Origin of the sequence: Paenibacillus pasadenensis (genome assembly GCF_023715725.1) — a bacterium.
Taxonomy (GTDB): Bacteria; Bacillota; Bacilli; order Paenibacillales; family Paenibacillaceae; genus Paenibacillus_O; species Paenibacillus_O pasadenensis_A.
This window is the reverse complement of record NZ_JAMBOT010000003.1, coordinates 1-57,671: the sequence shown is the minus strand read 5'-3', so window position 1 is coordinate 57,671 and position 57,671 is coordinate 1. Positions and strand designations below refer to the sequence as shown.

The 57,671-nt window shown below is 53.7% G+C and carries 37 protein-coding genes, 1 pseudogene and 1 CRISPR repeat array (1 of these 39 running past the window's edge); of the genes and pseudogenes, 36 read left to right on the top strand and 2 right to left on the bottom strand.

The genetic code is table 11. From position 1 onward, the window contains the following. Positions 1–666: the 5' portion of a YheC/YheD family protein gene (locus M3223_RS09465; RefSeq protein ID WP_251561059.1), read on the bottom strand. The gene continues 132 nt to the left of window position 1, outside the view; 666 of the gene's 798 nt are visible here — the first part of the coding sequence; it begins with the start codon at positions 664–666; its stop codon lies off the left edge, out of view. A gap of 222 nt (positions 667–888) precedes the next feature. On the opposite strand from M3223_RS09465, the gene M3223_RS09460 reads away from it, so the two are divergent. The 16 genes from M3223_RS09460 to M3223_RS09385 all read left to right on the top strand — a co-directional run bounded on the left by M3223_RS09460 (position 889) and on the right by M3223_RS09385 (position 20,210). Then, complete coding sequence (locus M3223_RS09460; RefSeq protein ID WP_251561058.1) at positions 889–1,356, top strand: Dps family protein; 468 nt, start codon at positions 889–891, stop codon at positions 1,354–1,356. Positions 1,357–1,754: 398 nt separating this feature from the next. Beyond that, positions 1,755–3,773 carry a S8 family serine peptidase gene (locus M3223_RS09455; RefSeq protein WP_251561057.1) on the top strand — a complete coding sequence of 673 codons (2,019 nt, stop codon included), beginning with the start codon at positions 1,755–1,757 and terminating at the stop codon, positions 3,771–3,773. A 189-nt stretch (positions 3,774–3,962) separates the two neighbouring features. After that, positions 3,963–4,214: a DUF1146 family protein gene (locus tag M3223_RS09450; RefSeq protein ID WP_251561056.1), complete on the top strand. Its 252-nt coding sequence runs from the start codon at positions 3,963–3,965 to the stop codon at positions 4,212–4,214. A 372-nt stretch (positions 4,215–4,586) separates the two neighbouring features. Beyond that, the gene (gene murA, locus M3223_RS09445; RefSeq protein WP_251561055.1) at positions 4,587–6,008 is read left to right on the top strand and encodes a UDP-N-acetylglucosamine 1-carboxyvinyltransferase; all 1,422 of its coding nucleotides are present in this window, start codon (positions 4,587–4,589) and stop codon (positions 6,006–6,008) included. A gap of 174 nt (positions 6,009–6,182) precedes the next feature. Continuing rightward, entirely contained in the window at positions 6,183–7,520 is a 1,338-nt protein-coding gene (locus tag M3223_RS09440) for an efflux RND transporter periplasmic adaptor subunit (protein WP_251561054.1), read from the top strand. A gap of 101 nt (positions 7,521–7,621) precedes the next feature. Continuing rightward, entirely contained in the window at positions 7,622–8,311 is a 690-nt protein-coding gene (locus M3223_RS09435) for an ABC transporter ATP-binding protein (protein ID WP_435368009.1), read from the top strand. Then, a complete protein-coding gene (locus M3223_RS09430; protein WP_251561053.1) occupies positions 8,262–9,446 on the top strand; it encodes an ABC transporter permease in 1,185 nt (394 codons plus the stop codon). Before M3223_RS09435 ends, M3223_RS09430 begins: the two co-directional genes overlap by 50 nt. A 53-nt stretch (positions 9,447–9,499) precedes the next feature. Beyond that, positions 9,500–10,183, top strand: coding sequence for a response regulator transcription factor (locus tag M3223_RS09425; protein ID WP_251561052.1), 684 nt, complete (start codon positions 9,500–9,502; stop codon positions 10,181–10,183). Then, complete coding sequence (locus tag M3223_RS09420) at positions 10,180–11,793, top strand: sensor histidine kinase (RefSeq protein WP_251561051.1); 1,614 nt, start codon at positions 10,180–10,182, stop codon at positions 11,791–11,793. Before M3223_RS09425 ends, M3223_RS09420 begins: the two co-directional genes overlap by 4 nt. Before the next feature lie 253 nt (positions 11,794–12,046). Then, positions 12,047–13,765, top strand: coding sequence for a stage II sporulation protein D (gene spoIID, locus M3223_RS09415; RefSeq protein WP_251561050.1), 1,719 nt, complete (start codon positions 12,047–12,049; stop codon positions 13,763–13,765). 108 nt (positions 13,766–13,873) lie between these two features. Continuing rightward, positions 13,874–14,815 carry a peptidoglycan DD-metalloendopeptidase family protein gene (locus M3223_RS09410; protein WP_251561049.1) on the top strand — a complete coding sequence of 314 codons (942 nt, stop codon included), beginning with the start codon at positions 13,874–13,876 and terminating at the stop codon, positions 14,813–14,815. Between the two features lie 250 nt (positions 14,816–15,065). Further along, positions 15,066–15,350, top strand: coding sequence for a sporulation transcriptional regulator SpoIIID (gene spoIIID / locus M3223_RS09405; RefSeq protein WP_021880270.1), 285 nt, complete (start codon positions 15,066–15,068; stop codon positions 15,348–15,350). A gap of 90 nt (positions 15,351–15,440) precedes the next feature. Next, positions 15,441–16,445: a rod shape-determining protein MreB gene (mreB, locus tag M3223_RS09400; RefSeq protein WP_251561048.1), complete on the top strand. Its 1,005-nt coding sequence runs from the start codon at positions 15,441–15,443 to the stop codon at positions 16,443–16,445. A gap of 430 nt (positions 16,446–16,875) precedes the next feature. Further along, positions 16,876–17,706: direct repeats of the CRISPR family, unit length 32 nt; unit sequence GTCGCTCTCCGTGCGGGAGCGTGGATTGAAAC. Positions 17,707–18,041: 335 nt separating this feature from the next. After that, positions 18,042–18,902 carry a flagellar hook-basal body protein gene (locus M3223_RS09395; RefSeq protein ID WP_251561047.1) on the top strand — a complete coding sequence of 287 codons (861 nt, stop codon included), beginning with the start codon at positions 18,042–18,044 and terminating at the stop codon, positions 18,900–18,902. A gap of 14 nt (positions 18,903–18,916) precedes the next feature. After that, on the top strand, positions 18,917–19,768 hold the full coding sequence (locus M3223_RS09390; protein WP_251561046.1) for a flagellar hook-basal body protein: 852 nt from the start codon (positions 18,917–18,919) through the stop codon (positions 19,766–19,768). 118 nt (positions 19,769–19,886) lie between these two features. After that, positions 19,887–20,210, top strand: a complete 324-nt coding sequence (locus M3223_RS09385; RefSeq protein WP_251561045.1) for a DNA-directed RNA polymerase subunit beta — start codon at positions 19,887–19,889, stop codon at positions 20,208–20,210. Positions 20,211–20,359: 149 nt separating this feature from the next. Here M3223_RS09385 and M3223_RS09380 read toward each other — a convergent pair whose 3' ends face one another. Then, positions 20,360–22,534 carry an Ig-like domain-containing protein gene (locus M3223_RS09380; protein WP_251561044.1) on the bottom strand — a complete coding sequence of 725 codons (2,175 nt, stop codon included), beginning with the start codon at positions 22,532–22,534 and terminating at the stop codon, positions 20,360–20,362. 467 nt (positions 22,535–23,001) lie between these two features. Between M3223_RS09380 and fabZ the strand changes: the two genes are divergently transcribed. The 20 genes and pseudogenes from fabZ to M3223_RS09280 form a co-directional block, all read left to right on the top strand. Further along, on the top strand, positions 23,002–23,433 hold the full coding sequence (gene fabZ / locus M3223_RS09375; protein ID WP_251561043.1) for a 3-hydroxyacyl-ACP dehydratase FabZ: 432 nt from the start codon (positions 23,002–23,004) through the stop codon (positions 23,431–23,433). 140 nt (positions 23,434–23,573) lie between these two features. Beyond that, positions 23,574–25,286, top strand: coding sequence for a phospho-sugar mutase (locus M3223_RS09370; protein WP_435368008.1), 1,713 nt, complete (start codon positions 23,574–23,576; stop codon positions 25,284–25,286). A 131-nt stretch (positions 25,287–25,417) separates the two neighbouring features. Continuing rightward, complete coding sequence (locus tag M3223_RS09365) at positions 25,418–27,589, top strand: DUF5693 family protein (RefSeq protein WP_353057684.1); 2,172 nt, start codon at positions 25,418–25,420, stop codon at positions 27,587–27,589. After that, positions 27,582–28,772, top strand: a complete 1,191-nt coding sequence (gene csaB, locus M3223_RS09360; RefSeq protein ID WP_251561041.1) for a polysaccharide pyruvyl transferase CsaB — start codon at positions 27,582–27,584, stop codon at positions 28,770–28,772. Before M3223_RS09365 ends, csaB begins: the two co-directional genes overlap by 8 nt. A 120-nt stretch (positions 28,773–28,892) precedes the next feature. Further along, positions 28,893–29,687, top strand: coding sequence for a WecB/TagA/CpsF family glycosyltransferase (locus M3223_RS09355; protein WP_251561407.1), 795 nt, complete (start codon positions 28,893–28,895; stop codon positions 29,685–29,687). 126 nt (positions 29,688–29,813) lie between these two features. Further along, positions 29,814–30,917, top strand: coding sequence for a glycosyltransferase family 4 protein (locus tag M3223_RS09350; RefSeq protein WP_251561406.1), 1,104 nt, complete (start codon positions 29,814–29,816; stop codon positions 30,915–30,917). A gap of 249 nt (positions 30,918–31,166) precedes the next feature. Further along, positions 31,167–35,228 (top strand): S-layer homology domain-containing protein, encoded by a 4,062-nt coding sequence (locus M3223_RS24470; protein ID WP_251561040.1) that lies wholly within the window; start codon positions 31,167–31,169, stop codon positions 35,226–35,228. A 639-nt stretch (positions 35,229–35,867) separates the two neighbouring features. Next, on the top strand, positions 35,868–38,627 hold the full coding sequence (locus tag M3223_RS09340; protein ID WP_251561039.1) for an S-layer homology domain-containing protein: 2,760 nt from the start codon (positions 35,868–35,870) through the stop codon (positions 38,625–38,627). A gap of 153 nt (positions 38,628–38,780) precedes the next feature. Next, positions 38,781–41,333, top strand: coding sequence for a hypothetical protein (locus M3223_RS09335; protein WP_251561038.1), 2,553 nt, complete (start codon positions 38,781–38,783; stop codon positions 41,331–41,333). Positions 41,334–41,438: 105 nt separating this feature from the next. Continuing rightward, positions 41,439–42,023, top strand: a complete 585-nt coding sequence (locus M3223_RS09330; protein ID WP_251561037.1) for a hypothetical protein — start codon at positions 41,439–41,441, stop codon at positions 42,021–42,023. 120 nt (positions 42,024–42,143) lie between these two features. After that, on the top strand, positions 42,144–42,422 hold the full coding sequence (locus M3223_RS09325; RefSeq protein ID WP_251561036.1) for an alpha/beta-type small acid-soluble spore protein: 279 nt from the start codon (positions 42,144–42,146) through the stop codon (positions 42,420–42,422). A 226-nt stretch (positions 42,423–42,648) separates the two neighbouring features. Continuing rightward, entirely contained in the window at positions 42,649–43,851 is a 1,203-nt protein-coding gene (metK, locus tag M3223_RS09320) for a methionine adenosyltransferase (RefSeq protein ID WP_251561035.1), read from the top strand. Between the two features lie 177 nt (positions 43,852–44,028). Further along, a complete protein-coding gene (locus M3223_RS09315) occupies positions 44,029–48,384 on the top strand; it encodes an Ig-like domain-containing protein (RefSeq protein WP_251561034.1) in 4,356 nt (1,451 codons plus the stop codon). A 391-nt stretch (positions 48,385–48,775) separates the two neighbouring features. Continuing rightward, positions 48,776–49,219 carry a carboxymuconolactone decarboxylase family protein gene (locus M3223_RS09310; RefSeq protein WP_251561033.1) on the top strand — a complete coding sequence of 148 codons (444 nt, stop codon included), beginning with the start codon at positions 48,776–48,778 and terminating at the stop codon, positions 49,217–49,219. Between the two features lie 60 nt (positions 49,220–49,279). Then, positions 49,280–50,257 (top strand): sigma-70 family RNA polymerase sigma factor, encoded by a 978-nt coding sequence (locus M3223_RS09305; RefSeq protein ID WP_251561032.1) that lies wholly within the window; start codon positions 49,280–49,282, stop codon positions 50,255–50,257. A gap of 216 nt (positions 50,258–50,473) precedes the next feature. Then, positions 50,474–53,230 (top strand): stalk domain-containing protein, encoded by a 2,757-nt coding sequence (locus tag M3223_RS09300; RefSeq protein ID WP_251561031.1) that lies wholly within the window; start codon positions 50,474–50,476, stop codon positions 53,228–53,230. Positions 53,231–53,359: 129 nt separating this feature from the next. Beyond that, the gene (locus M3223_RS09295; protein WP_251561030.1) at positions 53,360–54,526 is read left to right on the top strand and encodes a sensor histidine kinase; all 1,167 of its coding nucleotides are present in this window, start codon (positions 53,360–53,362) and stop codon (positions 54,524–54,526) included. An 8-nt stretch (positions 54,527–54,534) separates the two neighbouring features. Next, complete coding sequence (locus M3223_RS09290; protein ID WP_251561029.1) at positions 54,535–55,263, top strand: response regulator; 729 nt, start codon at positions 54,535–54,537, stop codon at positions 55,261–55,263. Between the two features lie 484 nt (positions 55,264–55,747). Beyond that, a complete protein-coding gene (locus M3223_RS09285) occupies positions 55,748–56,950 on the top strand; it encodes a hypothetical protein (RefSeq protein WP_251561028.1) in 1,203 nt (400 codons plus the stop codon). 120 nt (positions 56,951–57,070) lie between these two features. After that, positions 57,071–57,671, top strand: a pseudogene (locus M3223_RS09280) (hypothetical protein); the annotation flags it as partial.

Below are 57,671 nucleotides of genomic sequence, written 5' to 3'. Positions count from 1 at the left end.
GTCGATTGCAAAATCAATGCCCATCTCGTTCATGCCGCTATACTGGCTCGACAGGGAGCGGCTCACGGCAAGCGCTCTCGACTCCATCCAGCTGATTTTGGATTGAACCGATGAAGGAGACAAGCCCTGCAGCTCCAAAAGCCTGGACAGCATGTACAGTTTAGCCCCTTGATGGACATTGGTTACGATTTTGCTGGGCGAAGCGACTTTGGCGAACATCCCGGTGCACGTCCAGCTGCCGCCCGGCCTCCGCTGCACCATTACGCGCAGATCATAAGGCTTTCCGTCAAACCGATCCAGCAAAATGCCTTGTTGAATGAACAGTTTTCCGGAGCTTTGCCCATTTTTTAAATGGTAATAGACGCTGTCGATGGTCGGAAAATAACGGGTTGTCTGGCTGCGTGATACGGTTGAGACGAGCTCATAGCTGCCGCCTGCGGATAGGCGCAGCCGATGAATGCCAATCCCGAGAGAGCCGATATCCGGCTTGATGTAAAGCCTGTTGAAGCGGGAGGCCATATTTTTTAGCCGGTTGAGCGTAAACGGCGCTGCTGCAGGAACCATGGAAGCTGTTGCAGCGTCTTTAAGCAGCATGCGGCTTACCCGCAGCTTGCCCCAAAGAGAGCGGGATTTGTAGGTTTTGGTGTACTTTTTAATCAATGGCATGCGGGTCACCTCATTTTACCTTATGAAATTGGGACTGGCGGGGGTTGTGCGCATGACATGCCAGGGTAAAAAAGGCGTTTAACGGATAAAGCATGCGTTGCCTGCGCAACCTTTGGTGGATTGCCTGCAGATGTTTGTCCCGCCTCAAAGCAGGGTAATAAGCCGGTAGCAGGCTTTACACTAACTAAATCCAACCGTAATTTCTGAAAGGGGATATGAGCCATGGCAACACAAGCTGCAAGCCGTTCCAAAGCCAATACAAAAACCCGCGAGGAGCTGAACAAACAGGTTGCTTCGCTGGGCGTCCTTTATATGAAGCTTCATTCGTTTCACTGGAATGTGACCGGGCCGAACTTTTACACGCTGCATGTTAAATTTGAGGAGCTGTATAACGCGGTTACGCTTATGTTCGACGAAACTGCGGAGCGCCTGATCGCCATCGGCGGCAAACCGGTATCCACGATGAAGGGCATGCTTGCGGAATCGTCCATCAAGGAAGCGACGGAAAAAGAGGATGCCGAAACGATGGTACGCTCGCTCATCGACGACTTTGAGCTGCTGGCATCCGATTTGAAGAAGGCTGCGGAAACGGCTGATGGGGAAGAGGATCCGGCTACGGCGGATATTTTGACCGGTATGGTTGAACAATTGGATAAACATCGCTGGATGCTCGAGAAATTCAACGGTTAATCTGGCTATAAGGCATTGAGCCCCTCCGCGCTGCGTGAGGGGCTTGTTCCATAGCTGGGAAAGGCTTGGTTTCACCTGCAAAATAGCCCGTTTCGCGATTCCCGGCTAAAGATTTGCCGTGAGCTTTTTTGAAAGCGATTCGTCGGTTCATTCCGGATAATTTTCACAAAAGAAAAGGGAAAAGCGGCCTTCGGAGCGAAAAAGGAAAGCAGTGAAGGAATTGACGCGGGAGTCCTTATCCGGGAACGGAGACGGCAGAAAGGCATCGGCCTGGTATAAGTTGCGATTTGAATTAATGCAGCGGCAAGGGAGCCGCTTTATGGATAAGCTTGACGGTTGGCAGGGATAGAAGCGCCGGAACGTCATAGGATAGATACGTAGCAAAGGATTGAATGCTCATGAACCGATATGGAAAAGCGCCGCGGCTTGCCTGCAAGCTGACGGCAGCGCTCGCGGCAGCCGGACTGCTTGCCGCGGCGCCAGTGCCGGCCGCTCTGCAGGCCGGCAGCTTTGCTGCGCCGGCCGCAGTCCGCGCCGGCGCGCCTGCGCCTGCGCCAGCCCAGCAGCAGCATAGCTGGCTGCAGGGCAGGCGCGATCCCGGGCAGCGTACCGCCCTGCCCGGGACAATCGTGCTCCACCGCCGCGACAACCCGGCGGTGGAGCTTGTCGCGCCCGAACCGGGCGCGGACCCAGCCGCGTGGCTCAAGCGGCTGAGGGCGACGCCAGGCGTCGCCTACGTGCACCCGAACGAACCGGTTCGGGTGCTAAACGCGCCCGGCGCGGCGGCGGCAAAGCTCGCCTCCGCGCTGGTCAGCCCGCTAGCCGCCGCGCCGAGCGATCCCGGCCTGGGCAAGCAGGCCTATCTGAAGCAGATCGGTGCGCGGGAGGCATGGTCCGCGATGCGTCCTCAATCCTCCGTCATTATCGCGGTTGTGGATACCGGCGTTGATCTTGACCACCCTGATCTAAAATCCAATCTGCTGAAGGGCGTTAACCTGCAGAAGCCGGGTTCGCCGCCGGAGGACGACAACGGCCACGGCACGAGCGTAGCCGGCGTCATAGCGGCCAGCGGCAACAATGCCTCCGGTATATCGGGCATTTTGTGGAAAGCGAAGCTGCTGCCGGTTAAAGCTCTCGACGGTGAAGGCTACGGCGACGAGCAGCAGCTGGGAGAAGGGATTTTGAAGGCGATGGATAAGGGAGCGCGCATCGTAGTGCTCTCTGTAGGGCTGTACCATTCTTCCCCTTACATGAAGGAAATTGTGGAGCTTGCCGAACGAAAAGGCGTGCTGCTTGTTGCCGCTGCAGGCAACGATGCGCTTCGCTTCGGCTCCAAAACGACCGTGAAATATCCCGCTGCTTATCCAACCGTGCTCGCAGTGGGCGGAGTCGCTTCCAACGGAGTGCCGGAAAAGCGCAGCACGCGGGGGCCGGAGGTGGATTTGGCAGGAGCTTGGCAGGTGTATACAACCGAAGCTGGAGGGGGCTACCATTACGAAGAGGGAACCTCGATGGCCGCGCCGCAGGCTGCAGCCGCAGCCGCGCTGCTCTGGACCAAGTACCCAAGTCTTAAACCGTACCAAATCCGTTCTCTGTTAAAACAAACGACCAAGGACACCGCGCCTGGCGGATTTGACTCCGCAACGGGTTACGGATTATTGCGCATGGAAAAAGCGCTGAAGGAAAAATATAAGGCCGATCCGTATGAACCGAACAACAAGTCCGAGACAGCAGCGACGCTTCCGCTGGGCAAACAGCTGTCCGCAGAGCTTATGGGGGCCGACAGCGACTGGTATCAGATTGACAGTCCGTTCGACGGCGTCGTTACGCTGCGGGTGCGCCAGCTGCTTTCTGCCGGCCAAAATCCGGCTGCCATCGGGCTCCGGCTGGAGCAGCCGGGTGGCGCGGTAGAGAAACAGCTGAAATTAAGCAACAATAATCTGGTCTGGAACGTTAAAAAAGGAGCCAATTATATTCGGCTGCAACATGCCGGCAACGGCAAGGCGCGGCAGCCGTATATGCTTACGGCCGCCCTGCATATGAGAGCGGATTCGTTTGAGCCGAACGAGCAGGCGGAGAAAGCTGCCGCGCTGCCGGACCGCACCCAGCAGGTGCGCGGAACATTTCATCAGCTAAACGACCGGGACTGGTACTCGCTGCGCGTAACCTCCAAAGGAACGCTGCGCATCCAGCTGGATGCCGGAACGATGCGGATCGACCCGGCTTTTGCGTACCGCAAAGCGGGCGGAGCTGAAGTGACCGTAGATTCCGGCGCGGAAGGAGCGGCGGAGGTTTCAGCGCTCATCGATGTTTCGCCGGGAACGTATTACATTCGGGTATGGGACGCTTCGGAGCCGCAGGCGGAGCTGACCTCGGGTTATTACACATTGGGCTTATCGAGAGAAAAGAAAAAATAAATCCGCGCTTCCAGCGCGGAATCTCCAACATAACGGGAAGCGAGCCGATGAAATACATAGCGCTTCCGCTGTTTGTAGTGCCTTACTTAATTAAGCTTATCTTTTGAACTTAGATGTTATATCGTGATATCGATCGTTTCATTAAAAAGGAATCAGAGCCGTTTACCGGCAAGAAATCGGGGTTATTAAATGAACAGCAATATAGACGGAGCCTTTTCTTCGCTTGGCTTGACGGGGTTATTTTCCATCATTATTACGATACTGAGCATTCTGCTCGCTTGGTATTTGTTGCAAGAACTGAAGCTGGATCATTGGTTTAAGCAGCCGCGCAGCCCGAGAGCAAGAGTGTTTATCGCCGTATTGGCGGTCATCATCGGACATCTTTTTGCGCGATTTATTCTGGATTACTGGTCTTGGACGAATGTGCTCAAGCTGATGTAAAACAAGCAAAAACGCGGTCAGCTGCCAGACGATCCTTCGAATAACGGGGGAAGCCTTTGCAGAGACTAAATGCAACCTACGGTCACAAACGATGCCAAGCTTCCGAATGTTATAACCGTTGTCAACAGAATTCGATCTTTTGCCATCAATTACCGGTCGAATGGGCTCATATTAAAATTAGTTCTTGTCGATTTCTGTAGACGAGTGTTAATATGGTCTGTGGTATTCTGGGTTATTCTTTTCTTTTTTAACCGGAAGCCCTCTACATCCATTACCTATGCCAATAAACGTTTGAGCTTGAAACAGTCTAAACATCCATCTCGAATAGAAGAAATACGCTAAGAAAACGCAGCGTCCGGAGGGAACGGAATTATGAGCAAAATTGTCGTTAGAGGAGGCCGCAGGCTGGAAGGAACGGTACGTGTGCACGGAGCGAAAAACGCTGTGCTCCCGATCCTTGCCGCCTCCCTGCTCGCTACGGAAGGAGAAAGCGTCATTTGCGACGTTCCCCTCCTCGATGATGTCCTGACGATCCGTCAAGTGTTAGAAACGCTTGGAGCCAAAACCGGAATCGGTCACGATTCCATGACTATCGCAGCGGAGCAGCTGACTTCCTGTGAAGCGCCTTATGAGCTGGTCAGCAAAATGCGCGCATCGTTCCTGGTTATGGGGCCGCTTCTCGCCCGTTTGGGCAAAGTCCGCATCTCCATGCCAGGCGGCTGTGCAATCGGCACAAGGGCGATCGATCAGCATTTGAAGGGCTTTGAGGCGCTTGGCGCCGAAATTACAATTGGCCAGGGCTTCGTGGAAGCGACAGTTCCGGGGCGCCTGAAAGGAACCAAAATTTATCTGGACTGCGCCAGCGTCGGCGCGACGGAAAACATTATGATGGCCGCTGCGCTTGCGGAAGGCACAACAACGCTTGAAAATGCCGCCAAGGAGCCGGAGATCGTCGATCTGGCCAACTACCTGAATGCTATGGGCGCCCGCGTTCGCGGCGCAGGCACGGGCATGATCCGGATTGAAGGCGTGGAACGCCTGACCGGCGCCCGCCACCATGTCATTCCGGATCGGATTGAAGCAGGCACATTCTTGATTGCCGGAGCGATTACCGGCGGAGATGTGTTCGTGGAAGGCGCAATTAGCGATCACTTGGGGCCGGTTATTTCCAAGCTGCAGGAGATGGGCGTTCAGCTGACAGAGTCGGATACCGGAATTCGCGTACAGGCGAACCGCCCGCTGCGCAGCGTCGATGTGAAAACCTTGCCGCATCCCGGCTTCCCGACCGACATGCAGTCCCAGATGATGGCGCTGCTGCTTGTATCGGAAGGCACCTCCGTCGTTACGGAGACGGTGTTCGAAAACCGCTTCATGCATGTGGATGAATTCCGCAAAATGAACGCCAGCATCAAAATCGAAAGCCGTTCCGCTATTATTACCGGCGGCGTTCCGCTGTACGGCGCAAAAGTCACCGCTACGGATCTTCGGGCCGGAGCTGCCTTGATTTGCGCAGGACTTGTTGCCGACGGCGAAACCGAGGTTGGCGGACTGCATCACCTTGACCGCGGTTATGTCGATATTGCCGGCAAGCTGGCTGCTCTGGGAGCCGACATTTACCGTACGGAAGAAGAGGTTGAGGTTCAGGAGCTTGTGGAACCGATCGTGCTTTCCTCGCTGAAGGGCTCGTCCGAGAGCGAAGAAGTGCATGTGGCTGCAGCTGCTGCTTCCGAGGAAGAAGGCTACAAAGCCGAGGAGCAGGTTGCGGTTGAAGACGTTGAACCTACGCTGGCGTAATCATTTAGTCAGCGGTCTAAGAACTAAATAGAGATTGGGAGTGGAGCGCCGGTTGCCGGGGCTCTTTTTTTGTTCAGTTCCACACCTTTTTCACAATCCTCACAATGTTCATGGTCCGTTCATTTGCCCATGGTATTTTTCTGGTGATAAAGCACCGAGGAGGAGTTGGGCGGAATGCGGAAATGGGTTCTTGTTCTGGGGGTTCTATTGGTGGCCGGCGGAGGTTACGGTTATTATGCCTACCGTACGAAGGCGGAGGCTCCTGCTGCGGCTGCGGCTTCGGCCCGGACCGTGCAAGCGACGCAGGGAAAGCTGGAGGTTAAAGTGTCCGGCAGCGGGACGGTAGCCGCAGACGATGCCAGAGTATTGAAAGCCGGATATAAGGGAACGGTGGAAAAGGTGTTCGTATCCGCCGGAGATAAAGTGAAAAAAGGCCAGAAGCTGGTGACGTTCCAAAAGGCCGACAATGACATGGCGATTCGCCAGAAAAAGCTTGAGCTCGCAAAAGGGGAGCTGCAGCTCAAAGGGTTGAAGCAGCAGTATTGGCAGGAGAGCGACGCCGATAAACAGGACGAGCTTATGCTGCAGATCGATACCGCCAAGCTGACGCAGGAGCAGCTTCAGGCCGAAATCGATGAGCTGGAGGCGGAACAGGCCGAAAATAACGATCTTGTGGCCGATGCGGACGGCACAGTAACGGCAGTGTCCGTATCGAGCGGTCAAGAGCTGAACGGCAACGAGGATGCGGTAACTCTGACCGATTACAGCAAGCTGACCTTTACGATGAGCGCCGACGAGCTGGATGTGCCGAAGCTGAAGACGGGCCAGACGGCCTCCATCTCGCTGAATGCGTTAGCGGACCGGACGTTTACAGGCAAAATAACGGAAATTGCCCGTGAAGGCGAATCCAGCAACGGTGTGGCGACTTACCCCGTGACGATTCAGCTGAGCGAGCTGGACGGCGTGCTGGCCGGAATGTCCGGCTCGGTAGAAATTGTGACTGACACCGCCGAGAACGCGGTGCTGGTGCCGATTGCTGCGGTTGTTCAGCTTAACGGCAAGTCCTATGTGCGGGTTCCCGATGACGGCTCCGCCAGCGGCGCAACAGGAGCAGAGGAACAAACTGGAGCAGAAGGCTCCGGTCAATCCGGCGGTGCGGACAGAGGTTCAGGAGTCGGGAACCGCCATAATACTGCGGGAGGCTTCCAAGCGCCAACCGGAACCGGCGCAGGCGCATCCAGCCAGATGGCTAGCCGGATGGCTTTAGGCGGACGGATGGTGGAAGTGAAAACAGGACTCTTCAATGACCAGTACGCTCAGATTGAGTCTGGACTGAACGCCGGAGATTCCGTGCTTGTTCCTCTCCCGACCGGCACGCAGGGCGGAAGCACTGGCTCCTCCGGGAATGTCCGGATGATTCAGGGCGGAATGGGAATGGGAGGCATGGGCGGCGGCTTCCAGAGGGGAGCCGCTCCAGGAGGCATGGGTGGCGGCATGGGAGGCAGGAACTGATGGCTCTGCTAAAATGGGGAAACACTGCAGAAAATCTCCCGGCTGTCCCATCTGCCGCCGAGCCGTTGATCGCCATTCGCGACGTGAACAAAAGCTACCGCATGGCGGGTGAAGAGACGCCTATTTTGCGGTGCGTCAATCTGGACGTCATGCCGGGAGATTTTGTGGCCATTATCGGGCCGTCCGGCTCGGGCAAGTCAACGCTGATGAATGTCATCGGCTGCCTGGATACGCCGACCTCCGGCAGTTACAGGCTGGACGGCCAGGAGGTGGGAGGGCTGAGCGAAAACCGGCTGGCGGAGGTGCGCAACCGGGGCATCGGCTTTATTTTTCAAAGCTTCCATCTGCTTCCCCGGCTTACCGCCCGTGACAATGTGGAGCTTCCGCTCATCTATCGCGGTCTATCCTCCAAAGAGCGGCGGGAAGCGGCAGAGCTGGCGCTGGTCAAGGTCGGCTTGGGGGATCGTATGGACCACCGTCCGAATCAGCTGTCCGGCGGCCAGATGCAGCGTGTGGCTATCGCGCGGGCGCTGGCTGGAAATCCGCCGATTTTGCTCGCGGATGAGCCGACAGGCGCGCTGGATACAAAAACGGGCGACGAGGTGCTCGGCCTGATCCAGGAGCTGAACGTCCTTGGACATACGATCGTACTGATTACGCATGATCTCGATGTAGCGGCAAGAGCCGGACGGATTGTCACGATGAAGGACGGGCTGCTGACGGAGGAAGGAGGGGTGGCTCGTGAAGCTTTGGCAAGGCGTTCGAATGGCGCTGAGCAGCATACTCGCTAACAAGCTGCGGACGGCGCTGTCCATGCTGGGCATTTTGATCGGCGTCGCAACGGTCATCTCGCTTGTTGCGATGGGGCAGGGCTCCGCCAACGAGGTGAACAGCCAGCTGCAAGGATTGGGCACCAATATGCTGTCGGTGTCCGTCAACGGACGGGGCAGCAGCACGGCTTTAACGCTTCCGCAGGCGGAGTCGCTTGGCGAAGGGGTGAGCGGAATCGACGGCCTGTCGCCTACCGTCAGCGGCAGCGCGTCGGCCAGGTACGGAAGCGTGGAGACGGAGTCGTCCGTCACCGTTGAGGGCGTAACGCCTGACTATGAAGAAGTGGCGGACTTTCATCCCCAGGAAGGGCGGTTTATCGCTCCGCTTGACCTGACGGCCTATAACAAGGTCGCATTGCTGGGGGTGGATACGTCGGAGGAGCTGTTTGGCGCGGGAGTCAGTCCGGTCGGAGAATCGATTCTGCTGAACGGGGTTAAGTATAGGGTGGTTGGGCTGCTGGAGCCGAAGGGCACCTCGTTAGGCGCATCCAACGATGAAAAAATAATCATTCCCATCACGACGGCTCAGCGCATGTTCCAATCCGCAGGCGTGAGTACGGTATCGGTCAAGGTGGAGTCCGAGCCGCAAATGGATGCCGTAACGGCTGCTCTGGAGTTGAAGCTGGCCGATATTTTCCGGGGGGATACGAACAGCTACCGCATTACGAACTCCGAGGAATTAAAGGAAACGGCCGCCTCCGTGTCGAAAACGATGTCCACTATGATGGCGGGTGTAGCTGCTATTTCCCTGCTTGTCGGCGGAATCGGCATTATGAATATTATGCTCGTGTCGGTAACGGAACGCACGCGGGAAATCGGCATCCGCAAAGCGCTGGGCGCGCGCAAAAGAGATGTGCTGTTCCAGTTTCTCGTCGAGGCGGTGTCCATCAGCAGTCTGGGAGGGCTGCTGGGCATTGCGGTTGCCTACGTCGCTTGTTTTGCGATGCAGGAGTATGCGGGCACGGCAGCTGTCGTTGAGCCGGATATCGTCGCTTATTCCTTCGCATTTTCCGCGCTGGTCGGCATTTTGTTTGGCATCTTCCCGGCCAACAAGGCCGCTTCGCTGAAGCCGGTTGACGCTCTGCGCCACGATTGATTCGCGGCTAATCCGCTTTTAGTTCATGTTTGTATTTTTGGAGGGATCCGTTCATGAAAACCCCTTTGATTCTGCTGATCGAGGACGATCCGCTTATTACCGACCTGGTAGAGCTTTATTTGGAGCGCTACGGCTTTCACTATGCGACCGCCCATGACGCGGCCTCGGGACTGGCGCGTTTTTACGAGCAGGTTCCCGACCTGATCGTGCTGGACATTATGATGCCTGGCCGCGACGGTTGGAGCGTATGTGAGGAAATTCGGCGGACAAGCGCCGTCCCGATTATTTTCCTGACGGGCAAAGGGGAAGGTTACGATAAGCTGAAGGGGTTCTCCATGGGAGCGGACGACTACATGGTGAAGCCGTTTGACGCCAAAGAGCTCATTGCGCGCATCCGCGCCGTGCTGAAACGGACGCATCCGACTTTGTTTAAAGAGAGCGTTGAGTTCCCTGATCTGATCGTTGATGCCACGGAATACCGGGTGCTCGTGCGCGGCGTTAATGCCGGATGCGCTCCGAAGGAGGTTGAGCTGCTCTACTGTCTGGCCTCCCGCCCCGGCAAAGTATTTACCCGCGATGAGCTGCTGCAAAATATTTGGGGCATGGATTATTTCGGAGACTCCAACACGGTGGATGTTCATATTAAACGCATTCGGGACCGCATCGGGGATCATGCCGCATGGCGGATCGGGACCGTACGCGGCGTCGGCTACCGGTTTGAGGTGAATTCGGAATGATTCAGAAGCTCGCGGCGCAGGCGGCAAAGGTCAGGGAGCGTTCCAGCTGGCTGCTCACGAAGCTGGGGATGAACCGCATTTTTGCCAAGGTGCTTGTCATTTCGCTGCTGATCCTTACCGTCACATTTCTGATCTATACACTTATATCCGGTACCTTGCTTAAGCGGGAAGTGACCGAGCGCCAGAAACAACGGGAATACGAGGACATGAGCCGCATGATTACGCTGCTGGAAACGGCTCAGCGCGAAGGCTGGACGGATGTTACGACCCAGAGAGGGCTGCGTCTCATTTTGCCGCCGCAAATGAAAACGGTTCTGATTATTGACCGCCAGGGACGATATGTTCAGATGGGGGGAGTGCCGCTCCCGGATGGCGAAATCCGCGATATTGTCAACGCCGCCGGAATCGGAAGCGCCGAGTCTCTGCAATCCACAACGGTGGAGAAGGATTCCCGAAAATGGATGGTGACTTCCCAATACGCTGCATCAATCGACCGGTATGTCGTGTCGCTGTCTGGCGGGCTGCAGAATGAGCTGCGCCGAATGCAGAGTCTGAACTGGCTGTCGATTGCAATTGCTTTGGCTGTCTCGGTCATTTTCTCCTGGATGTTTTCCCGTTACATGACGATACGGATCCAGCGTATGAGCCAAGGGGCGGAGCGGATTGCAAAGGGCAGGTTCGACACGCAGATCAGCGATCCTTCTGCAGATGAGCTCGGCCAGCTGGCCGTTTCTTTGAACCGGATGGCATCCGAGCTCGAGGCTCTGGAGGGAATGCGCCGGGATTTTCTCGCTAATGTATCGCATGATTTGCGTTCTCCGCTCACCTCCATCCACGGTTATGTGGAGGCAATTCTTGACGGCACCGTGCCGCGCGAGCGGGCGGACCACTACCTGCGGATTACGCAGGATCAGACCGTTCGGCTAATCAAGCTGGTGAACGATTTGCTGGATATGACCAAAATCGAGTCGGGGCAGTTCGACGTACAGCCGACGGAGTTCGATCTGGCCGAGATGATCCGGCAGCTGCTGGCGCGTATGGAATCAACCTTTCAGCATCACCAGGTGCGTTATGAAATCAACGGAGCAGCCGGCGGCGGAACACCCCGGAATCGCGGTGCAGGCTTCCAGCAGCAGCCTGACGAGGGCTGGGAGCTGCGGATGCCGGAAGCTTTCGCTGAGCCTGAAGGAGCTGCGGAGGAAAGGGATGCGGATGCGGATGCGGCTCGTGCTGCCCAGGTGCGGGTAATCGGCGATCCCTACCGTTTGGAGCAGGTCATGATAAATCTGCTGCAAAACGCGATGGCCTTTTCGCCCCGGCAATCGACCATCTATGTCACGCTGGATTGCCGCAAGGATGATGTCGCCGTTTCGATACGGGACGAAGGAATCGGGATGAAGGAGGAGCAGCAGCAGCTCATATGGGATCGTTTCTATAAAAGCGACGAGGCAAGAGGCGCGCGCGGAGGCACCGGAATCGGCCTGTCCATCGTGAAGCATATTCTCGATGAGCACGGTTCGCTCATCGAAGTGGAAAGCAAGCCGGGGCGCGGCAGCGTCTTCCGCTTTTCTCTCAAAAAGGCGCGCAGCGGCGAGAAAGACAAGCTTTGATTGAAATCTAGTCTTAGTCAACTCTTTTAGGTTTCCAAAGGATTTTGGAGAGCCGCTTCGGCGGCTCTTTTTTTGTTTTTACGGGCATCCGGCTGTTTCTTGGTTTGTTCTCTCTCTATCTTTTGGGGTTCTATTCTATGTTTACGGTCTCATAGTTTGTATAGACGAGATGAAATAGAAACCAATTGCCGGTACAGGCTGAGCCGAGCTGTCCAGCCCAGGTCCGGCAGGAAGGAAAGGGGCAAGGCGACAAATGGCGAGTGAACGTAAAACGAATGGTACGAACAATGCACGACAGAGGAGAGGAGCGGAGAAGCAGGCGGAGGTTTCGGTCCTCCGGCATAATCCCAGCGGGAGCAGGTTCAATGGACTTAAGCTGTTCGTTAAAAGCAGCCGGTCCCGCATGCGCTTAAACGGCGCGGCGCCAGACCGGACCAAAAAGCTGAGGCCGGGGCTTCCGGCTAGCCCTCCCAATCGGCCGTTGCTTGCGAGACCGGGTGAACCGGAAAAAAACGGAGCGAAGTCCAGTATGATGACGAAGGCTGGGGAGATGTTCAACACGGTCTCAGCCGTCCGGCAGACCGCACCCGCTCAGGCATCCGGCCAGCGCCCTCCTTCACAGATGTCCCCATGGACGCTGATTGCGCTCAGCGCTTTGACGGCGGCGGCAATTCTAATTCCCGGCTTAATCGTCCAGCAGCAAAGTGCAGGAAACGGGCCGTCATCCGAAGCGGCAAAGTCCGGTTACGGCGCTTCTTCTGCGGCTGGTGCGGAGCGTCAGCCGATGTTTGCGGCTTCCGGCGGGCAGCTGGTTCCGCTGTTGGGCGGAGCGGCGGATGCTCCGGGAAGCGAGACTGCCCCTCCGGGCGGAAGCGGCAGTCAAACCAAGCCAAAGGGAGACCCCTCCGGCACTAATGGCACCGCTTCTAACGGGGGGACGGATATCGGCACGGGCAATTCCGGGACGGATAATCCCGATAAGACGCCTGACGGAACGGGAGCGAATGGAGGGACGCCGCAGAACAAACCGGGCAGCAATGCTGGCGGCGGATCTGTATCCGAAAAAGGAGCCAGCGAACAGACCGCTTCGCTTCCGTCTCCTGGCGCGCTTGACCGCATGATCGTGCGTGTTTATTTGACGGCAGAGAAGCGGGTGGAAAAAGTGCCGATGGAGCTTTACGTGCGTGGCGTGCTGGCCGGAGAAATGCCGGTAACCTTTGAACCTGAGGCGCTGAAGGCGCAGGCAATTGCCGCCCGTACGTATATGGTGAAGCGGCTTGCTTCCGAGGACCGCACCGGAATGCCGGTGGACAATGCGGATGTTACGGATACGACAGCCCATCAGGTGTATGTGCCGCTGAAAAAGCTGCTGAACCGCTGGAGCGACAAGGAGCAAAAAGCAAACCTGGACAAGCTGAATGCGGCGGTGCAGCAGACAAGGAGCCAAATTATTACGTATGAGGGGCAGCCGATCGACGCCTTATTTTTCAGCACTAGCAACGGGTATACGGAAAATTCCGAGGACTACTGGGGCTCAAGCCTCCCTTATCTGCGCAGCGTATCCAGCCCGTGGGACAAAAAGATCAGTCCGGAATTCAAGGAAACGACCAAGATGAGCCTGGCGGCATTTTATAAAAAGCTGGGCGTCAGCGGCAGAACGTCGGCCCGCAGCATGCGGGTGCTGGATACGACCGACGGCCGGCGTATTCGGGAAATGACGGTTGGCGACAAGGTGTTCACCGGCCGCCAGGTGCGGGAGAAGCTTGGCTTGGCATCAACTCAGTTTACTTGGAAGATTACTGGCAAGGAAATCGAGATCACTACGTTCGGGTACGGGCACGGCGTCGGCATGAGCCAGTGGGGTGCGGATGGTATGGCCAAAAACGGCAGCACTGCCTACCAGATCCTCTCTCATTATTACACGGGCACAGAAGTCATACGCACGGCTTCGCTGCCCCGCACCCCTGTTTAAGCGGTGGCCGCTAGGTAATCTACGAAATTCTCTTCTCTTGTAATTTCTCTATCTCCTCACGTATAAAGCCAATCATTCCGGTAACAATGGCTAGTGAGGTGATCGAAAATGAATGAACAAGATCAAAAGAACAAGCAAGAACCTCCTAAAAACCAACTGGGAGGAAAAAAGCCAGCTTCAACCTACAAGAAGACCCTGTCGCGCAAGTGGATCTCTCCGGCCATGTTTGTCGCAGCGGCAGCAATCATCGTAACCGTCATGTGGCTCTATCAGGGGAATGACCAGAAAACATCGACAACAGTGACTCCTCCAGACAGCGTCCAGACGGGTCAAGGCGGCGACAAGCCAATCGAGGAAACGGTTAAGCCGGTTCCGGGCGAAACGGCTGCATGGCCGGTCGCTAATGTAGCGGATGTGACGATTAAGCGCGGTTATTTTGACAGCGCAGCAAACGCAGCAGAGCAGGAAGCTTCGCTAGTGGAGCAAAACAATACCTTTACGGGCAACACCGGCATCGACTTGGCGCGCGCCGACGATCAGCCTTTCGACGTAATGGCTGTGCTGAGCGGTAAAGTATCCAATGTCGAAGAGCATCCAACTAACGGCACCGTCGTAGAAATTGCTCACGGCAACGGACTTGTATCCGTGTATCAAAGCCTGAGCAGCGCCAACGTTAAAGTTGGAGACGAAGTGAAACAATCGACCGTCATCGGCAAAGCAGGCCGCAACGACCTGCAAAAAGAGCTTGGCGTTCACCTTCACTTTGCTCTCTTGAAAAACAACGAACATGTCAATCCGGTTTCGCAGCTGCCAACCGACGCTCCAAAGCTGCAGGTCGCGATGAACGACCCGCAGCCGGAAAGCTCTACAGCCCCTGCTGCTGACGAGGCGGCAATTACTCCTAATGAGCAGGAAAGCACGGAGCAAGCTGGTCAGCCTGACCAGGCGACCGGCGCCGAAGACACTGGCGCATCCGATGCCGACGCTTCGCCGGCTCCAGATGCGAATGGCGGAGATTCCGGCGACGCCGCTCAGGAAGATGCCGAGTAATAAATAGATTTTGCAGCCCTATGGGACTGCATAAATAACAAAACAAACGCCCCAGCCGCTTTCCGGAAGGAAAGACTGGGGCGTTTTTTTTATTTTAGCAATCCGGTGAAAAGGCTGATTTTGGGGCATTCCCAGTCCTATTTTCAGCCAATTTGGACGGAATTCGGTCTTAGGACTTGGCCACAAAGAATATCTGTAGCACCCCCTCATATAATGTACCAAACTTACAACGAGTCAAGGAGGCGGGAACGTGCACGATTACATCAAAGAGCGGACCATCAAGATTGGCCGGTGCATCGTGGAGACCAAACATACGGTGCGTACAATCGCCAAAGAGTTCGGGGTATCCAAGAGCACGGTGCACAAGGATTTGACCGAAAGGCTGCCGGAGATTAATCCGGACCTGGCCGATCAGGTGAAACATATCCTGGAATACCATAAGTCCATCCGCCATCTGCGAGGCGGAGAAGCCACCAAAATCAAGTATAAAAAAAGTACAAAGCGCCGCGAGGTTCTCGCAGCAGGGAAGCGCTAAAATTTTTCTACAAAATCAGAGGAAAAATGAGGTTTTCAGCGAATAATGGGTAATGATCTTCCACACTATTCGTTAGGGGACTTCGGACGTATGCTAAGCAAGGACATCGGGATCGATCTGGGCACCGCCAATGTGTCCATTCATGTAAAAGGAAAGGGCGTTGTGCTTGACGAGCCCTCCGTCGTCGCCGTGGAAACGGGCACCCGCCGGGTGCTGGCTGTCGGCGACGAAGCTTACCGGATGGTCGGGCGGACGCCTGGCAATATCGTGGCGATTCGCCCGCTGCGCGACGGGGTTATCGCGGACTTTGAGATTACCGAGATGATGCTGAAAGCGTTTATCGACCGCATTGGCGGGCGGAGCTGGTACAGCCGCCCGCGTATTCTTATCTGCGCCCCCACCAATATCACCTCTGTGGAGCAGAAAGCGATCCGCGAGGCTGCGGAGCGCTGCGGCGCCCGCGAGGTTTATATGGAAGAAGAGCCGAAGGCTGCTGCTATCGGTGCCGGAATGGACATTTACCAGCCTAGCGGCAACATGGTAGTCGACATCGGGGGCGGCACAACGGACGTGGCCGTGCTGTCGATGGGCGACATCGTTACCTCTTCCTCAATCAAGGTGGCGGGAAATACGTTTGATTCCGATATCGCCCGGTATATTAAAGCAAAGTACAAGCTCCTGATTGGAGAGCGGACAAGCGAGGAGATCAAGATTCGAATCGGCTCCGTGCATACTGGCGCCCGCAACGATTCCATCGATATTCGCGGCCGCGATATGGTGACCGGCCTGCCGCGCACGGTGGCCATTCACTCGGACGAGGTGCGCGAAGCTCTGTCGGATTCCGTAGCGTCCATCGTTGCAGCCGCCAAGGCGGTGCTGGAGCAGACCCCGCCGGAGCTTTCGGCAGATATCATTGACCGCGGCGTTATTTTGACGGGCGGCGGCGCGCTGCTGGAAGGACTGGACCTGCTGATGGCGGACGAGCTTAAGGTACCGGTGCTTGTGGCCGAAGACCCGATGCACTGCGTCGTCAAAGGAACGGGCTACATGCTGGATCATCTGGATCGCATGTCTCGCAAAAAGACCCGTATTTAAATGGATGCGCTCGCTTGGCCGCTGCTTGACGCAGCGGCTTTTTGGCGCTGATGAAAGGGCAGGCGCTCCACCAAAGCTCGGCCCTCCGATCGCTGTTGACCTCAGATTTCCTTGAATAAACGCTCAACGGTGGAAATCCGATGTCTTATAGCTGCCGCTTCTTCGGGCTCGAGCTTTGGCTCCGCTGCTCTGGTTTCATCAAACTTGAAGAATTACTTCGCCCTTATCTCTGGACGAATTAGGAAAAACGGACTTAAACTAAGTGCGAACCCTAAGCTCACATGAAATCCCCAGGAGATTCGCACCTCAATAGTGGCAAGGGTTCCAGCAGTTTTGACGCGAAATCAAACCCTTAACTAGCCCCATTTTTTAGAGGTTCGCACTTTTCGGCCTGTAAACCCAGGCCCAGCAAGGGTTTCTCAGCTATGCTGTCGCTCTCCGTGCGGGAGCGTGGATTGAAACCATGCTGTTGGACAGCCCGCCGACTAGTTCCGTCAGTCGCTCTCCGTGCGGGAGCGTGGATTGAAACTCCGTCGCCAAACCCCACTCCGTCAGCATCTGGAACGTCGCTCTCCGTGCGGGAGCGTGGATTGAAACCGTCATTGTGACGGATCAAGAAGTCGGCGCGGTAGTCGCTCTCCGTGCGGGAGCGTGGATTGAAACACCGGGGCGAGCGTGTCGGGATTCATTCCAACGCTGGTCGCTCTCCGTGCGGGAGCGTGGATTGAAACGCCAATGGGAATACGCACACTCGCCGGCCAACAAGTCGCTCTCCGTGCGGGAGCGTGGATTGAAACTGAATCCAGTACACGCGAACCTCCCGGCCCTCCTGGTCGCTCTCCGTGCGGGAGCGTGGATTGAAACAATCCGCGTCCTCCGTCAATTGTCGGGTCATAGGTCGCTCTCCGTGCGGGAGCGTGGATTGAAACGTCGATCGGCAATGGTCTGCGCGAATATCCGGACGTCGCTCTCCGTGCGGGAGCGTGGATTGAAACACGCAGCTCATTGCGGCAACTGTCAATAATTGTGAGTCGCTCTCCGTGCGGGAGCGTGGATTGAAACCTGATCAGCCGCCGAATTGTTCATCGCTAGTATTGTCGCTCCCCGTGCGGGAGCGTGGATTGAAACGCCGATCTGCTTACGGCTTAAGCCAGCTTTTATGGTCGCTCCCCGTGCGGGAGCGTGGATTGAAACACCATACCGATGAAAGTTTTACGCTCTTCGTCGTCGTCGCTCCCCGTGCGGGAGCGTGGATTGAAACATCATTCGACCTGTTTCCGGGTTGCGCTACGGAGCACTCCTAGACGGGACCGCACCATGCCTGGTCAAAACACAGCGGAGAAAAATGCCGAGCTTGGAGAAGCGGAAGCTATAAGACGTCGGATTTCTACCTAATTGAAAATATAAATCAAAGAAATCCGAGGTCAACAGCGATCGGAAGGCCGGCTTTTTTCGCAGCGGTACTGTAGCAACCAGCGGCAATTTTCTCCTAGATCCAGCATTACAGCCGAAGTCCCGATCATAGGCATCCAGCCCTATTCAGGATGACTCTCGATTAGCCGATATAAAGGGCAGATAATTGCAAGGAGGATTCCGATGCTCAGAGGATTATACACCGCGGCGGCCGGCATGATCGCCCAGCAGCGCGTCCATGATACCGCAACGACCAATATCGCGAACCTGAACACGACAGGTTACAAAGCGACCAACGCGCTGAACCGTTCTTTTCCGGAGATGCTCTTGTCCATGAGCGGCAAGAACGATATGCCGGTGCAAAAGATCGGACGCATTAGCACGGGCGTGCTGGCCGAGGAGAGCATCGCCCTCCAGATCCAGGGAGACCTTAACAAAACGGACAAACCTACCGATTTTGCGCTCATCTCCGAAATTCAGGCTCCGGGGATAAACTTCGATGAATCCGGCAAGTCGGTAGCAGAGGACGGCACGGTTACATATCGTCCGCAGGCTTATTTTACGGTGCTGAATGAAGAGGGAGAGGTGCGCTACACGCGCGGCGGCGAGTTCAAGCTGACGGATGACGGCGCGCTCGTAACGGCAGACGGCTCTCCGGTGCTGGGAGCAAACAGCCAGCCTATCGTTTTTCCGCAGGGCACAAGTCTTGAAACACTGAAGCTAAACGGGAACTTTGAGTTTACGGATGCAGCAGGCAACGCCACCGGACAATCGCTGCTTATTACCCTGGTGGACAGGGTCAATGATCTGGTACGGGAGGGCGACGGCAAGTTCCGTTTGAACGGAGAGGAAGGCGCTGCTGCGATGGCTCCGGGAGAAGGCGTCGAAGTGCGCCAAGGGTATACGGAACGCTCTAATGTCGACCCGTCGCAGGCCATGCTTGATGTCATGGGCGCGATGAGGGCCTATGAGGCCAACCAGAAGGTGATCCAGTTCTATGATAAAAGCTTGGAGAAAGCGGTCAACGAGATCGGCCGTGTGTAAAAGGAGGGTAACCGATGAACAATTCCATTATCAATGCGACGGTTTCGATGAACGCTCTGCAGCAGCGGCTTGACCTGCTTGCCGAAAATATGGCGAACATCAATACGGCTGGCTACAAGCGCAAGCAGGCTTCTTTTCAGGATCTGCTGACGAATGCCAAACAGCAGCCGGAGGCTTTTCTCCGTGACGGCCGCGTGAGCCCGCTCGGATATAACCAAGGCTGGGGAGCGCGTTTCATTCAGCAAGGACCGGATATGACTCAAGGCGCGCTCAAGCAAACAGGAACTTCGACCGATCTTGCGCTGGATGGAAATGCGCTTTTTGTCGTAGCTGCAGATGATAACGGCGGAATCGGTTATACCCGCAGCGGGGCGTTTCAGTTGACGGTGAACGGCGAGGGTGATACGATACTGGCGACAGAGGCTGGGTATCCGGTCATGGGCCGGGTGCCGGTGGAAACCCCGAATGGCGTCGTTTTGCGCGATGGACCGATTGTCGTTCCGGAAGGCGTTTCCCTGCAAATTAGCAATGAAGGCGTTATTGCAGGCGTGCGTGCCGATGGCTCCCGCATTCAGCTGGGACAGCTGTCTCTCGTCCAGCCTACCCGCCCGGACGCTCTGGTTGCGGTAGCGGATAATTTATTTGCCGTGCCTTCCGATGTGGACACAGCCGATGTGCTGACACAGGTTCAGGCAGGTGCGGATAGCGGCGTCGCCGTTCGTCAAGGCTATATAGAACAATCCAATGTAGATATCGTCGAGGAAATGACCGAACTCCTCAGCGTGCAGCGTGCGTATCAATTGAGCGCCAGAGCCCTGTCATCGGCGGATTCAATGGCCGGTCTGGCCAACAACATGCGCGCGTGAGCCTTCCTTCCTGCAGTGTAACAGGCGGGAACTCCGCCGCGCTGTCATACACCCGGGGATAATGTCAGACCGGCAAATGGGCCGGTTAGCTTGCCCTTGCAGGATAAGGATGATGAACATGACGAATGATTCACAGGCTTCACGGAGCGGGGCAGCCGGCTCCCGCAGCATGGAGGACGTTAGAGAGGATGCCAGGCAACCGGCTGCAGAGGCTTCAGACAAGAGCTCTCGGAAAGCCGCTTCAGGCTCAAAAGCCAAGAAGAAAAGCCGGTTCACCGGATGGTGGTACACCCGTAAGCTGATCGTGCTGGCTTTGTTTGTAGGCGCGCTTTCAGGCGGGCTCTATGTTGGTTTTGTCGTTCTCGGCGGCGGAAGCATGGCGGACGCGTTTAACGTAGCCACGTATAAGCATATTTTCGATCTGGTTTTCTCGGATTCTTAGAATGGCCGGTTCCTTTACGGAGCCGGTTTTTTTGTTGCTGTCGCAACGTTACAACGCGAGTAATTGGCGATGGAATTCCTTGAATATTATTGAAAAAAGGCGCCTTGCTTCCGCTGGATGCGGAACAAGACGCCTTTTTCAGGGCAGAGCTATTTTACAGTGACGCGGGCGGTAACGGATTTGCCTTCAAAAACGGCTTTGATCGTGGCGCTGCCTTTGGCAACGGCCGTGACAGAACCGTTCTGAGATACGGATGCGGCTGCTTCCTTGCTGGACGACCAGAGAGAGGAAGCGGTCACCTCGGCGTATGTGCCGTTATCGTAAAAAGCTTTGAGTTTCAGCTGAACCTGTGCGCCTGGAGCAAGCTTCAGGCTTTTTTCCGACAGGACAAGGCTTTTCAGCTTCGGCTTAACGGAGATCGATACGGTGACGGACTTGCCTTGATAGGTGCCGGTCACTTTGGCCGTGCCGAGCTTCAGCGCTTTGATCGAGCCGATGCGAACACTGGCGATATCGTCGTTATCCACTTTCCACTCCATGCGGGAAGCTAGTGAAACGGTAGCTCCGCTTTTGTAGGTGCCGGTTACTTTAACGCTTTTGCTGCGGCCCGGATTGAGCGTCAAGGAGCTTGTATCAACGGACAGCTTAACGATCTCTTCTTCGATCATAACAGGGAACGTCACTGTTTTGCCCAGATAAGTCGCGGTCAGCGTCGCTTTGGAGGCGGACAGTCCGCGTAGAGTTGAATCCAGAACGAGCAAAGTGCTGCCGGAAGCCTTCCACTCCGCCTTGGCTGTTACATCTTCTTCCACCCCGTTTGTGTAGGTGACGGTGAGGGAAGGAAGCGGCGTTTCCTTACCAATGACGAGCGCAACCGTTTTTGTTTCGGACAGGAGAGCTAGCGGCTTGGAATTCACTTCAAACGGAATTTCGACTGACATGTCGTTCAGAGATGCTTTCAGAACGCCGCTGCCCGCTTTTTTGGCGATCCATTTGCCCTCCTTAATTTCCAATACGTCGGAGGCGCTGGAGGACCAGTCAACAAGCTTGGTTACAGCAAATTCAGCATCGTCAAGGCCGACTGCCTTGATTTCCGGCAAATCCTTCGTCTCATCGACGATAACCGTGAGCTTGTCTTTATCACCCTCATTTACTGCTTTGAGGCTGACTGCGGTTGGGTAGACGGTTACGTTAATCGTGCGGCTAACGCCTTTGTATTCGGCCTTAATCGTGGAAGTTCCCGGCGCTTTTGGCGTGATCAGTCCGCCTTCGGCCGTAGCCGTATACAGCTCCGAGGAAGTCCATTCAGCTTTATCGGTTACATCCTCAAACACGCCTGCGGAGCTTGGAATGGACGCCTCAATCTGTACGGGCTCACTGGACATAAGCAGATGCAGCTCAGCGGATGGCGTAAGCTTCAGCAGCTCGTAGGGCTGCCGAACGACAACCTTTGCGGTGGCCGAAACTCCGTACTGGGACACGGTAATCGTCGCCGTACCCGGCCCTACAGGTTTAATAATGCCATCTTCCACGGTGGCGACGGCAGCTGCGGAGCTTGTCCATTCCGCCTCGTCGGTTATATCAATTTTCTCTCCGCCTTTAACCGGCTCGGCCTGGGCGGTGAGTTCGGCTTTATCGCCGCCGGTTTGAAGTTCAATGAGCTTGCTGGACAGTACAATCGTTTTGTAAGGCGATTCGGCGGTTAAGGTGAAAGTGGCCGATACGCCGCGATAGGACGCTTTGATCGTCGTTTTGCCGGCGGACAAAATTTCAACCTCGCCGTCCGACACCGTGGCTACGGAGCTGCTGGAGCTGGTCCAGTCGGCTTCGGAAGTAACGTCGGTTGTGTTGCCTTCTTTGAATCCAAAAGCGGAAAATTGCAATTTGTCGCCTACAGCTCCTTTAATCGAGGACGGCACGTTCTGGCCTTCTTCGTTCTGCAGCTGCAGCTTGCTGTAAGGATAGGTTACCGTCACGACAACGCTGGCGGTATAACCTCCGAACTTTGCGGTAATGGTAGCTTTGCCGGCGGCAACAGGAGTCATGATGCCGCTGCTCACCTTTAACACGGAAGAAAGGGAAGTTGTCCATGTAGCGGATGACGTGACGTCTTTTTTGGCAGATGAGCCTGCGTAGGTGGCCCACAGAACAAGAGAGTGAGGGTCCTCGCCGTAGACTAGCGACAGGCTGGAACCGGAGTCGAGCGATACGGAAGTTACGACATCTTCGGCATGCGCTGCCGGAGTCAGCAGGGAGAGGACAAGCACGGCCGATAGCAGCAGTGACAGCAAAAAGCGGCTGCGCGTTGGAAGCGAATGGGACAACAGAGACACTCCTTTTGCTCGGGATAGTTGCCGCCGGAACGGCGTCCAGGGGGGCTGTTTGGCTAACGCCCGGATAGGATCATAGTCTTTAACGGCATATCGATTCGGAAATTGTAGGGAAAGCTTGGAAAATAGGAAGCTCGGCGGTTTTTTTTTTGCAGGCTGGGAGTTATAATAACGAAGATATACATAGGCCTTGCGACAGGGGATTTGCGTCTGCAAGGCGCCGAACCGGTCTGCCAGGCGAAGCCCGAGCGGCTTTTCGGCTTGCCGGAAGTTAGCAGCTGCAGCGACAAAAGGGACAGGCCCGCGCGGAACTTCAGTCCGCAACAAGCCTGCCCCCTTATCTCAACCCCCGCGACCTGCAGGTTCGCGCGGGACACACATAGTGTTGCCCGGCCTGCCGCATTCCATGCGGCCGAAGCGGAGTATGAAGGATGAACTATTTTTCGGGAGGAGCAGCGCACATGATGGATATTAACGAAATTATGGAGATCATTCCGCATCGGCAGCCTTTTTTGCTGATCGACCGCATTCTTGAGGTAGAAGAGGGCGTCCGCGCCGTCGGCATCAAAAACGTGACGATGAATGAACCGTTTTTTGCAGGGCATTTTCCGGGCTTTCCGGTTATGCCGGGCGTGCTGATCGTCGAGGCGCTGGCCCAGGTCGGCGCAGTCGCGATTCTTAAGGTCGATGGCAACCGCGGCAAAATCGCTATGTTCGCTGGAATCGACGAGTTCCGCTTCCGGGGTCAGGTGACGCCGGGCGATACGCTGCGCCTTGAGGTGGAAATTACCCGCCTGAAAGGGATCATCGGCAAAGGCAAAGCGACGGCAAGCGTAGACGGCAAGGTTGTGGCCGAGGGCGGCATCATGTTCGCTCTGACCGACCCGAAATAATTCGTTTTGCGCCGGTAAACTTCATTGTGAAAGCAACTGATTTCCGGCGAATCCAGCGAAACCTTTTGACAGGGAAGCTCGTCTTAGCGGGTAATGCGCTTCACCCGCTGGACGCCATACAGAGACAAGGGAGAGATCAACTGATGTCCGTAACCGAAATCGCGTCCGCACGATACCAAGCATGGCTTAACGATCCGCTTATCGATGAAGCAACCAAGGCAGAGCTGCAAAGCATTGCCGGCGACGAGAAAGAAATTACCGACCGTTTCTACCGCGATCTGGAGTTTGGCACGGGAGGTCTGCGCGGCGTGATGGGCGCCGGCACCAACCGTCTCAACGCTTACACGGTCGGCAAGGCAACGCAAGGGCTGGCCAATTGGCTGCTGGAGCAAAGCTCCGCTCCGTCCGTCGTTATCGCGCATGATTCCCGCAACAATTCACCGGAATTTACGCTGGAAGCGGCGCTTGTGCTTGCGGGCAACGGCATCAAAACCTATCTGTTCCCGTCGCTTCGTCCTACTCCTCAGCTGAGCTTTGCTGTACGCTCCCTTGGCGCTAGCGGCGGAATCGTCATTACGGCAAGCCACAATCCGCCGGAATACAACGGTTATAAGGCTTACGGACCGGAAGGCTGCCAGCTGGTGCCGCATGAGGCAGAGCAGGCGATTGCCGCCATTCAGAAGGTCGGCAGCTTTAGCGAGATCAAGCGGTTGAGCCGCGAAGCTGCGGAAGCGGCTGGACTGCTCGTTTGGCTTGGTGAGAAGGAAGACCGCGATTTTGTGGAAACGGTCGCAGCGCAAAGCCTGAACCGTGAGCTGCTGAAGAGCGGTGCGGGCAAGGATCTGAACGTTATTTTCACCCCTCTGCATGGCACCGGCAATCATCCTGTCCGCAACGTGCTGCAGGAGATCGGCATTACGAACGTATCCGTCGTCAAGGAGCAGGAAGAGCCTGACGGTTACTTCAGCACCGTAAAAAGCCCGAACCCCGAGGAGCGTGAGGCATTCACGCTGGCAATCCGCCAAGCTCAGGAGAACGGCGCCGATCTTATTATCGGTACAGACCCTGACGCCGACCGCGTAGGCGCCGTTGTGAAAAACAACGAGGGCGAATATGTCGTGCTGAGCGGCAACCAGTCCGGCGCGCTGATGGTCAATTACGTGCTGAGCCAGCTCAAGGAGCGCGGACAGCTGCCTGCTAACGGCGTAGTCATCAAAACGATCGTGACGAGCGAAATGGGAGCGGACATCGCCCGCGCGCATGGCGCGGAAGTCATCGACACGCTGACTGGCTTCAAATATATCGGCGAAAAAATGACCGAGTTCGAAAAGAATGGTTCGCATACATTCTTGTTCGGATATGAGGAAAGCTATGGTTACCTGACCGGCACCTACGCCCGGGACAAAGACGCCGTTGTTGCTGCGATGCTTATTGCTGAGGCAGCTGCCTTTTACAAGCAGCAGGGCAAAACGCTGTACGATGTCCTGCTTGAGCTGTACGCCCAGTACGGAACTTATCTGGAAGGACTGGAGTCCCGTACGCTTAAGGGGCTGGACGGCGTCCAAAAGATCGGCGCGATCATGGACAGCTTCCGTTCCAATCCGCCTCAGGAAGCGGCCGGCGTGAAGGTGCAAGAAGTGTTGGACTACAGCCTTGGCCTTGACGGGCTGCCAAAAGAAAACGTGCTGAAGTATTTGCTTGAAGACGGATCCTGGTTCACGCTTCGTCCATCCGGCACCGAGCCGAAGATTAAGGTTTATTTCGCGGTGCGCGGCGACTCTCAGCCTGCTGCCGGACAAGCTTTAGAAGCTTTGCGCGGATCCGTTATGACTCGCGTGGACAGCATGGCGTAATTATTTTGCGAAAATTTAATTCAAGGATTTCCGGTAGTATTCCGATTCATTCCATATAGAAATGCCGCAGGGCGGGAGCGCAGCGCGCCCCGCCCTGCACGGCATTAGTTCGAAAGCAGAAGAGGGAGCGAGTGAACAAAGTGTTGAAATGGCAGCAGTGGAACCGTGCCGCCCGCAAGTTTTTGTGGGTGCTCGCACTGGTCGGCGTAATCGCATCGATCCCGATCGCAGCGAATCGTTGGCAAATGGAGTCGACCTCCAAGCAAGTGGAATACGTGTTTGATTATTCCGATCTTGTGAATATCGCCGCATATCAGGCTAAGCCGACGGAGTTCCTCTCAGGCGAGCTGGAAAAGATGAAAGCTGCGGGCGTTACGACGATGTCGGTGTTCGAGAGCCGTCTGGACAGCCTTGAAACAGCAGGACGTCTTACCCTCTACAACGAGTCGGAGGCTGCGCTGCTGCAACGGCAGCCGATTCCTTCCGGACAGAACTTTACTTATGTGCTGTTCAAGGGGACGCGCGAGAAAGAAGTTTACGAGCCGATGATTCGGGAGCGTTTCGAAGAAATGGAAGAAATTCCGGTGCGGTCATGGTCGTATGAAAACGAGCAGGGCCTCATCATTGAAACGCCGCTGGCCAATGCTTTATTAAAAGCGATGAATCCTGACCCGTTATCGGTGGAACAGATCACCCGGGCCGGATTCCAGCTGCTGCCGCGAATGTCTGACCAGATTCCGTATGATCAACGAAAAGTGGATGAGCTGCTTGCCAAGTATAAAGAACTTGGCGTAACGCGGATTTTATTTGACGGAGACTCGGTAAAAGGTGTTGCAAGCCAAGAGGATATCAGCAGTCTGGATGGGTTTGCGGAGCTGCTTACTAAATACGGCATCGGAGTTGCGGCCGTTGAAAATTTGAAAAAACCCCAAAAAGGCCTGAATACGCTTGCTTATAAAACACAATATAATGTAGTAAGACTTCACTCCCTTTCCGACGGCGACGCTGCCGGTCTGAAAAAAAATGTGATTACGGACCGTTTCCTGCTTGCGGCTAAAGACCGCAACATTCGGATGTTTTATCTGAACGGAGCCCCTTCCGCCAATTCGGAAAAAGGAAAGATTACGAACCCGTTGGACAACCTCTACATTTCGCTTGGTGATAAAGACGGCGCGGTGAAAACACTGGAGGATGCCGGATTTAAGCCAGGAAAAGCCGAGGCATTTCAATGGAGCCAGCCGGACTGGTTCTTGGCGCTTAGGGCCGTGGCCATGGTTGGCGCTATTAGTCTGATTGCGCTGCTGGCGGGATCTTTTGTGAACAGTTTAACCATTCTGGTGTTCTTGCTCGGCTTGGTAGGAAGCGCCGGACTGTATGTCATGAATAGCTCGACCATGGAGCAGGCGCTTGCGCTTGGCGCAGCAGTATCTGCACCTGCACTAGCGTTAATCTGGATTATTAACCGGGTGTATGCTCATACGGATGGCCCGCGCCGGGCTGTTGGCGGAGAATGGGCGCGCAGCGGCAATACGGCCGGAGATGCTGCGGAATCCGCGTTGCAGCTGTCGCCTTGGGGCGCCTTGCTGGGCGGCTTTGCCCAACCGGGCACACGCTGGGTATTCCAGGGCCTATCCGCCAGCCGCCGGTTTTCAATGACACTTGCGATGTTTGCGGTCGCATCGCTCATTTCCCTGCTTGCTGTTCCGATTGTAATCGGGCTGCTGAACGATATTACGTACAGTCTTGTGCTTGAACAATTCCGGGGCGTTAACGTGCTTGCTGCCGCTCCGATCGGGCTTGCTGCCGTTTATCTGTTCCTGTTCGCTGGCGGATCGGTTTGGACGAGCCTGCGCCGTATTCTTGGGCTGCAAATTACGATTCTTTGGGTGGCTGCTGTTGCCATTCTTGGCGTGGTTGGCATGTATTACCTGTCGCGCACAGGCAATAGCGGCGTTGCCCCCGGATTTGAATTGGCGTTCCGCAGCTTCCTGGAAACGACCTTTGGCGTTCGTCCGCGGACGAAGGAATTTTTGTTTGCGCATCCGCTGCTGCTGCTGGGAATTTTTCTCTCGCTTCGATATCGCGCGGCGTGGGTATTGCTTGTAGTAGGAACGATGGGCCAGCTGTCGATGGTAGGCACATTTACCCATCTTCACACTCCGCTTTGGGTGTCGCTCACCCGCGTGCTGCTCGGCCTCGGCCTCGGAGTGCTGATCGGTCTGATTCTGATCGCCGCTTGGCAAGTCGCCGAGACGCTCGTGCGGAAATGGCTTCATAAACGGAAGGCGGCTGTGCATGGCTGAAGCAAAAGGTTTAACTAACGGGGTCAAAAGCTTTCGAATAGTCATCTCCGGCTACTACGGTTTCCGGAACAGCGGCGACGAGGCAGTGCTGAAGTCCATTCTGCTTGCCCTGGAAGAAGAGGGCAAAGCTCAAGGCGTTCGTATTGAACCGGTTGTGCTTTCCGGCGATCCCGCATGGACGGAATCCATGTACGGCGTCAAAGCGGCCGGACGCATGCATCCGCTGCAGCTGCTGCGGACGATTGCCGGCAGCGACGGGCTGATCAGCGGCGGCGGAAGCCTGCTGCAGGACGTGACCGGCAGCAAAACGATTCCTTATTATGCTGGCGTCCTCAAGCTGGCGCAGCTGCTGGGCAAGCCGACGTTCATTTATGCGCAAGGCGTCGGGCCGGTGCTGAACCGGCGCATGGACGGCTTGATCCGGCACGTCATGATGCGAAGCGCATACGTGTCGGTGCGGGACGCCGAGTCCGCCCAGCTTCTCGGGCGGATGGGCGTTCCGCTTGACCGGATCGGCGTTGTGCCCGATCCGGTCATGGGGCTCCCGCTGCCCCCGGCTATGCCCGGGGCAGCGGGAGCCGAAGCGGCAGCGGCGCTTAGCGCTGCCGGAGGCGCGGCCGCCGGCGGAGCGGCGCCGGTAGTCGGCGTGTCCTTGCGCCGCTGGCGCAAGGACGGGGCCGACCTGGCCCGCGCCGCCGAGGCGCTGGCGGAGCTCGCGCGGCGGAGGCCCGTGCGCCTGCGCTTCCTGCCGTTCCATACGCCCGCGGATGCGGAAGCATCCCGCGAAGTAATGGAACGGCTTGGGAAGCTGGGCGACGGCAGCAGCGCCGAGCTCGCCGCCCCCGGCGACGACCCCCAGGCGATGCTCCTGGAGGTCAGCCGCTGCGATGTGCTTGTGGGCATGCGCCTGCACGCGCTCATTTACGCCGCCGGGCAGAGGGTGCCGATGCTTGGGATCAGCTACGATCCCAAGATCGACCAATTTTTGGCCCGGCTTCAAGAGACGGCTGCAGCGACGACCGAGGTCATGGACGCCTCGGCGTTCGCCGCAGCCGCAGAGCAATTGCTGGACGGCGCCGAAGCCTGGCGCACGTCCAAAGCTGCTTTAATTGACCGGCTGCAAAGCGAGGCGCGCGTGCCAGCGCAACAAATCATCCAACATCTGCGTCAAAGAGCGAGGTGAGAATTCGACATCATGGCAACCAACTATGATACAAATCCGGATACGGCTGAACTGAAACGGTCCGCACTGGGCCAAACGGCGGATTCTGATGCTCCTGAAGCAGTCGCTCTTGCTGACGCGATGGAGGATGCGACCAACGCGACCGAGTGGCTGGAAAGCAGAGCGGTACCAAAAGTTTCGATTTACGGCGTTCCTTTTTCCCGTATGGGAATGGATGAAACAGTAGAGTATTTAACAAATGTTATAGAGGCCAAACAGCCTTCGCAAATTATAACGGCCAATCCGATCATGGTTATGATGGGGCTGGAGAACCCGGAGTTTCACCGCATGCTGCGTGAGGCCGATCTGGTTGTGCCAGACGGCGCTGGCGTAGTATGGGCTGCTGGTTACGTAGGTTACCCCGTCAAGGAGCGCGTGCCGGGATTTGATTTGATGCATCGTCTGTTTTTGGAGGGTGAAGAGCGGGGCTGGTCGGCGTACTTGCTGGGTACAACGCAGGAGGTCATTGACGAGGCCGCTGCTAAACTTCAAGCCCGTTATCCAGGTACGCGAATCGCAGGTACGCACCACGGCTTTTTTGGAAAAGACGAGGATGCGGAAGTAATTGCCCAAATACGCGCTGTGCGACCGGATATGCTGTTTGTAGCCCGCTCGGCGACAACACAGGAGCCATGGATTACCCAATTTAAAGAAGAGCTAGGAGTTCCGCTCATTATGGGCGTAGGGGGAAGCTTTGATATTATTGCAGGCAGGCTCAAACGGGCTCCGGTGTTTATGCAAAAGCTTCGTTTGGAGTGGTTTTACCGGCTGCTTCAACAGCCGACCCGGTTCCGGAGAATGCTTGTACTGCCGCAATTCGCTTTAAGAGTGATACGGGACAAGGAAAAGGTCACAAAACCCTATGAACTTCGGTAATTCACCGATATTCGAAGCGAAATGGCTGAAATTTGGGGTTGGTGTTTCTTTTTCGTACGAGTTATAATTCATTCCGGTGAACTTAAGGGGAGTTGAAAACCAGTGAATGCCACATTTACCTATATCATGGGGTTCGTTATCGCCCTTGTGCTTGCTCTAGCGCTGACGCCGCTCGTTAAGCGCTTTGCACTCAAGGTAGGCGCGATGGATAAGCCTAACGCCCGCAAAGTCCATACCCGCATTATGCCGCGCTTGGGAGGACTGGCCATTTATTTGGCTTTTATCGGATCGTTTTTTCTGATTTTGCCATTTATCCCGGACGGCCTTCTCAACGCTTACGACCGTAATCTGATTCGCGCCATGCTTACCGGCGGTACCATTATCGTGCTCACCGGCGCTTTGGACGACCGCTTCGAGCTGTCCGCCAAGGTTAAGCTGCTGCTTCAGCTTGTTGCGGCCTGCGTAGTCGTGTTTGGCTTTGGCGTCAAAATCGATTTGCTCAACATTCCGTTCGGGCAAAGCATGCAGGAGATTTCCGGCTGGATCAGCATTCCGCTTACGATCTTCTGGATTGTCGGAGTGACTAACGCCATTAACCTGATCGACGGATTGGACGGACTTGCTGCGGGCGTGTCCGGCATCGCGATCACGACGATTTTGATCATGGCGTTTTTCCTTGGCTTCGAGCCGATTATTCTGATGAGCACTCTGCTGCTTGGCGGTATTCTGGGCTTCCTGGTATTCAACTTCCATCCGGCTAAAATTTTTATGGGAGACTCGGGCTCGCTGTTCCTTGGCTTTATGCTGGCGACGCTGTCGATGATCGGGTTCAAGCAGGTTACCGTCGTCTCCCTGATTACCCCTTTGCTCATTATCGGCGTTCCAATCGCGGATACGTTCTTTGCCATTGTACGCCGCTGGATTAACAAACGTCCGATTTTTGCCCCTGACAAAGGGCATCTGCATCATTGTCTGCGCGAGCTTGGCTTCAGCCACCGCAAAACAGTACTGATTATTTACGGAGTCGCTGCATTTTTTGGCCTTGCGGCCATCGTGCAATCCATATTTGTTCAGTCCCACGCGGCGAACTGGGTGACCTTTGTTGTCATCAGCTTCCTGGTGTTCTTCATGCAGATTGGCGCGGAGCTAATCGGTATCGTAGACAAATCCAAGCGGCCGCTGCTTAATCTGCTTGCCCGGATGCGTCCAGAGCAGCAGCGCGGCAAATAATAATGCGCATAACCAAAGCCTGTCCTTTCCTGATGGAAGGGGCAGGCTTTTTTGAGTTCTTATATTTACTCGGAATGAAACTTACTGGCCCGCAAAAGACGGCGTCAGCCGTTTCACCTTGTTCGGCAAAAATTATCTTCATTTAAATAGAAGTTATCGTAAATGCGGCGTAGTTCTAACAATTTTCCAGTTCGGTTCCGATAAATAACCTACACAAATATTACCGAAAGAGTATGGAGGAGGCTTCCCGTGTTCAAACGACTCAGCGCCATGTTCCTGATGCTGGCCCTCGTGGCTCAGCTGCTTCCGGTATTCCCGGCCAGGACGGCCGATGCCGCAGCGACAGGTTATTTTACGTTTCCGAAGGAGAGCAGCAGCTCCATGCAGCCGCGTACAACAACTAGCGGCCGGGTGAATCTTGAAGGTTCCGTGAGCAACATCGATCCGACCAGCATTTCGTACAGCGTTTTGCAAATTGTAAATAACAAAGGTAATGACGATCCTGGCGACGATCAGATCGGCGCGAAAACCGAGGATGTCAAGGGCGGCATCTACCTGAGCGGATACAATTTGACCGTAAACAACATTCAACTTTATTCCGGTCTGAACCGGATTACGTTCAAGGGTCTGCAAGGCGGCGCGGAAGTGTCGACCTCCATTTATATCCTTTATCATGACGGTCCTGTGTTTTATAACCTTGCAGCCCGTCTGGACGGCAGTACGTTCCCGATGAAGGAAAATGCGACGACAGTGGTATCCTCCGGTGCATCACGCGGTAGAACGACCGCTGATATCGCGATTACCGGTAACGCTCCGAACGCGGAGAAGGTTACAATTGAAGTGAATGGTGCCAGCCGCAGCTATAACGTAAGCGCGACGAACAATTACGAGTTCACGATCTCACCGCTTACGTTGAAGAAGGGCAAGAACCTTGCCACAATTAAGGTGACGAATAACAATCAAACGGTCGAAACGACCCGTGAGATTGCTTTTTATAACGGGGAAGTTACGTTTTATGATTTGAACCTGAATGAATTAAGCGGTACTCCGTCTGCAGTGAGTAAAAGCGCAGCTTTGGAGTACTCACCCGATTTTGCTACTGGACAAGCGGGCGCGCCTGGCAACCTGAGTATTACCGGTACAGTCATTGTGCCGAACAACAAAAAGGTTGTTAATGGTGAAACGGTCCCGAATCCTAACCCGACTCAGCCGATTAATATTACTCCAAGGCTCGACGGAGTGGCGGGAACTCCTTTTCAGGCTATTCCAACCGTAACCGGCAGTGCGTACAATCCAGAAGATGCGTATTATATTTACAATGTAAATATTAAGCTTGATCAGCTTAAGACAGGTGCATACCTCTACGATAAAGCATATTTTCTTACGCTGGAAGCATTGAATACGGTAGATAACGAATCACAGGGTGTATACAACTTAAAGTTTACGTTCCGGGATTCAAACCAGCCTTACATCAGCGAAATCAATTATTTGCCGGGTTACAAAAATACAGGTGACCTGAACATTCCAAGCAAACCATTGTCTGGCATGAACATTTATGATACTCCGCTTGCTATGGAAGTATTGATTGGTAATACCACGGATACAACTCTTACCCTTGAAGTTGACAAAGTTACTGATATCAATGGGAATGTTGCAGGTGCGCAGACACCGACAGTGGTGAGCAGCACTACGGTGACGCGAACAGTGAACGGCATTAATCAGACGTTCGTGCGAAAAATCGTTGTCTTTGACAAACTGCCCTTTGAAGGAACACAAACTGTAACATTTAAACACAGCACAAACCAGTTCGGATCGGTTACGTTTAATATGCTGTTTGGACCGTTCCTGAAGTATAAAAGTATTTACGATACGATGAAGATTGATTACGATTCCACAAAGGCAACTCAACTTGATACCATTGTTGCTAATACGCTCAGCAATTTCGAGGCTACGCTGACGAATCTTAACGATCTGACGGATATTCGCTATACTCCAACGGCGAATAAACCGCAGACGATGTTTTTCTATATCAACAACACTCCGATTGGAATTGAGGAAGGCACAGCAGTCAACACTTTTAGAGCATCTGCAAGCGGAATTTCGGCGGCTAAAGAAATTATGAAGGCTGCAGGCGCATTTAATTTGAAGTTTGTTTATAAAGGCAGCAAAAACAACTATGAGAACTCCGTAACGGTATTCTTGAACCAAGTGAATCTTCCGGTTATTCCGGTTGAGGCCGACAGCATCTATCCGTATAGCAGCGATCTGCCGGCCCCGCTTCCCAATGATCCAAACTTCCCTAAACAGGGCAGTGTGTTCACGACCAAAGAGCCTTACATGAACGTTCACGGCACATTTGATTTTGTTGACCTTGGAACCAATCTGAATGAGGTCGCTAATTCGTTGGCATCAAACACAATTACTAAAACCAATTTTATTCTCAAAATCGAAGGCAGCAATCTGTCCAAACCAGTTATCTGGAACCTTAGCAAGGAACTGCGCATCATCGACAGCAGCCTGCCAAAGGAGCAGCAGTCCATTGGTGTTGTGAACACCGGACTGACAATTCCAGAGATAGATAAACAAGGCGAACGCGTTCCAAAGCTCACGGTTACGTACGACGTCAAAACCCAATCCTTCTCCTGGGTGCTCAGCAACCAATATTTGAGCAAGGACGGCACTTCCAGCGTGTTCAACTTCTTTGTTTACAACAATGGTGAAGCCGGTGCGCGCGCCAGCTATCGTCTGGAAGTGGACCCAACCGCGCTGCCGTACAAAATTTTGCGTCCGCTGAACAGTAAGCGCACGGTTAACCAGAACTTTGTAGAAGTAGTCATTGATGCACCAAGCGCGAAGACGGTTACGGTCAATAAACAGAATGGCCAAAAAATCACCTTTGATGCCGATAACGACGGAACAATCGACTACACGACGGCTTACCGCGTCGTCATCAGCGGCCTTAAAGCCGGTAAAAACGATCTGAAGTTTACGATTGCAAATGAAAATGACTCCATCAACGGAACAATCACCGTAACCTATGCTCCGACTAATATTCCGGGCGCAGGTTTTATGGAAGAGATGAAGAGCTCCCATAAGCTTTTCGAGAGTCAGCTGCAGTTGACGTTCCCTAAATCGACAACGCTGATTCGCCGTGACTATAACGTGCCTGAAAAATTGAAAAACCAGGTATTCACCGGGCATCGTTTGCTGTTCGGTATTGCTAACCCGACAGACGGGGTTGTAGATCGGCATGAGTTTGAGACGCCTCCGGCCAACTTCGATCTGATTTTGGACAGCTTGGGCAATATGTTTGAAAACACTTTTTCAAGCAATTTTAATAAGGCGAGCAATGTCTTCTGGATCGACGCTGGTATGGCGGACAATCCTCAGACAGATAGCGTGAACGATCCGCTGCAGTATGGTATTGATCCTTACCAGTATCCTACTGCTGAGCTGCCATCGTATGTTGATCGTCCAGTTAACCGCGAGCTGGTGACGTCCAAGGAAGGCAAGCTTACGCTGTCTTATAATCCTAATATCGTGGATGCGAACGGCACTTTCATCACCGTATTCCATTTCGATCCGAAAAAGCCGGAATGGGTTAACCTGGGCGGAGTTGTAGATACGAAGAAAAACACCGTCACCGTACCGTTCAGAGAATTTGGATATTATGTTGTTGGGCAGCTGAAATATTCGTATTTGGATATTACTACGCATCCATATGCGCGTAATTATCTGGAGGCAATGTACTCTAAAGGATTTATGAATGCCGCTGGCATCGATGAATTCGGAGCCAATCTGTACACGTCCCGTGGCGAATTTGCTACGATGATGGTAAAAGCTTTAGGTATTCCGCTCAACTACAATACGGATCCATCCAAACGTCTATTTAACGACGTAGGCGTTGAGAGTACCGCATTGTGGGACTACCGTTATATTGAAACGGCTTTTAACGAGGGATATATCCGCGGTACAGCTCCAAAGACGTTTGAACCGACGAGCAATTTGACTCGCGAGGACGCAGCGGTCATTCTGGCGCGTGCACTCAAGCTCAAGCTGGAGACCGATCCGGTCAAAATCGAGAAGGCGCTGCAGAAATCCTTTAAGGACTACAGCCAGATTAACTACTACGCTCGCGCGTCGGTTCTGGCGATCTACCAAAAGGGTTATATTCAAGGCTCGCCGGTAGACAGCCAAAATCCGAAAAACGGATTCGTGTTCGAGCCCAAAGCAAATCTGCTTCGCTCGGATTCCGGAATCATTCTTGGCAGAGTGCTTGTGGGAATGAAACGTCTGCCGAAAATTAATTAACCTTCTATTGTAATAATAGTAGATTGAGTCTGCAAAAGGATTCCTTTTGCAGACTCTTTTTCCTTAAATGACGATAAAATCCTAGTTCGACAAATTACGAGAGTTGGAAAAAGTTTCGAGTCGACGAACTTCGGTTACTCAAGTTATACTGGGAATGCATCCAATAAGTGCAGGTAAGGCCAATACATAACAATACTTCACTAAAAGTTCACCAAATGAAAAAACGAAAATATTTTTCAGCAACTCGCAACTTTTCCGATTTGCCTGCGTTTAAGTATCTGGAGTCGAATGATGAAGGGAATAAGCCGACTTGAGGATTAAGTCAGGAGAGAATTCTTATTGCTCCGGTAACTCCAATGGAAATGGAACATATTCTCATCTTCCTCTTTACTGGCTCTATCAGACCATTGTATAATGGTTTAGTGGTTTGACAGGTTTCCATTATTTTCTACTTGATTTTACAAGTTTCTGCGACATGTTTTTATACGTGTCTAGGGCATGAAGCAGACATTTATCTATATTATATTGCTCCCACACTCTGGGAAGGGGGTGACACAACAGATGAGTACAAAGAGCACTCATAGTTCCACCAAACACTCTCACATACTTATGCAAGTTATAGGAGGAGACAAAAAGGTTATGAAAAAAAGTTTATCCTTGGTTGTTACAGGCGCACTCGTAACTTCCGTATTCGCTAGCTCCGCATTCGCGGCTGAACTGACGACGCAACAAAAATTCGACGCTCTGAAACAAGCTGGTATCCTGAACGGCTATCCAGACGGAACGTCCGGCCTGAACAAAAACATCACGCGCGCTGAGTTCTCCAAAGTGCTCGTTCTTCTGAACGCTCTGACTCCAGATGCAGCAGCTGCTAACTACAAAGACGTATCTGCTAACCACTGGGCTAAAGGCTTCATCGGCGCTGGCACTAAAGCCGGCTACCTGAACGGCCTTGGCAACAACCTGTTCGGTCCTTCCCAAAACCTGACGATCGAGCAAGTTGCAAAAACGCTCGTTATCGCAGCTGGCCTGCAACCTAAAAACGACGCAGCTGTATCCGGCGCTGTTAGCGCATGGGCTAAAGGCTACGTAGCAGCAGCTATCGAAGCTGGACTGATCGACCAAGCCGCTTCCTACAAAGTAGCCGCTTCCCGCGGTCAAGTTGTAGAAGCAGCTTACGAGCTGTCCGACGCAGCTGTATCCGTTAAATCCGCTGTTGCTGTCGACGCTAGCAACATCGAGGTTACTTTCTCCGACAACCAAGTTGTTAAGCAAGCGCTGACGACTCCACTGGAATCGGGCAAAGAAACTACGGTTAAAGTTACTTACAACGGCAAAGAGTACGAAGTTAAAGTAACTCTTCAAGCGGTTAAAGCTGTTGAAGCAGCTCAATCCGGCGCTAAAGCTGTTACGGTTAAATTCAACCGCGCTCTGACTGCAACGGAAAAAACATACCTGGACGGCGGTTACACGCTGAAATCCAGCCTGTCCACGTTCCCTGTTACGGCTAAATTCGCTGACGACAATAAATCCGTTGTACTGTCCGCTGTTTACCTGCCAGTAGGCGACTACACGCTGACAGTTAAAGGTACGGATGCTCCTTTCTCCGTGAAAGTAGCTGCAAGCGTAGCTTCCAAAATCGACATTACGGCTCCAGCTCTTCAACTGGCCGACAATGTTGATCTGGGCGTTAAAGTGTTTAACCAATTCGGTGAAGATGTAACGGCTACTAACAGCACGTACATCCAAGCATTCAATAACACGCAACCAACGAAACCAGTTACGGTTTCCGCTGGCAAAGTGAGCCTCAAAGCTGCTGGTGCTAACGCAGGCGACAAAATCGCTGTTACGGCTGTATCTCCTTCTACTGGCCTGAGCGTTTCCAAAACGCTGAATGTTGTTACGGGTTCCACAGCAACTGTTCTGGAACTGGGCGACGTTCAACCGCTGGCAGGCAAAACTCGCATCTCCTCTGGTGAAACCGGCCTGATCGTTCCACTGACGCTGAAAGATGCTAACGGCCAAGCGATTAAGCTTACGGCGGGCGATATTGATTTCAAAAACGGAGTTGCAAGCAACGTTTACTCCAACTACAAAGAAAAAGATGGCCTGTTCTTCTACAACAGCGACAACCGTGTGATCGAAAAAATCACGGTTGACAGCAATGGCGTTCTGAAGTTTACGGCTAAAGCTTCCGGTACGACGACGCTGACGATCAGCAACCCAAGCGCTGGAATTTCAAAATCCATCATCATCAACGTTGCTGGCAGCGCTGTAGTGAAAGAGTTCCAAATTGGCGCTCCGAGCTCGCTCGTAGTTGCTGGTGAAGAAGTGGTATTCCCGTTTGTAGCTACTGATTCCTTCGGTGGTGAGATCAAAGGTACGGCTCTTGATCTGAACCAACTGGACTTCTCTGCTAACTACCTGGCAGCTGGTTACCCTAAAGTAAATGCAAAAGGCGAACTGGTTCTGAAGTTCACGCAAGAAGGCTATTCTTACATCGTTGTACGTGGCAAAACGAGCACGTCCGCTCCGTCCACGCTTAACGTTCAAATTCAAAAACCTTCTACCACGACTGGCGTTAACGGAATTAAAGACGTTATCACCACTCTTGAGGACGGAGCAAGCGTTGAATTTGATCAAGACAACATTGTACTTGTTGACAGCTATGGCCGTACTTCCACGGCAGCCGCTGGAACGTACACGGTTGACATTGAGTCTGACGTAACGGGTCTGTTGACTTATTCTGGCAATAAACTGGTTGCTGCTTCCGATAAATCCGGTTCCGCTAAAGTAACGGTTAAGTCGGTTGTTTCCGGTGCTGAGTCCTACTCCTTCACGGTTGATGTAGTTGAATCGGCAAGCGTTAAATCTTTTGAAATCAAGTCGATTGGTACGGTCTTCGCTAAGAAAACAGCTGGTACGGACTACTCCAAATCTGTTGCTCTCACGGGTAAAACAGACGGCGGCGTAACGGTTGCACTGGCTAATTCTTCCGCATCGTTTGTTTCTAGCAATGACGAAACTGTTCTGAAAGTTGAATCTGACTACCAACTGACGGGCCAAAAAGCTGGTAAATCCACAGTTACGGCATACGTTGGTGGCAAAGCTGTTGCGACTCAAGAAGTTACGGTTTCTGAGGACGCACCAATCGCTAAAACGGTTGAGTTCGGTAAATCCGAATATGAAGTTACCGGTTCGGCTACGGTTAGCGTAACGGTTAAAGACCAATACGGCGTTAAAGTTGCATCCCCAATTGGATACTTCTCGTCCTCCAACACGGATATTGCAACGGTTGACTCCGCTGGTGTTGTAACTGGTAAGAAGAAAGGTACGGCTACGATTACTTATGTAACGTCCAACGGCGTTACTGCTACAACTACGGTTGTAGTTAACTAATCTAACCGTCCTATCTAAAGAGCAAGCAGGATATCCTGCTTGCTCTTTTCTATTTCCGTCTCATAATTTCACACAAAGAAATCTGCCATTTCTAAGAAACAAACCGCCTCTCTTAAGCGTCTAAGCAATATATGGAGATCAGGAGGAATGAGAGTGAAGCAGAAATGGTATAAGGCCGGAATTGCAACAGTAACAGCAGCAGGCTTGCTGTTGAGCGGCGGTTTAGTAGGGCTCCCAGAGCAGCAGGTGCTCGCAGCTAAGAAACAAGTAACTCTTTCTGGTCAAGCAGTATCCCTTTCAGGCGGTAGTTTAAGTGTGCGAGATGCGCATTTTCTTATGCAGGATAAAGGGAAAGTACTGGCCTATACGGTGATGATCACAAACAAAAGTTCTAAATCTATGGATTTGATGGATTACTGGATTCGGGTTAAAACGAAATCTGGAAAAACTTTTAAAGCTACAGCTATTGAAGGAGATAAGGACAAAACGACAGTCCCTGCCAATTCGACTCAATACATAACTTATTACACAGTTGTGGATTCAGCCACGAAGCTGACGGATTTGTCTTTTGAGGTCATCAAATGGGATTTCTCATCTTCCAATTACGAAAAACGTCTGGGCACGATTACTTATCCGTCAAACGGGAGCGACCAGGTTGCACCTTTTCAACCGGGTGTCATGCTTTATGGCAGTGGAAAGCTTAAAGGAGCCGTCAAACAAGCTTACCTATCGAAAGATAAGGACAGCGGCTATGTAACAATCAATTACTTGCTCGAAAATGTCGGGCAGCAAGTAATCGACCTTTCCAAAATGACGTTTAATATTCAAACGCAAAGCTTATCGGTTTATAATGTCACAGCGCCTGGATTGGAAGGTATGACAATTCAGCCGCGTGAGCGTAAAATTATTACACTACGGGCAACAATCCCCGCAAGTGTCATCAATAAGCCTTTGTCGCTTGTTGCTTCGCTTAACGATGAAGCTAGCAAAGTGAAGCTCCCTACGGGAATTTTCAAACTTCCGACATTAAAAGTTCAGCCGCCATCTGCTGCTGGACAACCAACAACGGTGTATATGGATGGCCAACCTGTAACTACAAAATCAGGAAAAGCTTTCGTGAACCAAGGTCAGGAAGGTCAGGCTGTATCAATTGATTTCACAATGACGAACAATGGTTCGGCTGCAGCAGCTTCCGGCAATCTCGATTTCTTCCTTGTAACTAAGGCCGGTAAGAGCTATAGTCTCTCCTATACGAAAGAAGAAAATTCATCTCTTCTCCCGGGAATAGCAAAAACTATCAGCCTGACTGGTAATATTCCGGATAATCTGGACTGGAAAGGTGCTCAACTCATTGTTAAATCTCAAGCAACCGACAAAGAGAAGTCTTACGTCATGGCCTCTTATTCGGTCCAAACAGCATCGCTTGAGGGAGGACTGGACACGGCTTTTTCCTATCGAGATTACAGCATCCAGTTAAAGGGTGTTACGAGAATGCCGGGAGTTGATAACGACGCTCTAGTTGCAAACTTAAGCATAACGAATACTAGCGGTGTGACGAAGCAGGTTCCTGCATTAAGCGGATACTTTATGGTGAATGGTGTTAAAGTTGGAACGGAGCAAAAGGCGCTTGGCCTCGATAAAATGGTCACTTTGGCGCCAGGGGCGACTTATGAGGCTATCGTTTCTTCCGAAATTCCTTACAATACTCCAATCTCGCAAATTGCTTTTGTTGCCACCGAACCGGTTGCTGATAAGCCAGGCAAGATTCTCTACCAATTCACAGGGCAGCAACTTGCTGAAATTCCGACCATTGGAACAGCTGCTGAATATGAGGTTTCTGGAACAGGTCAGAAGGCAACATTGAAGCTTATGCGCAACGCTGTGTATAACGGAACGGGAACTCAAACATTTTATGCAGAGTTTGAAGGTGTGAATAAGGAGCAGAGAGCAGCAGTGCTCGCTAAACTCGGAGGCTATCTGGTCGATAAAAATGGTTTGGTTGTGCCAATTCAATTCGCTGAGTTGAAAGATCGAATCAGTTCTGGTGGAAAAGCACTTATTTCTGCATGGACACAATTGCCACGGGCCTTTGATTCCACCTCCTTTAAGCTTGTCATTGGACAAGATGTAGGAACGGCTGTTAACCCGCCAACAAATGGTGGAAATAACAATGGCGGATCGGGCGAAAATCCTGGAAATGGTGGAGATCAGGCAACACCGGTCATTGCAAAACCGGCGGCTTATTCGCTTGGTTCAACGACGAATGAAGATACTTCACAAGTTCTCAAGGATCTCAATATTGGCGGCTTCTCGCTTTCCTTTGCTAAAACGAGCGCTTTCTTTGATGTAAAGGATGTCTATACAGCTTCCGGGCTAAAGCTTAATACAGAGTATTCCTTGAAACGAGATGAGCAGTATGAAGCGGTTGCCGGAACGCATAAGATTAAAATAGAATTTGTAAATCAGGATACGAACCAGCTTACTTATTCTAAAACATTTGATCTTGCCTCAGCTGTCCAGGGCTCACAAGATGAAGTGCTGAAAGAAGGACAGAGCGTTCCATTAAATATGGTGTTTAACGATCCAGAAATTCAATCTAAAACTCGTACAAACAGCAAATTTAAATTGAATGTTTACGACGTATTCCAAAATTCAGCTATTTTGGTCGCATCCAAAGAAATGAACTGGTTTTTAACGAACGATTAACATTACACGTACCATTACACCAGAAGCCGTACGATTTCGTACGGCTTCTCTGATTTCTTGAATTTAATTTAAGATATTATGAACTGTTATTTGAGAGGAGAAGCTATGAATAAAAATTATTGGAAATTTTCTGCCGGAGCTTTAGTTCTCACAGCAGGAATTTTAATCGGGGCCAACTGGTCATCCATTGCCGCACATCTCGAAGGACAAGCCGCAGCCGCATCAGCAGACAACACTCCATCGTCTGCTCCCGGAACCGCGGACGATCCGGTTGTAACCAAAAGTTATGTCGATCAGAAGATCGCCGAGCTTAAAGCAGGTGGAGGAGGTTCGAACCCGACTCCATCCCCAACTCCGCAAACGACGCCGACACCTGGCTCTGGAGACGGCGAGGAGTCCGACGAGGACAGCTTCCGGGTCATAAACGTTCCCGTTGGCAAAACGCTTGTTGCAGCCGACGGAGCGGAGGTTGTCGTACGGGCTGGCAAAGCGGTCGCGTACAGCCCCGACAGCAACGGTATTGCGGATGTAACAGCTGGCACGAATATCAGCTCCGGCTCTAGCGTGCCGCAGAATCATCTGATTTTGTTCCCGCGCGGCGGCAGAGGAGTCGGTTCGGCTGCCGGTGTAAAAAGCGGGCTGACCGTCATGATCCGCGGCGGATATGAGCTTCAGACGATAAAAAAATAATGCTTGGTTAAGTGCAGTTATTATTTTCCCTAAGTGACAATATGTTATGCGCTTAGTCACCCCGGAGGAGCGGCATTCTATAAGCACATCCTTATTACATCCATCCGGAGGTGCTTTTTAATGGCTAAGTCAAACAAACGTGTTGTCGTCCCTGCCTGCAAACAAATGTTGAATGAGATGAAATACGAAATCGCTACTGAGCTCGGTCTCTGCTCGGCTCCTATGCCAAGCGGCGGCGCAGATACGGAGTTTGCAGGCGATCTTGGTACTGCAAGCCAGTCATCCGGCTACCCGAGCATCCACTGGTCCTCCATGGCTACGCGCCAAGCGGGTTCGATCGGCGGAGAAATTACGAAGCGGCTCGTCGCTAAAGCCGAGCAGTCCATGCTTGGACTTTAAATTTCCGCTCCTAACGGGGCAGTGTTCACCATTTAGAAACAGAGCTGTCAAAAAGCGGTTAAGACAAGATGTGGCAAAGACCGCTGTCCATTGACACTATGCGACAGTTCCGCTATCATAGTGTCCTAGAAGAGTTGTCTACTCGACCTTTTCCAATGGGAAAAGGTTGATTTTTTGTTAAGACATCATCCTTTTCTCATTCCATGGTTCTAGGAGGTCGATCAGCTTGTCCCTTAAAGGAAGACACCTGTTTACTTCGGAATCCGTAACGGAAGGCCATCCCGATAAAATATGCGACCAGATTTCTGACGCAGTTCTCGACGCTTTCCTTGAAGTGGATCCCTATGCCCGTGTAGCCTGCGAAGTTTCCGTAGCTACGGGCCTCGTCCTTGTTATTGGCGAGATTAGCAGCCGTGCCGATTATGTCGACATCTCGGCTATCGCACGCCGCACGATCAAGGAAATTGGATATACCCGTGCAAAATACGGCTTTGACTCCACGACTTGCGCTGTTCTGACATCTTTGAACGAACAGTCTGCTGACATCGCTCAAGGCGTTAACGCTGCGATTGAAACTCGTGAAGGCAAAGACGTACATCAAGAAAACGAAGACATTGGCGCGGGCGATCAAGGTCTGATGTTCGGTTTTGCTACCAACGAAACGCCAGAGCTTATGCCGCTTCCAATCGCTCTGTCTCACCGCATTGCCCGCCGCCTGGCGGAAGTGCGTAAGGACGGCACGCTGGACTACCTGCGTCCGGACGGCAAAACTCAAGTTACGATTGAATACGTGGACGGCAAGCCAGTTCGCGTTGATACGATCGTTGTATCCACTCAGCATGACGAGCGCGTTACGCTTGAGCAGATCCAACAAGACATTCGTGAGCACGTTATCGCACCGGTTGTTCCAGTGGAATTGCTGGATGCCGACACCAAGTACTTCATTAACCCTACGGGCCGTTTTGTTATCGGCGGACCTCAAGGCGACGCTGGCCTGACTGGCCGCAAAATCATCGTTGATACCTACGGCGGTTATGCCCGTCACGGCGGCGGCGCGTTCTCCGGTAAGGATCCGACGAAGGTTGACCGTTCCGCAGCTTATGCAGCCCGCTACGTAGCGAAAAACATCGTCGCAGCAGGACTTGCTGACAAATGCGAAATTCAACTGGCTTACGCTATCGGCGTAGCTAACCCGGTATCCATTAACGTTGATACCTACGGCACAGGCAATGTATCCGAAGAGAAGCTCGTTGAGCTGATCCGCGCGAACTTTGATCTGCGTCCAGCCGGCATTATCAAAATGCTGGACCTGCGCCGCCCAATTTACGGCAAAACCGCTGCTTACGGTCATTTTGGCCGTACGGACATCGATCTGCCTTGGGAGCGCGTAGACAAGGCTTCCCTGCTGAAACAGGAAGCGCTCGTTTAATTGATTTCCAACCCCCTGCTTCTTTTGAAGCGGGGGTTTTTTGCATTGGAAATTAAAGTTGCTGGAAATCCCTTCATTCCAATTAACTAATATCGCTTTATCCATTTTTCCTAAACATTCCCTGGCCGACAGCCGACAAAGTAACTACGAATGTTCAACTCGGGGAGTGAAAAGGCAATGCGAGTTTGGTTTAAGTACGTTTTAGCGCTTCTTCTGCTCTTAAATGCTGTAATTCCTGCTGTTGGTTTAACGGGCAATATAGCCAATGCTGCACAGGGAGGGCCGGTCATAGCCGGTAAATACCCTGCGGATAATGCCGACGCCGCTCCTGCTAATGCCCGTTTGGCCATTACGTTTGACGAACCGGTCGTTAAAGGCAGCGGAAACGCGGCCATATCCATCCGCAAAGTGGCCGACAATTCGGAATGGGCCCGCTTCACTGTGTCTTCTGACAGCAGGGTTCAAATCGATCCGTCCAACGCTGCTCTGGTCACGATTCAACCGGAGCGCTCTTTTGAGGCCGGACAGGCTTATTATGTGCTCATCGATGCAGGCAGCTTTAATTCCACTTCGGGAAGCGGCTCTTTTGCCGGCATCAATAGCGCTACGGATTGGAACTTTGCCGCAGCCGATCCGGATAACACTTCGCCATACCCGACGGAATATGGTCCGCAAGGCGGGGACGCCTCTGTATTTTCTTCACTGCGGATTAAATTCAGCGAACCGGTGTATCCCGCTACAGGCACACTACAACTGACAAACGAGACTAGCGGCGACAGCGTACCGGTAAACATCACCAGCCAGCTTGTGACTGGAGGCGGCAGCGGGGTCATCACCATTGCCCCGCCAAACGGCTTGCTGCCGGGACAGTCCTACAGGGTATCGGGACCGTCCGGCTTGCTGCAGGACGCTTCAGGCAACCGTACAGGAGAGCTCAGCTGGAGCTTCCAGACGGGGGCCTCTCCAATCGGAATAGCCGGTCTGCAGCCCCACAAAGGCGCTCAAGGGGTGGGTGTTACAATACCGCTTGAGATTACGTTTGACAAAGCTGTCAGCTCTGGCAGCAAATCCGCCAATCCAAAGTACGTCTATCTCAAAAAAGTTTCCGACAACAGCACGGTCCGCCGCTGGGATGCAGCTGATCTAAGCTACAACGGAAACAAGGTCACGCTCCCTTATGAAGCTTTAGCAGGCAGCACTTCCTATTATGTACTGGTTGACGCAGGCGCATTCCGCAGCGGCGAGCTGTGGTTTGCCGGCATCAGCGACGCATCTGCGTGGAGCTTCTCGACGCAAGCGGTAAGCGACAATCGAGGCCCTGCTGTAACGGCGTTTGCTCCAGCTAACGGAGGAGCGATTGGAACGGCAAACGGCAAGCTGAACATTACGTTTGACCGGCCGGTTTATCCAGGGACGGGCAGCATCGTGGTCCGCGCTGCTTCAAATCAATCCATTTTGGCTTCAATTGCGATTACATCGGAGCAGATATCCGGCTTTGGAAGCAGCGTGCTCACGATCGATCCGCGTCTGAGCTTCCAGGAAGGCGCTGTCTACTATGTCGAAATCGGCTCCCAAGCGATTATGGATGCTGCTGGCTCCCGTTTTACAGGGATATCCGGCAGTTCGGTCTGGAGCTTTACAGCGACACGCGACGGCGCTCCGCCTTCTCTCGTTACGTTAAGTCCAGCCACGGGCAGCACCTCCATTTCAACGCTGTCTTCGTTCCAAGCCGTGTTTACAGAGCCGGTCCGGCTGGCCGACTCGCCGCGCATTATTTTGCACAAGACCGGTTCCTCCGATACTTATGCTGTAAAAGCGTACGTACCGGGCGACCAGCCGAATACGGTCATCATCAAACCCGAGAGCCCGCTGCCAGGCAATACTTCGTTTTACATGGAAATTGGCGTGGGAAGCATCCGCGATGGTGCCGGCAATGCGTTCGGGGGTATTTTAAACGAATACGAATGGCGCTTCACGACGCTGCGCAGCTCGACCGCTGCGCCAGCGTTGGATAAGGTCGCCATGATCAGCTCCACTAAGCTGCTGCTGACGTACGACAACGAGCTAGACCCCGCCAGCGTGCCGTATCCGGCGAGCTTCTACGTAACGGTAAACGATGCGTCCGCAGCGAGAGAGATCAGCCAGGTGTCGGTATCGGGGAATACGGTTACGCTGAACCTGCGTAGCGGCATTTTGAACGGTCAAAAGGTAACCGCTGCTTATACGGCTCCGGCAGACGCCACTAGCTCAAACGCTATTCGCGGTCTTGGCGGGGCTCGCGCCGCAGGGTTCTCGGGCCGTCAGGCCGTTTACGATGCGGAAGCAGCCCAGCTTAAGCTGACAGGCGGAACGGTGTCAGGCAATCAGCTGAAGCTGCAATTCAGCGAAATGCTGGATGCGGCAAAGTCGGATTGGACGTCGCAGTTCGCGCTTTATGTGAATGGCAGTTACTATTCGCTTTACGAACCAGCTGTTAACGGCAATACGCTGACGTTTAAACTGAGCTACGCTGCGGGCGGCGATGGCGGCGCTTATGTGAACTATACGCCGGGTACGAATCCGGTCATGGACCGTTCCGGCAACCCGCTTGCTGCATTCAGCAATGCTTACATTCAAAATCTGCTGGACACGTCGAAGCCGATTCTGAACAGCATTACGGCTAGCGGGAATAAAGTTACGCTGAACTATAACGAGGGGTTAAACGGCAGTCTGCTGCCCCTGCGCAGCCAATTTTCCGTTATGACCAGCAATAACTCCATGAGCATCACCAATGTCAGCGTAGAGGGCAGCAAGCTAATTCTTCAGCTGGCTTCAAATCTTACTACGAGCAGCACCGTCAAAGTCAGCTACGTAAAAGGAGTACCTGCGCTTGCGGATCTCGCGGGCAACGCAGCTGATGCCTTTAGCGGCAGAGAAGCTGGCGTTACAGGCTCAATGCCCCTGTTTGTATCGGGAAGCGTGAACGGATCGGTCATGACGCTGCTGTACAGCATGCCGCTTGATCCGAGTGCAGTTCCGTCTGCGGGCCAATTTTCGGTTCGGGCGAACGGCTTGCTCATTCCGGTCAACGGAGTCAGCCTTTCCGGGACAAACGTGACGCTGCAGCTGAGCACAGCGGTTACGCTCGGTCAAGCTGTGACGCTGACCTATAGCCCGCCATCCTACAACCCGCTTCGGTTGGCAGGAGGCGATCCCGCTGCCGCATTGTCCTCCGTTGTCATTACGAATGCGACCTACGGCTCCGGAGGCGGCGGTGCTGGAGGAGGGGGCTCAAGCGCAACTCCCGGCCAGCTGACGGAATACGACGTAACGATTAGTCAGGATGTGTCTCCAGCAGGGCGGGTTGCATCGCGTTATACGATACTGAACGAAAAGCTTGCCGCTGCTTATCAGGCAGCCCGGAACGCCGGACTGTCCAAGGTCAGCTACAAGGTGCCGGAGACGAATAAAGCCGGCATCGTGGCGGTTCCGCTCGCCCAGCTGCAGCAGGCGTTAGCCAGCGCTAACCAAGCCTCGTTTGAGCTGCAGTACGACAATATCACGGTTGAGATTCCACTGCAGGCGATTGATTACGATAAAACAGCCTCTCAGCTTAATGCTGGCGGCGTAACAGGTTATCTGCTGCTTTCCGTTGATACAAGCGCAAGCTCCTTGGCCGGATCGCTGCAATTTACCATGAACCGGGCTAATGCAAGCCTGCTTGCAGGGCCAATCAGCATTGATGTGGGCCTTGTCGGAAGCAGCGGAGGCAACAGGATTGCCTATACGGGTCTTAAGCGCTATTTAACGACGACGATTCAGTCGGCTTCGCCGATTCCAGCCGCGGCCGCTGCAGGCGTATTCCTGGATGCGGAGACCAGCTCGATCAGCTATACCCCAACCAAGGTTGAAGCCTCGGGAAGCGGCTCCAAAATTACGCTTAAACACCGCGAAGGAGGCGTGTATGCGATCGTCCGCGGCAGCGCCGTACTGAGTGATGTGAACGGGCACTGGGCCAAAAACGATATCAATGCTTTGACTGCCAAACAGATTACCCGGCCTCGGTCCAATTCAATGTTCGAGCCGAAACGGTCGATTACCCGCGCTGAATTCGCGGAATTCATCTCGCGCGGTCTTGGACTGAAAGGATACAATCAAGGCAACTCGGCTTATCGCGATACAGCCGGAATGGGCGCTTCCGGCGCCTATATCGGATCAGCTTCGGCGGCTGGCATCGTTGAGGGCAGCAACGGTCTGTTCAAGCCGAACGCTCCGATTACCCGCCAGGAAATGGCAACAATGATTATCCGTGCTGTGGAATCAACAGGAGCGAAAATCACGCTGCCGCAGCAGGAGCAGACCTACCTGAGCAAATTCAAGGACCGCGGCAGCATTAGCGGATGGGCCAAGCCGTATGCGGCCAAAGCGGTTTACACGGGCGTGTTAAGCGGACAGAAAGCGGATGTGTTTGGTCCTTCCGCGAATGCTACCCGTGCGGAAGCGGTTGTTATGATTAAGAGGATGCTTTTATATTTAAATATGATTGATATGTAATAGGTTTGGTGAAAAGGTGTGGCGGCTGCGCCAAAGGCCGACCCTCCGATCGCTGTTAACCTCGTATTTCTTTGAATTTGAACCGCTGATAGCGGTTGAAATCCGACGTAAAAGGCGAACGCTGGCGCTTCTCTGGGCTCGTCCTTTGGCTCCGCCTGTCCTTTTAACCAAACTATTGTTGGTGTGTAGGTTGGAGGGCGGCTGCGCCAAAGGCTCGGGCCCGCTTTATGATTAAAACCAAATAGGAAAAAGGGACGAAGCAGAGGCTGCCTCGTCCCTTTTCGTTTTTTTTTGTATAGCGGGCCTGTTCGCGTGTCACAAAACCGACTCCTATGTTGTCGGTATAGTAAAGCCGTACAAAATGCTGCGGCGATCTAAGGAGGAATTACAGATGAAAGTAAGAATGAACTATCGTGCGGCGAATCCAGAGGCGTTCCAGGCTATGATGGAGCTGGCCAAATCAACCGGCAAAAAGCTGGACCCGGTGCTGGAGGAGCTTGTTAAAATAAGAGTATCCCAACTGAACGGCTGCGCGTTTTGCGTTGACATGCATGCCAAGGATTTGATGAAGCTCGGCGATTATATGGAACATATTTTCCTGCTCCCGGTGTGGAAGGAAGCCCCGGTATTCACAGAGTCGCAGAGAGCCGCGCTGAACTTTACGGAGCATGCGGCTCGCATCGCCGACAGCGGCATGCCGGAGGAGGTATACCGGGAGGCGCTGCGCCATTACGGTGAACAAGGGCTGATCGATCTTCTCATGGCCGTGAATACAATCGGAGCCTGGAACCGGATCGCGATTACAACCGGAATGTTTCCCGGCTGTCTCGGTTAAGCTTTACGAGCCGAAATGAGTATCGCCCGGACTAGGCGAACAAAGGAGAATGAAGCAACGATGAAGCTGCGGAAGGATGACGGGGCGGAACAGAAACGGCTGGAACAGCTGTACCGCGATGAACGGGCGACCGTTTTTCAAGCCGCATATCGAATGCTCGGCAGCATTGCGGATGCAGAGGATGTAACGCAGGAGCTGTTCGCGGATCTGCAAACGAACGGTTTGCCGGAGCTGCGCAGCAGCCGGGCTTATCTGGTTCGCGCCGCCGTCAACCGGTCGCTGAATTTGCTGAGCTCGGCGCGGAGGCGGCGCGAGCGTTATGTCGGGGAGTGGCTGCCGGAACCGCTGCCTGACTTTCCGCAGCAGGAGTTGGGGCCGGAGCAGCTGGCGGAGCTCCACGATGAGCTGAGGTACGGCTTTTTGACCTTGCTTGAAAAGCTGACGCCATCGGAACGCGCCGTTGTCGTGCTGCATGAAGGGTATGGATACGACTATGAGTCTATTGCCGGTATGCTTGGCAAGTCCAGTGCGGCCTGCCGCCAGTATGGCAGCCGGGCCAAGCGAAAATTGCAGCAGGCGCGCGGAGGAGACTCTATTGGCAATGAGGAGCCGGAGAATTCGACCGAGGCTCTCCCAGCCACGAAGGAGCCTGAATCGTCCCGGAAACAGGTGCTTGAGCGCTTCGTCTCCGCATTCGAAAACTTCCGTATCGAGGAGCTGCAGCGGCTGCTGAGTGAAGACGTGGTAATGATTACCGACGGGGGTGGAAAGGTGCATGCCGCAATCCGTCCCATCTTTGGCAGACAGCGAATTGTGGCCTTTCTATCGTCTCCAAAAGCTTTTCAAGGTCTTAGGCAATTGCTTAAACAATCCGTCGTTTTAAATGGGGAGCAGCAGCTGCTTGTATACGACGACAACGGTACGGTCCAGGCGGCGGTTTGTTTTGAGCTTGATGCGGCAGGGACGGGAGTCCGCCGCATTTACCTGATCCGAAACCCTGATAAATTGTCTCATCTTCAGCCACAGCTCTTGTTATAAAACGTCAGCCTTCCGCATTTGTGCCGGAAGGTTTTTTTTTGGTGCATAGCAAATTCCTCCTCGCATTTTTTAATAGAAAAAGTCATTCAATGTCGAAAAAGTGAAAGGACTATTCTATCGGACGTAACTTTCTGGCATTCTGTCAGTCTATTCATTCATGTGCTAGAGTCTGAGACTCCTGAATGAAGGCAAACAGATAGGAGAGTTGTTCCGATTATGAATCAAGCAAGTCGCAAAATTTCCGCCATGAGCGAAGCTCATTCTGTTCATTCCCAGGGGAAGCGAAGCTTTTTGAGCCGCCGGGTGCTTGTTACCGCGCTTGGCGCCGCCCTTTTGATCCAGCCATTGGCCGCAATCGCTCCCCAGCTTCCCGGTGCTGCAAGCATTCTATCGCCGGTTGGCACGGCCCATGCTGCTACCGATCTGACCGTTACGAACCAGGAAATGATTACGTCGGGCGCTCAGCGGATCGACTATATCTGGAAAGGCACGCGCAGCGGCAAAACCGCCCAGTCTAACGTTCATGTCATCAAGATTGATCTGTCCAATCCCTATGTGAAGCTGAACGCTATTAACAATAAAGAAGGCGTTATCACAGATCGCGGCAGCGTGATGAATATGGTTAAAAACTCCGGAGCCGTCGCCGGCATCAACGCCGATTTTTTCCAGACGTCTTCAACAGACGGCATTCCTATGGGCGCTCAAATCAGCGGCGGCGCGCTGCTGACAAGCCCAATGCAGCTTAGCGGCATGTACATGTTTGGCGTGACAAAGGATCGCCAGGCAATTATCGACCGGTATTCGTTTGAGGGCAGCGTAAAAGCGGGAGACGGTTCGACATTCCCGTTGAACGGAATCAATCAATCCTCCTATACGATGGAGTTCCCGGCTAAAGAAGCATCCCATTTAAATGCAATGTACATTTACACGAGTGCCTGGATGGATCCTGAGCGCCCTTCAGCGGCCAAGTACGCATCTCCAACCGAGGTGCTGGTGCAAAACGGTGTTGTGCAGCAGATTTCGGACGGTAAAGCGCTGGCAATGACGCCTCCCGCTGACGGTTACATACTGAGAGCGCACGGCAAGGCTGCCGAATACGTTCGCACGCATCTTCAGGTCGGACAGCAGGTAAACGCCGATTACTCGCTCCAATCAAGATCAACAGGTAAAAACGTCGATCCAGCCAGCTTCGAGACAATGGTCGGCGGCCATACGATTTTGGTCGAAAACGGCAAAGCGGCTGCATTTTCCCGCGATATTTCCTCTATCAGCGGCTCTTCCCCGCGTTCCCGTACCGCCATCGGCTATTCCAGCGACGGCCAAACCGTCTACATGGTCACAGCAGAAGACAACGGCAGCAGCACGGGACTGACGCTGGCTGAGCTGCAGTCCGTGCTCGTCAAGCTTGGCATATCCAAAGCCGTCAATCTGGACGGAGGCGGCTCGACAACGATGGTGAACCGTCCGCTGGGCGAATTCGGCGTGCAGCTGTCCCATCCGACGGAATACGGCACAACGATGCGGCAGGTGTCCAACGGGCTTGGCGTATTCAGCCTCGCGCCAAAGGGCACGGCAAAAGGCATCAAAGCCAGCGGCAGCGGCGTGTTGTTCATCGGCCAATCGGCCTCCTACGAGCTGAAAGGCTACGATCAATACTACAATCCGATCGAGCCGGGCACAGTGAACGCAAGCTGGAGCTCGCAGGGCATCGGCGGCAGCTGGAGCGGCAATACGTTTACGGCGACCAAGCCGGGCAGCGGCTCCATTACGGTTAAATCCGGCTCGGCGTCCGACAAGCTTCCGGTAACGGTTGTTGGAGCGGATGCCATCCAATCGATGAGCATCGGCACTTCGCAGGCATCTTTGGAAGCCGGGGCGCAAATTTCCGTTCCGGTCACAGTGAAGCTGAAAGACGGCGGCACGTACACGCTTCCGTCCCAATCGGTGAAATGGGAATTCCAAGGCTTGACCGCATCCGTCGATGGTGACAAGCTTACGGTCAACTCTGTTGCCGAGGGAACGGAAGTCGGCTATGCGATTGCGCGTTATGACGGATATTCGGCGCTTCTTACGCTAGTTAAAGGCAGCGGAAGCCAAAGCCTGGCTGATTTTGACGCTAAATCGCCGTCGTTCAGCTTTACTTCTACAGCCGGCGTTACCGGAAGCACGCAGCTTGCCAATGGCTTGGATGCCAGCAACGCCACCAATGCGCTGAGGCTGAATTATGATTTTACATCCGGTTCTACGGACACGCGCGCCGCATATGCGGCATTGGACGGAGACGGGCTTGCCATCGGCGGGCAGCCGACCTATATCAGCATGGACGTGTTTGGCGACGCCAGCTTGAACTGGGCCCGCGCCGAGCTGACGGACGCCGCAGGAACGAAACATTTGCTGACGCTGTCTAAAGCAATTGACTGGACCGGCTGGAGAACGTTTAAGGTGCCTCTTGCGGAGTCCGGCAAGGCGGTTAAATATCCAGTGAAGCTGACCCGCCTGTATGTCGCCAGCCTCAAGGACGGTGCGGATGAGCGCCAAGCGTCCGGCAGCATCGCCTTTGACAACGTTCAGGTAGACGCGCCGGCCGCGGTCCCTACGCCGAAAAAAGTTAAAATTGAAATGCGTGAGGGCAGCAATACGGCGATGGTCGACGGCAAAACGGTCGCATTGGATTCAGCCCCTTACATCAAGGGCGGCGTAACGTGTCTCCCGCTTCGTTTTGTAGCCAGCTCTTTGGGCGGCAAGGTAGATTACGAGGGCTCAACCAATCGGGTGAGCGTGCTGAGAGGCGGCAAGCTTCTGGAGTTTGTCATCGGCAGCAAAGACATGGTCGTAAACGGACAGCGCATGTCGGCTCCGGCTGCACCGATCAGCATAAAAGGTAGGACTTTAGTTCCTATTCGGGTTGTGTCTGAGCAAATGGGACTATCCGTAAAATGGGATGGAGCGACTAAACGGATTACCGTCGAATGATATAATCTCTCGTCTATCACCTATGGTATGATTAGAGGGACCTGTTACGCGCGGCTCTGCCACCCGTCTGGGGCGGCGGAGCCGTTTTGCGCATAAACAGGATTATCCAGCTATAGAAAGGCAGCTGTGATGACTGTGGACAATCGCATTGTAGATATAGACCGGGTAATCAAAAACGCTATTGAAGTTATGGAAGAAAGCAAATATCAAATCTATGAAATCTGCGAATCGGCCCGTAAGGAAATGCTGACGCTGGAGCAGGAGCTTAATCAGGTGCTTCAGGACACGGTGCAAACGATCGATAAGGTCGACAAGCTGGAGATGGAGTACCGGCTTGCGCGCATCCGCCTTACGGAGGTCAGCCGCGATTTTGTTCGTTATAAGGAAGAAGACATTAAAAACGCTTACGAAAAGGCGACGCATCTTCAGCTGGATCTGATGGTGTACCGGGAAAAGGAAACCTATCTCAAAGCGCGCCGCGACGATTTGCAGAAACGGGTCCGCAATGTTGAGAGCTCTGTCGAACGGGCAGAGACGATTCATTCGCAAATTAATGTCGTGCTGGAATATTTGGCCGGCGACTTGACGCAGGTGACGCGTATTCTGGAATCCGCCAAAAATCGCCAGCTGATCGGGCTGAAAATCATTTTGGCCCAGGAGGAGGAGCGCAAGCGCATCGCCAGAGAGATCCACGACGGCCCTGCGCAATCGCTTGCCAATTTAGTTCTTAGGACGGAAATTGCAGAAAGAATGCTCGTAAAGCAGGAATTCCAGATGGTGCAGCACGAATTAGTAGACTTAAAGGCACAGGTTCGATCTGGACTCGAGGAAATTCGCAAAATAATATTCAATTTGCGACCGATGGCGTTAGATGATTTAGGACTTGTTCCCACTTTGCGTAAATACGTGCAGGATTTTGAGGAAAAAACTCGAATTCATACCGTGTTCGAAACCATTGGCCGTGAGATTCGTCTTCCTTCCGCCATGGAAGCCGGGATTTACCGTTTAGTTCAGGAGGCCTTTACCAACGCATTAAAACATGCGAGCCCCAGCTTTGTGTCGCTGGAGCTGACCTACCAGTCGCAAATGGTGAAAATTGTCGTCCAGGATAACGGCACCGGATTCGACGCCGAGCTTATTCAAGCGCGAGCGAAGATTAATTCGCATTTTGGCCTGATGGGAATGCGAGAGAGGGTCGAGCTGCTGGAGGGAAGGTTTGAGCTGGAATCCGCCAGCGGCCAAGGCACCAAGATTATGATCCATATCCCGACGGGCGTGGATCACCGAAAGGAGTAGCATAGTGTATGGACCTGAAGGCAGCAGGAGGCAACCGCAAGATCAAGCTGCTGATTGCCGACGATCACCAGCTTTTCCGGGAAGGCCTTAAACGGATTCTCAACATGGAAGATGATCTGGAAGTGATCGGGGAATGCAGCGACGGAATTCAGGTTCTGGAGTTCTGCAATCAGCATCAGCCTGAAGTCGTCCTTATGGACATTAACATGCCGATCGAGAACGGGGTTGTAGCGACCGAGCGTCTTCGCGATCTTTTCCCGCATATCAAAGTTATCATTTTATCGCTGCATGATGACGAGAGCTACGTATTTGAGACGCTCCGCAAGGGCGCGACCGGATATTTGCTCAAGGATATGGAGGCGGAGTCGCTTATCAATGCGATTCGCTCCGTTGTGCAAGGACATGCTTACATTCATCCTAAGGTTACCGGCAAGCTGATCAACCAGCTCCGCCGCATGACGTACCTGGATGAGATGGGCGCAGGCTCCGGCGCGGCAGCCGGCAGAGAGACCGGCGTAAAGTTTGTCGCTGGGGAGAACAACCCGCTTACCCGCCGCGAGGCGGAGGTCCTTCGTCTGATGGCCGAGGGCAAGAGCAACAAAATGATCGGGGAGTTTCTTTTCATCAGTGAAAAGACGGTCAAAAACCACGTCTCCAGCATTCTTCAGAAGATGGAAGTGGACGATCGAACACAAGCTGTTATCAACTCCATTAAATACGGATGGGTTACGCTGTAGTCTGCCGGCATCGCGAAGCGACGCAGGCGTCGTGGGATGCGTGTTTATGAAAATGCGTTTCCAGCGATTGACATTGATTTCGGGTACTAAGCAGGTTTGGCCGGGAGGCTGTCCTGTTTCGCGCCCGGAATCCGGCCGAACCGGGCCGACCGTGACTCCGTGAACTTACATAACACCAAGCCCCAGTGCTAAGCGCTGCGGGTTTTTTTGTTGTATGCGTATCGCGGCTGCTGTTTAGCGGATATCCGGTAAAAGCCCTTCTTGTCCCAAGTGCCGTAACGCCCAGACTGCCGGAAGCATATGGTACAGTATCAAGCTTTGCTTGGCCGATTAATCGGTGGGGATGTTTGGATATTTCTTCTGAGATTCGGAAGGAAGTCAAAACATTCGCGGTCCGTGGTCAGCAAGCTTAGAGGGCAATCCTTAGCGCAGAGGGTGTTTTCACTGGCCCTCCAGCGGCTTTTGGGACAAAGGAGGATGCGGCATGTATGAAATTTTAATCGGCGTCATCGCCTGTTACGGAGCGGCTGCGGCAACCGTTCATCTGCTGAAGACTTCGGCGGTGCGCCGCAGCCGGAATGGAGAACATTATATTATTATGACTCGGGACGATGAATCGCAGCTTGAGCATTGCATTCGTTCTTTGCAGGCTTATTCGCGAAGGTCGGGCTTGCCGATGCGCATCACGATATGGGATTTGGGATCAACGGACGATACAGCCGGAATTGCCAGCCGCTGCGGCGATGAAGTGGTGTGGCTTAAGCTTCCGGGCGTCGCCCCGGCGGATCTCACCGCCGAAAAGAATGAGGCGGGGGCGCCCGTTTGGTCGCGTGTGAAAAAGGAGCCGACTGCCGATACGACGTCGGATGCCGGAACCGGACAAAAGCTGGGGCAAGGTGACGTGGAGCGGGCGGAGGCTGCTGACGCTGCGGCGGAGAAGCCGGACTGTGGATGGGAGTCGTGCAGCGGGAGTGGAACGGCGGGGGCGGAAGTAAGGGCGGAGAAGGCTGCGAGTGGGAAGCGAGAGGGGGACATCCGGGGAAATTTAATGGGCTCTGAGGAAGATATTATTCAAGCAGCAGCGGCGGATAACGTGAAGATAGTTGTACCGGAACCGGACAGTGAACAGACTCGAGCAGAAAGAATGGAGGCTGAGGAGCGGATTGAGAGTCGGCAAGCGTGGAGTGGGGAAGACGAGGGGGCGGGGGGAGACGGGGCGAAAGAAGATAGAACGGTAGAAGATAGGCTGGTAGAAGACAGAACGGAAGAAGATGGAACGGAAGAAGATGGAACGGTAGAAGACAGAGCAGAAGAAGTTAGACTGGAAGAGCACAGAACCGGAGCAGCGAGCTCTGGAAAAGAGGCGGTTTTAACGGAAGGCCGGGGGGCAGATGGATTTGGCGAAAGAATGAAAGCTTCGGACAGGACGAAACATGTGAATCGTCCAACTGAAGGGGCTAGGGATGAGAAAGAGCAGTCCTTCCGCACCTCTACGGAACCGAAACTCAGACAACGTGGATTTTTTGCATGGGGAAGGCGCACTTTTTCTGCGGAGGGTAATTCGGCCGCAGCTAAGGGCAAAGAGCAGATCCTTTGGTCTCTTCGCTCCCATGGCGTTATTGCCGAGGGCGACCAGCCGGTTATCATCGATTTGAAAAATACGGACGACTGGAGCAAGCTTCCTTAAATTTTCAGTACGGCAATGACGGAAAGCATTTTGGCTGTTGTCGGCTGTTAGTCTTCGGAGTATAATGAAGCCAATAGTAGGCGCGGGTGAAGCACACCCTCGGCGGGAAACCGTCTGAGGGTGTGCTTTTTTGTTTTTGCCGTGCTGCTGAAAAGGAGGCGGAGCGGCCTGAAAGCGACGTTATATATGTATTTGCATCTAAGCGGAAATTGGAAGGCTTGCGTCAGCATCGCCCCGCAGATTGACTGCCTGTGGCGGCTGGATGCCGCATGGGCGGAAGAGGCAGGGCGGGCGGCGGGCCAGCAGGCCGAAAGCGCCGCGACGATGCTGCTTTGCGAGGCGCTTATTCCGCTAGGAAGGGCCTATGCTGCTGCGCAGAGGTGGAATGCGGAGCAGGGCGGGGATACGGGGCAGGGCTGGAGTGCTGCGAAGAGGCGGAATGCGGAGCAGGGCTGGCTCGCTGCGCCAGCAGGTGCGGCCCTTAGCAAGCCGCAGGCCGCTGAGGAGCTGCTGCGTTTGGCGCGCGCAGCGCTGCTTTCGGACGGCGGGGGTGAGCCGTCCGGATTGTATGTGACGGCGGCGAAGCCACGTCACGGAGGCTATGCGGCTGCGGCTAGGCCAGCAGCTGCGGAGCTGGCGCGCGAGGCGTGCGCAGCCGCCGCCGCATTGCAGGGGCGCGCCCTGCTGCGCAGCGAGGCGCGGGCGCTGCTCGGCGCCGCCG

What these genes read in the sequence shown, in the direction of transcription:
- M3223_RS09460 (WP_251561058.1), top strand. Translation starts at nt 889, where the DNA reads ATGGCAACACAAGCTGCAAGCCGTTCCAAAGCCAATACAAAAACCCGC.
- M3223_RS09455 (WP_251561057.1), top strand. Translation starts at nt 1,755, where the DNA reads ATGAACCGATATGGAAAAGCGCCGCGGCTTGCCTGCAAGCTGACGGCA.
- M3223_RS09450 (WP_251561056.1), top strand. Translation starts at nt 3,963, where the DNA reads ATGAACAGCAATATAGACGGAGCCTTTTCTTCGCTTGGCTTGACGGGG.
- murA (WP_251561055.1), top strand. Translation starts at nt 4,587, where the DNA reads ATGAGCAAAATTGTCGTTAGAGGAGGCCGCAGGCTGGAAGGAACGGTA.
- M3223_RS09440 (WP_251561054.1), top strand. Translation starts at nt 6,183, where the DNA reads ATGCGGAAATGGGTTCTTGTTCTGGGGGTTCTATTGGTGGCCGGCGGA.
- M3223_RS09435 (WP_435368009.1), top strand. Translation starts at nt 7,622, where the DNA reads ATGGCGGGTGAAGAGACGCCTATTTTGCGGTGCGTCAATCTGGACGTC.
- M3223_RS09425 (WP_251561052.1), top strand. Translation starts at nt 9,500, where the DNA reads ATGAAAACCCCTTTGATTCTGCTGATCGAGGACGATCCGCTTATTACC.
- M3223_RS09420 (WP_251561051.1), top strand. Translation starts at nt 10,180, where the DNA reads ATGATTCAGAAGCTCGCGGCGCAGGCGGCAAAGGTCAGGGAGCGTTCC.
- spoIID (WP_251561050.1), top strand. Translation starts at nt 12,047, where the DNA reads ATGGCGAGTGAACGTAAAACGAATGGTACGAACAATGCACGACAGAGG.
- M3223_RS09410 (WP_251561049.1), top strand. Translation starts at nt 13,874, where the DNA reads ATGAATGAACAAGATCAAAAGAACAAGCAAGAACCTCCTAAAAACCAA.
- mreB (WP_251561048.1), top strand. Translation starts at nt 15,441, where the DNA reads ATGCTAAGCAAGGACATCGGGATCGATCTGGGCACCGCCAATGTGTCC.
- M3223_RS09395 (WP_251561047.1), top strand. Translation starts at nt 18,042, where the DNA reads ATGCTCAGAGGATTATACACCGCGGCGGCCGGCATGATCGCCCAGCAG.
- M3223_RS09390 (WP_251561046.1), top strand. Translation starts at nt 18,917, where the DNA reads ATGAACAATTCCATTATCAATGCGACGGTTTCGATGAACGCTCTGCAG.
- M3223_RS09385 (WP_251561045.1), top strand. Translation starts at nt 19,887, where the DNA reads ATGACGAATGATTCACAGGCTTCACGGAGCGGGGCAGCCGGCTCCCGC.
- fabZ (WP_251561043.1), top strand. Translation starts at nt 23,002, where the DNA reads ATGATGGATATTAACGAAATTATGGAGATCATTCCGCATCGGCAGCCT.
- csaB (WP_251561041.1), top strand. Translation starts at nt 27,582, where the DNA reads ATGGCTGAAGCAAAAGGTTTAACTAACGGGGTCAAAAGCTTTCGAATA.
- M3223_RS09355 (WP_251561407.1), top strand. Translation starts at nt 28,893, where the DNA reads ATGGAGGATGCGACCAACGCGACCGAGTGGCTGGAAAGCAGAGCGGTA.
- M3223_RS09350 (WP_251561406.1), top strand. Translation starts at nt 29,814, where the DNA reads ATGGGGTTCGTTATCGCCCTTGTGCTTGCTCTAGCGCTGACGCCGCTC.
- M3223_RS09340 (WP_251561039.1), top strand. Translation starts at nt 35,868, where the DNA reads ATGAAAAAAAGTTTATCCTTGGTTGTTACAGGCGCACTCGTAACTTCC.
- M3223_RS09330 (WP_251561037.1), top strand. Translation starts at nt 41,439, where the DNA reads ATGAATAAAAATTATTGGAAATTTTCTGCCGGAGCTTTAGTTCTCACA.
- M3223_RS09325 (WP_251561036.1), top strand. Translation starts at nt 42,144, where the DNA reads ATGGCTAAGTCAAACAAACGTGTTGTCGTCCCTGCCTGCAAACAAATG.
- M3223_RS09315 (WP_251561034.1), top strand. Translation starts at nt 44,029, where the DNA reads ATGCGAGTTTGGTTTAAGTACGTTTTAGCGCTTCTTCTGCTCTTAAAT.
- M3223_RS09310 (WP_251561033.1), top strand. Translation starts at nt 48,776, where the DNA reads ATGAAAGTAAGAATGAACTATCGTGCGGCGAATCCAGAGGCGTTCCAG.
- M3223_RS09305 (WP_251561032.1), top strand. Translation starts at nt 49,280, where the DNA reads ATGAAGCTGCGGAAGGATGACGGGGCGGAACAGAAACGGCTGGAACAG.
- M3223_RS09300 (WP_251561031.1), top strand. Translation starts at nt 50,474, where the DNA reads ATGAATCAAGCAAGTCGCAAAATTTCCGCCATGAGCGAAGCTCATTCT.
- M3223_RS09295 (WP_251561030.1), top strand. Translation starts at nt 53,360, where the DNA reads ATGACTGTGGACAATCGCATTGTAGATATAGACCGGGTAATCAAAAAC.
- M3223_RS09290 (WP_251561029.1), top strand. Translation starts at nt 54,535, where the DNA reads ATGGACCTGAAGGCAGCAGGAGGCAACCGCAAGATCAAGCTGCTGATT.
- M3223_RS09285 (WP_251561028.1), top strand. Translation starts at nt 55,748, where the DNA reads ATGTATGAAATTTTAATCGGCGTCATCGCCTGTTACGGAGCGGCTGCG.